The organism is Brevibacillus fluminis (assembly GCF_052072235.1).
In the GTDB taxonomy this organism is placed as follows: domain Bacteria; phylum Bacillota; class Bacilli; order Brevibacillales; family Brevibacillaceae; genus Brevibacillus_D; species Brevibacillus_D fluminis_A.
The window spans coordinates 3,919,068-3,976,738 of sequence record NZ_CM125436.1 but is presented as its reverse complement, the minus strand read 5'-3'; the positions used below and the strand labels follow the sequence as shown (position 1 = coordinate 3,976,738).

56 protein-coding genes (2 of these 56 cut by a window edge) are annotated in these 57,671 nt (G+C 53.9%); 43 read left to right on the top strand and 13 right to left on the bottom strand.

The genetic code is table 11. The features are described from left to right. From ACTID9_RS19770 to ytfJ, 4 genes are all read left to right on the top strand, one after another. Positions 1–407 carry the end of an MGDG synthase family glycosyltransferase gene (locus ACTID9_RS19770; protein WP_441066619.1) on the top strand. It extends 772 nt beyond the left edge of the window, so only the last 407 of its 1,179 coding nucleotides appear in the window; its start codon lies beyond the left edge, outside the window; its stop codon occupies positions 405–407. A gap of 69 nt (positions 408–476) precedes the next feature. Then, positions 477–677 (top strand): alpha/beta-type small acid-soluble spore protein, encoded by a 201-nt coding sequence (locus ACTID9_RS19765; RefSeq protein WP_122918436.1) that lies wholly within the window; start codon positions 477–479, stop codon positions 675–677. Positions 678–832: 155 nt separating this feature from the next. Then, on the top strand, positions 833–1,501 hold the full coding sequence (locus ACTID9_RS19760; RefSeq protein ID WP_441066618.1) for a DUF2953 domain-containing protein: 669 nt from the start codon (positions 833–835) through the stop codon (positions 1,499–1,501). A gap of 109 nt (positions 1,502–1,610) precedes the next feature. After that, a complete protein-coding gene (ytfJ, locus tag ACTID9_RS19755; protein ID WP_441066617.1) occupies positions 1,611–2,102 on the top strand; it encodes a GerW family sporulation protein in 492 nt (163 codons plus the stop codon). A gap of 65 nt (positions 2,103–2,167) precedes the next feature. Here ytfJ and fliD read toward each other — a convergent pair whose 3' ends face one another. Both fliD and pyc read right to left on the bottom strand, forming a co-directional pair. Continuing rightward, positions 2,168–3,433 (bottom strand): flagellar filament capping protein FliD, encoded by a 1,266-nt coding sequence (gene fliD, locus ACTID9_RS19750; protein WP_441066616.1) that lies wholly within the window; start codon positions 3,431–3,433, stop codon positions 2,168–2,170. Between the two features lie 155 nt (positions 3,434–3,588). Further along, the gene (pyc, locus tag ACTID9_RS19745) at positions 3,589–7,035 is read right to left on the bottom strand and encodes a pyruvate carboxylase (RefSeq protein WP_441066615.1); all 3,447 of its coding nucleotides are present in this window, start codon (positions 7,033–7,035) and stop codon (positions 3,589–3,591) included. A 246-nt stretch (positions 7,036–7,281) separates the two neighbouring features. Between pyc and ACTID9_RS19740 the strand changes: the two genes are divergently transcribed. The 9 genes from ACTID9_RS19740 to ACTID9_RS19700 all read left to right on the top strand — a co-directional run bounded on the left by ACTID9_RS19740 (position 7,282) and on the right by ACTID9_RS19700 (position 14,007). Next, positions 7,282–8,097 (top strand): lipid II flippase family protein, encoded by an 816-nt coding sequence (locus tag ACTID9_RS19740; RefSeq protein WP_441066614.1) that lies wholly within the window; start codon positions 7,282–7,284, stop codon positions 8,095–8,097. A gap of 85 nt (positions 8,098–8,182) precedes the next feature. Beyond that, the gene (locus tag ACTID9_RS19735; RefSeq protein WP_441066613.1) at positions 8,183–8,698 is read left to right on the top strand and encodes a hypothetical protein; all 516 of its coding nucleotides are present in this window, start codon (positions 8,183–8,185) and stop codon (positions 8,696–8,698) included. A gap of 69 nt (positions 8,699–8,767) precedes the next feature. After that, entirely contained in the window at positions 8,768–9,289 is a 522-nt protein-coding gene (tpx, locus tag ACTID9_RS19730) for a thiol peroxidase (RefSeq protein WP_441066612.1), read from the top strand. Positions 9,290–9,435: 146 nt separating this feature from the next. Continuing rightward, positions 9,436–10,317: an RluA family pseudouridine synthase gene (locus tag ACTID9_RS19725; RefSeq protein WP_441066611.1), complete on the top strand. Its 882-nt coding sequence runs from the start codon at positions 9,436–9,438 to the stop codon at positions 10,315–10,317. Between the two features lie 53 nt (positions 10,318–10,370). After that, positions 10,371–11,306: a fumarylacetoacetate hydrolase family protein gene (locus ACTID9_RS19720; protein WP_441066610.1), complete on the top strand. Its 936-nt coding sequence runs from the start codon at positions 10,371–10,373 to the stop codon at positions 11,304–11,306. A gap of 27 nt (positions 11,307–11,333) precedes the next feature. Beyond that, complete coding sequence (locus ACTID9_RS19715; protein ID WP_441066609.1) at positions 11,334–12,497, top strand: homogentisate 1,2-dioxygenase; 1,164 nt, start codon at positions 11,334–11,336, stop codon at positions 12,495–12,497. Positions 12,498–12,524: 27 nt separating this feature from the next. Continuing rightward, positions 12,525–13,139 (top strand): flavin reductase family protein, encoded by a 615-nt coding sequence (locus tag ACTID9_RS19710; protein ID WP_441066608.1) that lies wholly within the window; start codon positions 12,525–12,527, stop codon positions 13,137–13,139. 234 nt (positions 13,140–13,373) lie between these two features. Next, positions 13,374–13,706 (top strand): PspC domain-containing protein, encoded by a 333-nt coding sequence (locus ACTID9_RS19705; RefSeq protein WP_441066607.1) that lies wholly within the window; start codon positions 13,374–13,376, stop codon positions 13,704–13,706. A gap of 151 nt (positions 13,707–13,857) precedes the next feature. Continuing rightward, positions 13,858–14,007 (top strand): hypothetical protein, encoded by a 150-nt coding sequence (locus tag ACTID9_RS19700; protein ID WP_441072766.1) that lies wholly within the window; start codon positions 13,858–13,860, stop codon positions 14,005–14,007. Between the two features lie 56 nt (positions 14,008–14,063). Here ACTID9_RS19700 and ACTID9_RS19695 read toward each other — a convergent pair whose 3' ends face one another. Continuing rightward, positions 14,064–14,525 (bottom strand): DinB family protein, encoded by a 462-nt coding sequence (locus tag ACTID9_RS19695; protein ID WP_441072659.1) that lies wholly within the window; start codon positions 14,523–14,525, stop codon positions 14,064–14,066. Positions 14,526–14,548: 23 nt separating this feature from the next. Next, complete coding sequence (gene map / locus ACTID9_RS19690; protein WP_441066606.1) at positions 14,549–15,292, bottom strand: type I methionyl aminopeptidase; 744 nt, start codon at positions 15,290–15,292, stop codon at positions 14,549–14,551. 163 nt (positions 15,293–15,455) lie between these two features. Here map and ACTID9_RS19685 point away from each other — a divergent pair, with 163 nt between their 5' ends. Then, complete coding sequence (locus tag ACTID9_RS19685; protein ID WP_441066605.1) at positions 15,456–15,689, top strand: hypothetical protein; 234 nt, start codon at positions 15,456–15,458, stop codon at positions 15,687–15,689. A 68-nt stretch (positions 15,690–15,757) separates the two neighbouring features. Here the strand turns inward: ACTID9_RS19685 and ACTID9_RS19680 are convergent, their stop codons facing one another. Then, a complete protein-coding gene (locus ACTID9_RS19680; protein WP_441066604.1) occupies positions 15,758–16,237 on the bottom strand; it encodes a DUF2062 domain-containing protein in 480 nt (159 codons plus the stop codon). A 171-nt stretch (positions 16,238–16,408) separates the two neighbouring features. On the opposite strand from ACTID9_RS19680, the gene ACTID9_RS19675 reads away from it, so the two are divergent. From ACTID9_RS19675 to ACTID9_RS19650, 6 genes are all read left to right on the top strand, one after another. Continuing rightward, complete coding sequence (locus ACTID9_RS19675; RefSeq protein ID WP_441066603.1) at positions 16,409–17,008, top strand: DedA family protein; 600 nt, start codon at positions 16,409–16,411, stop codon at positions 17,006–17,008. Positions 17,009–17,032: 24 nt separating this feature from the next. Continuing rightward, complete coding sequence (locus ACTID9_RS19670; RefSeq protein ID WP_441066602.1) at positions 17,033–17,545, top strand: YkvA family protein; 513 nt, start codon at positions 17,033–17,035, stop codon at positions 17,543–17,545. Between the two features lie 12 nt (positions 17,546–17,557). Next, positions 17,558–18,499 (top strand): 3'-5' exoribonuclease YhaM family protein, encoded by a 942-nt coding sequence (locus tag ACTID9_RS19665; RefSeq protein WP_441066601.1) that lies wholly within the window; start codon positions 17,558–17,560, stop codon positions 18,497–18,499. A gap of 119 nt (positions 18,500–18,618) precedes the next feature. Then, positions 18,619–19,761 (top strand): hypothetical protein, encoded by a 1,143-nt coding sequence (locus tag ACTID9_RS19660; RefSeq protein WP_441066600.1) that lies wholly within the window; start codon positions 18,619–18,621, stop codon positions 19,759–19,761. Beyond that, positions 19,701–20,018 (top strand): hypothetical protein, encoded by a 318-nt coding sequence (locus ACTID9_RS19655; RefSeq protein ID WP_441066599.1) that lies wholly within the window; start codon positions 19,701–19,703, stop codon positions 20,016–20,018. The genes ACTID9_RS19660 and ACTID9_RS19655 overlap by 61 nt, the downstream gene beginning before the upstream one ends. Before the next feature lie 100 nt (positions 20,019–20,118). Then, positions 20,119–22,191, top strand: coding sequence for an SEC-C metal-binding domain-containing protein (locus ACTID9_RS19650; protein WP_441066598.1), 2,073 nt, complete (start codon positions 20,119–20,121; stop codon positions 22,189–22,191). A 142-nt stretch (positions 22,192–22,333) separates the two neighbouring features. Here the strand turns inward: ACTID9_RS19650 and ACTID9_RS19645 are convergent, their stop codons facing one another. Beyond that, a complete protein-coding gene (locus ACTID9_RS19645; protein ID WP_441066597.1) occupies positions 22,334–23,236 on the bottom strand; it encodes a C40 family peptidase in 903 nt (300 codons plus the stop codon). Between the two features lie 242 nt (positions 23,237–23,478). Continuing rightward, on the bottom strand, positions 23,479–24,576 hold the full coding sequence (locus tag ACTID9_RS19640) for a YheC/YheD family endospore coat-associated protein (protein WP_441066596.1): 1,098 nt from the start codon (positions 24,574–24,576) through the stop codon (positions 23,479–23,481). Positions 24,577–24,943: 367 nt separating this feature from the next. Here ACTID9_RS19640 and ACTID9_RS19635 point away from each other — a divergent pair, with 367 nt between their 5' ends. The 11 genes from ACTID9_RS19635 to ACTID9_RS19585 all read left to right on the top strand — a co-directional run bounded on the left by ACTID9_RS19635 (position 24,944) and on the right by ACTID9_RS19585 (position 34,670). Next, positions 24,944–25,975, top strand: a complete 1,032-nt coding sequence (locus ACTID9_RS19635; protein ID WP_441066595.1) for an ABC transporter substrate-binding protein — start codon at positions 24,944–24,946, stop codon at positions 25,973–25,975. A 23-nt stretch (positions 25,976–25,998) separates the two neighbouring features. After that, positions 25,999–26,289 (top strand): thiamine-binding protein, encoded by a 291-nt coding sequence (locus tag ACTID9_RS19630; protein ID WP_354090991.1) that lies wholly within the window; start codon positions 25,999–26,001, stop codon positions 26,287–26,289. Beyond that, a complete protein-coding gene (locus ACTID9_RS19625) occupies positions 26,286–27,065 on the top strand; it encodes an ABC transporter permease (protein WP_441066594.1) in 780 nt (259 codons plus the stop codon). The genes ACTID9_RS19630 and ACTID9_RS19625 overlap by 4 nt, the downstream gene beginning before the upstream one ends. Continuing rightward, positions 27,046–27,843, top strand: coding sequence for an ABC transporter ATP-binding protein (locus ACTID9_RS19620; protein ID WP_441066593.1), 798 nt, complete (start codon positions 27,046–27,048; stop codon positions 27,841–27,843). The genes ACTID9_RS19625 and ACTID9_RS19620 overlap by 20 nt, the downstream gene beginning before the upstream one ends. Then, positions 27,840–28,634: a TatD family hydrolase gene (locus ACTID9_RS19615; protein ID WP_441066592.1), complete on the top strand. Its 795-nt coding sequence runs from the start codon at positions 27,840–27,842 to the stop codon at positions 28,632–28,634. The genes ACTID9_RS19620 and ACTID9_RS19615 overlap by 4 nt, the downstream gene beginning before the upstream one ends. Positions 28,635–28,736: 102 nt before the next feature. Then, a complete protein-coding gene (locus ACTID9_RS19610) occupies positions 28,737–28,874 on the top strand; it encodes a hypothetical protein (RefSeq protein ID WP_183192424.1) in 138 nt (45 codons plus the stop codon). 126 nt (positions 28,875–29,000) lie between these two features. After that, a complete protein-coding gene (locus ACTID9_RS19605) occupies positions 29,001–30,443 on the top strand; it encodes an LCP family protein (protein ID WP_441066591.1) in 1,443 nt (480 codons plus the stop codon). A 265-nt stretch (positions 30,444–30,708) separates the two neighbouring features. After that, a complete protein-coding gene (locus tag ACTID9_RS19600) occupies positions 30,709–32,268 on the top strand; it encodes an LCP family protein (protein WP_441066590.1) in 1,560 nt (519 codons plus the stop codon). Positions 32,269–32,563: 295 nt separating this feature from the next. Beyond that, complete coding sequence (locus tag ACTID9_RS19595) at positions 32,564–32,872, top strand: hypothetical protein (RefSeq protein ID WP_441066589.1); 309 nt, start codon at positions 32,564–32,566, stop codon at positions 32,870–32,872. Positions 32,873–33,149: 277 nt separating this feature from the next. Further along, entirely contained in the window at positions 33,150–33,617 is a 468-nt protein-coding gene (locus ACTID9_RS19590) for a hypothetical protein (protein ID WP_441066588.1), read from the top strand. Between the two features lie 12 nt (positions 33,618–33,629). Continuing rightward, complete coding sequence (locus ACTID9_RS19585) at positions 33,630–34,670, top strand: homoserine dehydrogenase (RefSeq protein WP_441066587.1); 1,041 nt, start codon at positions 33,630–33,632, stop codon at positions 34,668–34,670. Between the two features lie 29 nt (positions 34,671–34,699). Here ACTID9_RS19585 and ACTID9_RS19580 read toward each other — a convergent pair whose 3' ends face one another. Beyond that, positions 34,700–38,971, bottom strand: a complete 4,272-nt coding sequence (locus ACTID9_RS19580; protein ID WP_441066586.1) for a diguanylate cyclase — start codon at positions 38,969–38,971, stop codon at positions 34,700–34,702. A gap of 556 nt (positions 38,972–39,527) precedes the next feature. On the opposite strand from ACTID9_RS19580, the gene ACTID9_RS19575 reads away from it, so the two are divergent. Beyond that, the gene (locus tag ACTID9_RS19575; RefSeq protein WP_441066585.1) at positions 39,528–40,370 is read left to right on the top strand and encodes a YtnP family quorum-quenching lactonase; all 843 of its coding nucleotides are present in this window, start codon (positions 39,528–39,530) and stop codon (positions 40,368–40,370) included. A gap of 74 nt (positions 40,371–40,444) precedes the next feature. Here the strand turns inward: ACTID9_RS19575 and ACTID9_RS19570 are convergent, their stop codons facing one another. After that, on the bottom strand, positions 40,445–41,422 hold the full coding sequence (locus tag ACTID9_RS19570; protein ID WP_441066584.1) for a ketoacyl-ACP synthase III: 978 nt from the start codon (positions 41,420–41,422) through the stop codon (positions 40,445–40,447). A 185-nt stretch (positions 41,423–41,607) separates the two neighbouring features. On the opposite strand from ACTID9_RS19570, the gene ACTID9_RS19565 reads away from it, so the two are divergent. Continuing rightward, a complete protein-coding gene (locus tag ACTID9_RS19565; RefSeq protein ID WP_441066583.1) occupies positions 41,608–42,834 on the top strand; it encodes an MDR family MFS transporter in 1,227 nt (408 codons plus the stop codon). Here ACTID9_RS19565 and ACTID9_RS19560 read toward each other — a convergent pair. Then, complete coding sequence (locus ACTID9_RS19560) at positions 42,792–43,595, bottom strand: GDSL-type esterase/lipase family protein (RefSeq protein ID WP_441066582.1); 804 nt, start codon at positions 43,593–43,595, stop codon at positions 42,792–42,794. The two genes, ACTID9_RS19565 and ACTID9_RS19560, sit on opposite strands and share 43 nt — an antisense overlap. A 144-nt stretch (positions 43,596–43,739) precedes the next feature. On the opposite strand from ACTID9_RS19560, the gene ACTID9_RS19555 reads away from it, so the two are divergent. The 3 genes from ACTID9_RS19555 (at position 43,740) to ACTID9_RS19545 (ending at position 47,201) form a co-directional block, all read left to right on the top strand. Further along, a complete protein-coding gene (locus ACTID9_RS19555; protein WP_441066581.1) occupies positions 43,740–44,666 on the top strand; it encodes an ABC transporter ATP-binding protein in 927 nt (308 codons plus the stop codon). Next, entirely contained in the window at positions 44,666–45,661 is a 996-nt protein-coding gene (locus ACTID9_RS19550) for an ABC transporter permease (protein WP_441066580.1), read from the top strand. The genes ACTID9_RS19555 and ACTID9_RS19550 overlap by 1 nt, the downstream gene beginning before the upstream one ends. Before the next feature lie 250 nt (positions 45,662–45,911). Then, positions 45,912–47,201 carry an amidohydrolase gene (locus tag ACTID9_RS19545; protein WP_441066579.1) on the top strand — a complete coding sequence of 430 codons (1,290 nt, stop codon included), beginning with the start codon at positions 45,912–45,914 and terminating at the stop codon, positions 47,199–47,201. Between the two features lie 62 nt (positions 47,202–47,263). On the opposite strand, the gene ACTID9_RS19540 is transcribed toward ACTID9_RS19545, so the two are convergent. From ACTID9_RS19540 to ACTID9_RS19530, 3 genes are all read right to left on the bottom strand, one after another. Continuing rightward, entirely contained in the window at positions 47,264–48,595 is a 1,332-nt protein-coding gene (locus tag ACTID9_RS19540; protein ID WP_441066578.1) for a hypothetical protein, read from the bottom strand. Positions 48,596–48,707: 112 nt separating this feature from the next. Continuing rightward, entirely contained in the window at positions 48,708–49,277 is a 570-nt protein-coding gene (locus ACTID9_RS19535) for an RNA polymerase sigma factor (protein WP_441066577.1), read from the bottom strand. Positions 49,278–49,329: 52 nt separating this feature from the next. Next, positions 49,330–50,997 (bottom strand): DNA repair helicase XPB, encoded by a 1,668-nt coding sequence (locus ACTID9_RS19530; RefSeq protein ID WP_441066576.1) that lies wholly within the window; start codon positions 50,995–50,997, stop codon positions 49,330–49,332. Positions 50,998–51,476: 479 nt separating this feature from the next. On the opposite strand from ACTID9_RS19530, the gene ACTID9_RS19525 reads away from it, so the two are divergent. The 7 genes from ACTID9_RS19525 to ACTID9_RS19495 form a co-directional block, all read left to right on the top strand. Then, the gene (locus ACTID9_RS19525; RefSeq protein WP_441072657.1) at positions 51,477–52,793 is read left to right on the top strand and encodes a hemolysin family protein; all 1,317 of its coding nucleotides are present in this window, start codon (positions 51,477–51,479) and stop codon (positions 52,791–52,793) included. 115 nt (positions 52,794–52,908) lie between these two features. Next, positions 52,909–53,331, top strand: a complete 423-nt coding sequence (locus ACTID9_RS19520) for a DUF533 domain-containing protein (protein ID WP_281274957.1) — start codon at positions 52,909–52,911, stop codon at positions 53,329–53,331. An 80-nt stretch (positions 53,332–53,411) separates the two neighbouring features. Continuing rightward, complete coding sequence (locus ACTID9_RS19515) at positions 53,412–54,356, top strand: S8 family peptidase (protein WP_441066575.1); 945 nt, start codon at positions 53,412–53,414, stop codon at positions 54,354–54,356. 181 nt (positions 54,357–54,537) lie between these two features. Then, positions 54,538–55,341 (top strand): 5'/3'-nucleotidase SurE, encoded by an 804-nt coding sequence (surE, locus tag ACTID9_RS19510; RefSeq protein ID WP_441066574.1) that lies wholly within the window; start codon positions 54,538–54,540, stop codon positions 55,339–55,341. Beyond that, the gene (locus tag ACTID9_RS19505) at positions 55,338–56,393 is read left to right on the top strand and encodes a hypothetical protein (RefSeq protein ID WP_441066573.1); all 1,056 of its coding nucleotides are present in this window, start codon (positions 55,338–55,340) and stop codon (positions 56,391–56,393) included. Before surE ends, ACTID9_RS19505 begins: the two co-directional genes overlap by 4 nt. An 86-nt stretch (positions 56,394–56,479) precedes the next feature. Further along, positions 56,480–57,052 (top strand): RNA 2',3'-cyclic phosphodiesterase, encoded by a 573-nt coding sequence (gene thpR, locus ACTID9_RS19500; protein ID WP_441066572.1) that lies wholly within the window; start codon positions 56,480–56,482, stop codon positions 57,050–57,052. Positions 57,053–57,173: 121 nt separating this feature from the next. Next, a protein-coding gene (locus ACTID9_RS19495) for a hypothetical protein (RefSeq protein ID WP_441066571.1) crosses the window boundary here: on the top strand, positions 57,174–57,671 show its 5' portion. It continues 171 nt past the right edge of the window; the window shows 498 of its 669 coding nt (coding positions 1–498); it begins with the start codon at positions 57,174–57,176; the stop codon falls past the right edge of the window.

The following is a 57,671-nucleotide window of genomic DNA, read 5'->3' as shown; positions in this document are numbered from 1 at the left end:
CACAGCATGCTCTCCATCAGCTGCATGTGTTCGGCTATGTGCAGGAAATGTGGAGGTGGTTGGGCGCTGCTGACGCCGTGATCACCAAGGCGGGTGGCTTGACGTGCTCAGAAGCGCTGGCGATGCAAACCCCTTTGATTTTGTATCAGCCGCTCCCGGGCCAAGAGAAGCAAAACCGCCGCTTTCTCATCGAACAGGGGCTCGCCCTGCAGGCGGACACAGAAGAGGAGGCCGCACGCATTGTCATGCGACTGCAGCGCAATGACCCGGATCATCGCCTCATGATGGAGCGGATGGAACGGTACGATTTGCAAGATTCCGCATCGCAGATCGCGAAATGGCTGACCACGATGGAGGGTCGTAAAGGCGAGACATTTTATAGCCAAGCTGGAAACATTTCTCCATAATTCACTGTGCATGAATAAACAGGCCTTCACACATATTAAACCTACAAACAGCGAGGAGGTGAAAAGACAATGGCTAACAACAACAGCGGTAACAGCAACAACCTGCTTGTACCTCAAGCGAACCAAGCTCTGGATCAATTGAAGTACGAGATCGCTTCCGAGTTTGGCGTTCAACTTGGCGCGGATACGACTTCCCGTCAAAACGGTTCGGTTGGTGGTGAAATTACCAAACGTTTGGTAAGCTTTGCTGAATCCCAACTGTCCCGCTAACCGCATACTTGGATGAGAGGCCTCCCTTTGGGAGGTCTCTTGCTGTTACCACGAAACGAATATCAATTCGTAACTGGGGCTTCCCCAAGGTCTATATTCTTGATGAAGATAAAATTCCTTCATTCGACTCATACTACAGTCGAGGAGGGATTTTTTTGTTAGCTTTGGTGATTGTTGGCGTGTTCGTGCTGGTCGTGGTTCTGCTCTGCTTGACCACGCTGCGCATCTTTTTGACATATGGCCGCATCGGCGAAAATGATCATCTCGTCATGGAGATCACAGCGTGGCGCAAGCTGTTTTATTACAAATACGAGATACCTCTGTTGAAAATGGGTAACGGAGATGAGGGGGTGGAGCTTTCCGCCCATGTAGAAAAGGCGGGAGAACAATCATTCCATGAGGATAAAAAGAAGCTCACGCCTCCAAAAGTAAAGCGTTGGTACGAAAACTACCAGATTTTGCTGCATGACATTCGTGATTTCCAACCGATTTTCAGGCATTTTCTCAAGCGGATACGCTGTGACAAGTTCGAATGGCATACCCGGATCGGGCTGGGAGAAGCGGGGGCGACAGGTGCGTTGACAGGGCTTGCCTGGGGGATCAAAAGCAGCATCATTACCGTTTTCTCGCAGTATGTTCTCTTGCGCAGCGTACCGAAGCTGAGCGTACAGCCTGTATGGAACGATCAGCTGGTGCAGACCCAGTTTCGCTGCATTTTGCATTTTCGGCTGTACCATGTATTTGCTGCGGGTGTAAAGCTCCTTGTCAAATTGAGCAAAAAGCGGGACTGGAAAATTTTGTTCCCGATTCCCTTCCGGACATGAGGGGCTGCTAAAGTTGGGTACATACGACAGCGCGTTTGCGGGGAAGATAACGATACTAACAGACATAGCTGGTGACTGACATTCGAGTGCGAAAGGGAGGAAGAAAAACATGAACGACCATCCGATTCAAGGCATGATGAAAACAGCAATGGAAAACTTGAAGCAGATGATTGATGTGAATACCATCATCGGCGACCCGGTGGAAACGCCGGATGGCAGCGTCATTTTGCCGATTTCCAAAGTAGGATTCGGTTTTGCCGCAGGAGGGAGCGAATTCGAATACCATCGTCACCACGGGCCAGGCGATCATGGGCATGGCGATACGAGCTATCCGTTTGGCGGAGGGAGCGGGGGGGGCGTTTCGATTACGCCTGTAGCGTTTCTCGTCGTAGGGAAACAAGGGATTCGTTCCATTCCGTTGGAAAGCCAAACCCATTTGTATGACCGCATCCTCGATTCGGTTCCGACCATTGTCGATCGCATCCAAGGCATGTTCGCGAAAAAGAATCCGGATGTGACGACGACCACCAATGTGACAACACACCGCATTGTTACAGAGGTAAATGAACACGATTTGGATGAACTGATCGATCGCAGCTAAGCGAAAAGGTATGCCCGCTATTTGGAGCATACCTTTTTTGTATAAGTACAACCGCGGCTTTTTACTTAAAACGCCTGATTGTAAAAAAGTCCGGTGTTCGCCGCTTGCTGCAAGAAGAGGGCGGAGAACGAGTAAGCCGTGTATGGATTTGTGGTATCGGCAAACGTGGAGGGCTGGGTGAGCGCTACCAACGGCGTTTCGCGCAGCCGGTCCGCTTGCTTTTTGATGATGGCGGCAAGCCCGTTTTCTTGGCCGACCATCTGTTCCACCGTTTGGTAGCGATCTTTCATCGCTGTAAGAAGCGCGTCTTCATTCAGGGCAAATGTCCCGTCCTGATTGCGGATAATACCGATTTGGGAGAGCTGCGGCTGGATGGACCGGGTCAGCCGGTCCCATGTTTGTGTCAGATCGAAGGGAAAAGCGGCAGCACGGGATTCCAATTTGTCGTGGAATCGGTTGTACGCATCCAACAGCTCCCTGGTTTGCTTCACGATGGCGTCGCGGTCAGAGCTGATGGACACCGATACGGGAGACTCCGTCGTCTGCGAAAAAGTCAGCTCGATTTTGCCGCCATCGATTGCGACGGTGTTGCTTCCGGCTGTGAATGATTCACCGTCGAGCTTATAGCGCGCATCTTCGGCAGCGGCTGTCGTATGGTTCAAATCGGTTGCAGCGATCGCATTGCCGATCACGTCCGCAAGCGAAAACGATCGATCGGTCCCTGGCTTGTTTGTCGTCAAAATGAGCTGCGCAGTACCCGTTCGGCTATCGGTCCGCACACTCGCCTTGACACCGGCGCGCTCTGTATTGATCGCTTTTGCGATGCGGTTCAAGCTTTGCGCATTTGAATCGCTGGCGGATGCGATCACCGAAATCAGATGCGACTTGCCGCCTACAGTCAAGGTGAACTGGTTCATGCCGGTTTGCACATTGCTTTTCTCTTGTGCGACGAGGGCAAGACTTTGGTTGACCTGCGCTTTGGCAAGCGAGGCGACCTCAACTTCAACGGGATGGCTCGTATCGAGAGCACCCTTCATCGCTTGTGCTGATACTTTCGCAGCATCGGAAGAAATCGCCTTCCGCTGATTCAGCAGGCTGGTTTGATTTTTTTGCAGAAGGAGAGCGGCTGTCGTGCCGAGCGAGTCCGCTTCCTGGTACAGCTCTGCGGCAAAGCGGGCAGTCGTCTGCTTCCATTCGGCCTCTTTGGCTGCCAGTCTCTGCGTAGAGTAACTCGTTTGCGGGAAAGTCGAACCGCGCAAAGACGCTTGCAGCATCTGAAACGTATAGCGTTGGAGCGGCTGAGACCGGACGAGCGATTGAATCGGGAGCATCTTTTCATCCCTCCTTTACTCGAAATACCGTTCGTGAATATTCTGGCAAAATTATACCTGATTTACGATGGCTGCTCAAGCAAAAATCAGCAAAAAATAAGTCAAAAGACCGGGCGCTACGAAGTAACGCATCGGTCTTTTGGTATGATTGTTTCTTATTCAATTTCAATCAATAGGTCGGAAGCTTCAATTGTATCGCCGGCCTTGACGTGGACAGCGATCACTTTGCCATCCAGAGGCGACTGCAGCGTCGTTTCCATCTTCATCGCTTCGCTGACCAAAATGTGCTCGCCGCGTTTGACTTTGTCACCCGGCTGCACCAGCACCTGCAAAACTTTGCCCGGCATGGTGGCGCCGACATGGTGCGGGTTTTTGTGGTCGGCCTTCAAGCGGCTTTTCACCGTGACTTGTGCGGCGTGATCGCGCACTTTGATCTCCCGTGGCTGACCGTTCAATTCAAAGTACACGATGCGGCTGCCGTCCGGGTTCAGATTGCCGATCGCGATCAGCTTGATGATCAGCGTTTTCCCGCGCTCGATGCTGACGGCGGTTTCCTCGCCAGGTCGCAGTCCGTAGAAGAAGGTGCCGGTCTCCAAAAAGGAGAGGTCCCCGTATTCCTTCAAGCTGGCATCGTACTGCAAAAAGACTTGCGGATACATGATGTAGGAGAGCACGTCAAGCTCGGACGGCTCACGGCTGATTTTCGCTGCCAGCTCTTCTTTGACAGCAGCGAAATCGATCGGAGCGAGCAGCTCGCCCGGACGAGTGGTGAAGTAATCGCGCCCTTTCAAAATCAGCTCCTGAAGCTGTTTCGGGAATCCGCCAGGCGGCTGCCCCAAGTATCCCTGGAAAAACTGGATGACCGAATCCGGGAAGTCGAGACGCGCGCCTTTTTCAAAGATGCTCGTTTCCGTCAGATTGTTTTGGACCATGAACAAGGCCATGTCGCCGACCACTTTGGAGGAAGGCGTGACTTTGACGATGTCGCCAAACATGTTGTTGACGGTGGCATACATCGCCTTGACCTCGTCCCATCTGCCTTCCAATCCGACCGCTTTGGCCTGCTGGTGCAGGTTGGTGTATTGGCCGCCCGGCATCTCGTGTACGTACACTTCCGTATTGCTCGTTTTCAGGCCGCTCTCAAAGCCTTGGTACAACGGGCGCACGTCTTCCCAGTAGTCGGACAGCTTGTTGAAATTCGCCAGCGACAGTCCCGTATCGCGAGGCGTGCGATCCAAAGCGGCGATCAGTCCGTTCAGGCTTGGCTGCGAAGTCAGGCCGGAAACGGAGCTGACGCACGCGTCCACGATGTCGACGCCAGCCTCGACCGCTTTGAGGAGCATCGCTCCGCCATTGCCTGATGTGTCGTGCGTATGCAAATGGATCGGAATGCCGATCTCTTGCTTGAGCGCCGAAATCAGCTCATACGCTGCATAAGGCTTCAAGAGGCCCGCCATGTCCTTGATGGCGAGAATGTGCGCGCCGGCTTTTTCCAGCTCTTTGGCCAAATTCACATAGTAGCCGAGGTTGTACTTGGTGCGGTTCGGATCGAGAATGTCGCCGGTATAGCAAATGGCCGCCTCGGCGATCTTGCCTGTTTCGCGCACGGCTTCAATGGCGGTTTGCATGCCCGGCAGCCAGTTCAAGCTGTCGAAAATGCGGAACACATCGATTCCGTTTTCCGCAGACGCTTTGACGAACGCCTGGATCACATTGTCCGGATAGTTGGTATAGCCGACCGCATTGGCTCCGCGCAAAAGCATCTGGAACAGCACGTTCGGGATGCGCTGGCGCAGCAGTTGGAGGCGATCCCACGGCGACTCCCGCAAAAAGCGCATCGAGGTGTCAAAGGTTGCGCCGCCCCACATTTCCAGCGAGAACAAGTCGGCTCCGAGCTTGCCGGTCGCTTCTGCAACGGCAACCAAGTCGTAGCTGCGAACGCGGGTGGCAAACAAAGATTGGTGTGCATCGCGGAACGTCGTATCGGTGACCAGCACCTTGTTTTGCTCCTTGATCCAGCGAACCAATCCGTCCGCACCTTCGCGATCGAGGATTTGCTTGGTCCCATCGGGATACGGCAGCGAAAACGGTGTTTTCGGAATGCGCGGGAATTCAAAATGCGGCTTTTTCTCGACTTTTGGCAAATCGGGGAAACCGTTCACCAACGTGTTGCCGATGTAATTGAGCAGCTTTGTGCCGCGGTCCTGGCTGCCGGGGAAGCGGAACAGCTCCGGCTTTGTATCGATAAAGGACGTATCGTATTGACCGCTCAAAAAGTCGGCATGCGTGACGACGTTTTCCAGGAAGGGCAAGTTCGTTTTCACCCCGCGGATACGGAATTCGCGAAGCGTGCGCAGCATTTTACGGGCAGTTTGATCAAAAGTTGTCGCATATGTGGAAATTTTCACTAATAAGGAATCGTAAAAAGGCGTAATGGTCGCGCCCGCATAGCCGTTGCCGCTGTCCAAGCGGACGCCGAAGCCGCCGCCGGAGCGATAGGCGAGCAGTCTGCCCGTATCGGGAACGAATCCGTTTTCCGGATCTTCCGTCGTGACGCGGCACTGAATGGCGTAGCCGGTATGCTTGATCTGGGCTTGCGCCGGAATGCCGATGACCGGACTGTGCAGGGAGTGACCTTCTGCTACGCGAATTTGCGTCTGAACGATGTCGATGCCGGTAATCAATTCGGTGATGGTATGTTCAACCTGGATGCGTGGATTCACTTCAATGAAATAAAAGTTGTTGTCGGGCGTCAGCAAAAATTCGACGGTACCCGCATTGGTGTAGCCTGCGGTTTTCATCAAGGTAAGAGCGGCCTGGCAAATGGCTTCGCGCAGCTTGTCGCTTACGCCGACGCTTGGCGCGACCTCGACGACCTTCTGATGGCGGCGCTGAATCGAACAATCGCGCTCATACAGATGGACGATGTTGCCGAGTTCGTCACCGATAATTTGGACCTCGATATGCTTTGGTTTTTCCAGATAGCGCTCCAGATAGACGGCTGCGCTGCCGAAGGAGGAGCGTGCTTCCGACCGTGCGCGGTCGAGCGCTTCCTGCAATTCGTCCTGGCTGCGCACGATGCGCATGCCGCGTCCGCCGCCGCCGGAAACGCCTTTGATGATGATCGGATACCCGAATTCCTTGGCGAACAAGAGCGCTTCCTGCAGCGTTTCGATCGGCTGCTCGGTGCCGGGAATGATCGGGATTCCTGCCTGCATGGCGAGCTTGCGGGCTTCGACTTTATCGCCGAATTTTTCAATCAGTTCAGAAGAAGGGCCGACAAAGAGAATGTTTTCCTCCCGGCAGCGGCGGGCGAACGCAGCGTTTTCCGCCAAAAAACCGTAACCGGGGTGAATGGCATCGATATCGTTGCGCTTGGCGATTTCGATGATGCTTTCGATGTCGAGATAAGCCTCGATCGGACCTTTGCCGGCGCCGACGAGGTACGACTCATCCGCTTTGAAACGGTGTGACGCGACGTTGTCCTGCTCGGAGTAAATCGCGACAGTACGGATGCCCAGCTCGGTGGCAGCGCGGAAAATGCGAATCGCGATTTCGCCGCGGTTGGCAACAAGCAGACGGTTAATTTTTCTCTGTTCCACTTTCTCTCCCCCTAATTCATCTATCTTGAAAAACGGTAGTACAATTATCAATATACATAATTCCGGTTACATTCACACTACCAATTTTCAGAATTGTTTTGCCCGCGATACGAAAATTGCTCAGAATAATTGTTTTTTTAGTCAAAAGTTGATTCTTTCAGTTGCTTGCCCCATGATAGAAAAGGTATTATGCAGGAGTGGCGATAAAGGATAAGCGCCGCTTGTTTTGGAAAAGGGGAAGAAAGTGTGAAACTTGTCATCGTTTTGGTGGTTACGGCACTAATCAGCATGATCGAGACCGTCTCCTATTCAGCTCGCCTATCAGGAGCGCGGACAGGTCGGATCGGCACCTCCACCTCATTGTTTAATATTTTGGTCGTATTTTCTCGCTTTGCGGTTATGCTTCAGCTGTTTTTTCTCGCCTCGGTCGTGGAAGAGGCGATCAACAGCCATAACGTGGACGGGCTGGATGTAAAGCTTCATTATGTGCTGCTTTCGATGAGCGGCGGAATTTTGCTCGGCATGCTGTTTGTGCCGACGGTTGCCCGCGTGCTGGAGATCGGGACTTACAAGCTCGATGAGCACGGGAGTTTTCCGCGCATCATCATGTCGGAAGGAATTTTGCGGATTTTGCTTCGGCTTCCGTCGCAGTTTTGGCTGCCGGCGATTCGCTCCAACCTGCGCCAAATCCGCACGGTCAAGCTGGGCTATACTTTTTTCGTCCTGAATGCCGCGATCTTTTCCTTCTACTCCATCGCCAATCTGTCCGCCCTGTTCGCCGGTGCGATGATGCCGAACGACCGGCTGCAGGCAAGCATGCTGGCATCCGTAATCAATGGAGTGGGGACGATCCTGCTGGTCATCTTCGTCGATCCGATCAGCGCCAAGCTGCTCGATGACGTCGTGATGGAAAAGCGGCCGCTCCGCGATTTGAAGGCGTCCATCTTCCAGCTGGGGCTGGGCCGGCTGCTCGGTACGTTCATCGCGCAGCTGTTGCTATGGCCATTCGCCAAGTTCATCTCGTGGATCGTCTGGGTCAGCAAGCACGGATTGTTCGGCTGATGCCAACAGCGCGTCATAAGCGGCAGCGGCGTTGAATAGTGCGCATCTCTCTGGTGCAAACTGGGAATGAGAGGAGGCGTGCGTCGTGGAACTGCTCGATGTTGAACCAGCCCGCATATGGCGGCTGTTGATTCCGGCTGCGAACTGGCTTTATACGGATGAAGTGCCAGAGGACGAACTCATTTTTCACTATCGCAAGCATGTTTATTTTGTACATGAAGATGGCGCGGTGCTGTCCATTCCCGCTCCGGATCATCTGGAGCGGCTTGAGCTGGAAGATTTGTATGATCTTCTGGCGGAATCAGAGGATAGCCATGATTTTGACGATGAAGGCGTATTCGATACGTTCTCGGTGTTATCGCGGATGGGGTATCTGGTTCCGACGAAGCATGAGGGGGATCGGCACCACTATCATATTGAAATCGTCAACACGATGAAGCCGGACAGCTTGTCGGTGTGCTATGATCTGGAGCAGGTCAGCTTTGAATTCGCGCTGTATCATGCCCTGATGCGCTGCCATGAGCTTAACGAACAGTGCGATTGGGATTATGAGCACGAAATAAAAGAAATAAAAGAAGTTGCTTTTTCACAGTTAGGATAGTGTAAAAGTAACAAAGATGCGTTATGATGATAAACGTACATATCATTCTTGCAAAGGAGGTTGTCTGCTATGACAACTCAAGTAGAACGCACAGGCGTTGTTACCTTTAAAGACCAGCCTGTAACTCTGATCGGACCAGAAATCAAAGTCGGCGACAAAGCGCCGAATTTCACTGTTTTGGGCAACGCCCTGAATCCTGTTACGCTTGACGATTCCAAAGGAACCGTGCGCATCATCTCCGTTGTTCCATCCCTGGACACAGGCGTATGCGATCAACAAACTCGCCGTTTCAATGAAGAAGCGGCTCAACTGGAAGGCGTGTCGATCCTGACGATCTCCGTTGACCTGCCATTTGCCCAAAAGCGCTGGTGCGGCGCTGCTGGCATCGACAAAGTCGAAACGCTGTCCGACCACCGCGACCTTTCCTTCGGTACTGCTTACGGCGTAGCGATCAAAGAATTGCGCCTCCTGAGCCGCGCGGTATTCGTCGTGGATGCCAACGATAAAGTGGTGTACGTTGAATACGTACCGGCTGTGGGCCAACATCCGAACTATGAAGCGGCGATTGAAGCAGCGAAAGCAGCAAAATAATCGGCTTCCACGCCAAAAACCGTCACAAGCTCTGCGGAGCTTTGGCGGTTTTTTCATTTTGACGGGGCCAAGCGGCGTGCATTGAACAAAACCGCTGCTTTCTACTATACTAGCGTAAATAGAAGAGAAAAGTTGCGGAGGATGGCATGGAGAAGGTGTTGGGTTTTACCGCAGGTGAGCGGCAGCAAGGAAAGACGGTGCGGGATGTCCTGCAGCAGGAGTACGGGGTGTCCCGCAGGTTGCTGATCCGCGCCAAGCATGAGGGGCGCATTTTGGTCAATGGCAGCGATGTGTACGTCAATCATGTGCTGAAGACCGATGACGAGGTAATCGTCATGGTCGAGGAAGAGACAGCGGAGACGATCCCGCCGCAGGAGATGCCGATCGAGGTCCGCTTTGAGGACGAAGATTTGCTGATCGTGGCAAAGCCGGCAGGACTTGTCGTACATCCGACGCGCACACATGAGGATGGCACGCTGGCAAACGGCGTCATCGCCTATTGGCTGGCAAACGGCGAGGAGCGCAAATTCCGCCCCGTCAACCGTCTTGATAAAGACACATCGGGCCTTATGATCATCGCCAAAAATCAATGGGCACATGAGCAGTGTTCGCGGATGCAGAAAGATCGTACGATATTGCGTACGTATGTCGCGGCTGTGCACGGCATGGTTGAGCAGGAGGAAGGGACAATCGATGCGCCGATCGGACTTGCCGATCATTCGATCATCGAGCGAACGGTGAGAGCCGACGGGCAGCCCGCGCGAACGCATTATCGCGTCCTCAAGCGGGAGGACGGCTATACATGGGTGGAACTCCGTCTGGATACGGGACGCACCCATCAAATCCGCGTGCACATGTGCTACCTCGGGCATCCGCTGTTAGGCGACGACCTGTACGGTGGAAAGCGCGACTTGATCGGCCGGCAAGCGCTGCATGCATGGCGGCTGGAATTTAGCCATCCGCGCAGCAAAGAGCGCCTCTGCTTCGAAGAGCCGCTGCCGAACGACATGAGACTACTGGAAAAATGAAACCATTTCGGTTATGCTAAAAGTGCTTTCACAAACTAAAGGAGGTGATACAGGTGAAGCTTGTCTCCTACAGACCAATGGATAATGACGCGATGCCATGGCGCGCCGGGCTTTTGGTGGACCAGGCGGTGATCGACATCAACTGGGCGATGCCCGATGCACCGTCCACCGTGCTGGAGCTGCTGCAAAGCTGGGCGGTATGGCAGCCTGCCTTGCAAGCGCTTTCCCTCGATTGTCATGAGTATGAACCACTGTCGCTTGAACAGGTGCGCCTGGGATCGCCGCTCACTCGCCCGAACAGCTTCCGCGATTTTTACGCATTCGAAGCGCATGTCAAGACGGCGCGTGCCCGCCGGGGGCTGGACATGGTTCCCGAGTGGTATCAGTTTCCGGTCTTTTATTTTTCCAACGCCTCTGCCTTTCTCGGGCCGGAAGAGCCTGTCGTCAAGCCGAAAGCGACGGAATGGCTCGACTACGAGCTGGAGGTCGCCTGCGTGATCGGCAAGGGCGGCATCGACATCGCGGTTGAAGATGCAGAGGAGCATATCGCCGGCTTTTGCATCCTTAATGATTGGAGCGCCCGCGATTTGCAGCGCGAAGAAGTGAAGGTCGGTCTTGGTCCGGCAAAAGGCAAGGACTTTGCCACCTCGATGGGGCCGTATTTGGTGACGCTGGACGAATTGGAAGATGTGCGGACGGTTTCTGCGTCAGGAAGCAGGTTCAATCTGCCGATGATTGCGAGAGTGAATGGCAACGAGTATTCGCGCGGATCGTTGGGCGACATTCATTATACGTTCGCTCAATTGGTGGCGCACGCTTCCGCCGACTGCATGCTGCATCCTGGCGACGTGCTGGGCTCCGGCACGGTCGGAACCGGCTGCATCCTGGAGCTGGGCACGGAGCGCTATGACTGGCTCAAGCCGGGAGATGTCGTCGAGCTGGAAGTGGAACGCCTCGGGATCTTGCGCAATACGGTCATTGCCAAATGAGATGGGGAACGGAAAGAGGGAGAATGCATGCCATTTTATCAACGCATGGGCGAAGTGCCGCACAAGCGGCACGTAACCTTTTTTAAGCCTGACGGAACCTTGTACCGTGAGCAGGTGATGGGAACGAAAGGATTCTCTGGCATCCAGTCGATTTTGTACCATCATAATCCGCCGACACAAGTGCGTGCGACGAAAAAATTCGCGGACCGGACGATTGAGTACGTGACGCAAGAACATCTGAAGCACCAGCATTTTCTGACGTTCGATTTGCCGCCGGGCGGCGATCCGGTTACAGGCCGGCAGTATTTGTTGGGCAACAGCGACGTCGTCATGGGCGTCTGCATCCCGACCGAGCCGATGGATTATTTTTACCGCAATGCTGATGGCGACGAAGTGCTGTTCGTGCATCAAGGCGAAGGCGAGCTGCAGACCGTTTTCGGAACGATTGCGTATCGGCCCGGCGACTATTTGGTGATTCCGATCGGTACCACGTACCGCATCGTCCCGGCAGACGAGAAAAGCCGCTTTCTGGTAATTGAAGCTTCGAATGAAATTGTACCGCCGAAACGGTATCGGAACGAGCATGGTCAATTGTTGGAACATTCGCCGTTTTGTGAACGGGATATTCGCGTGCCGGAGCGGCTGGATACCCATGTCGAGGCAGGCGAGTTCGAGGTGCGGGTCAAGCGGAGCGATGTGATTTACAGCTATCAGTTTGATTTCCATCCGCTCGATGTGGTGGGCTGGGATGGCTACCTGTATCCGTATGCGCTCAGCATCCACGATTTTGAGCCGATCACCGGGCGCATTCACCAGCCGCCGCCCGTGCACCAGACGTTTGCCGGACCGAATTTCGTCATCTGCTCGTTTGTTCCGCGGCTGTACGATTACCATCCGCAATCCATCCCGGCGCCGTATTTCCACAGCAATGTGGAGAGCGATGAGGTGCTGTACTATGTGGATGGCAATTTCATGAGCCGCAAAGGCGTGTATGAAGGATCGATCACGCTGCACCCGATGGGCATTCCGCACGGGCCGCATCCAGGCAAAATCGAGGCGAGCATCGGGAAAACAGAAACGAAGGAATTGGCTGTCATGCTCGACACGTTCCACCCGCTCCATGTCACCAAGCAAGCGCTGGCGATCGAGGATCAGGGGTATATGTCAAGCTGGCTGCCGACAGAATCGTAAAGGCAGAGGAAACAGGAGGAACAGCGCGTGGAAATCAACACGAGCGAAATTAACCGCCAAGAAAAATACAAGCTGCTGATTGGCAGCGTTTTGCCAAGGCCGATCGCCTGGATCACCTCGGTCAGCGAAGACGGAGTCGTCAACGCGGCGCCATTCAGCTATTTTAACGTCGCCTGCATCGAACCGATGATGGTTTCCATTGCAGTCATCCGGAAGCCGGGCGGTGCCTGGAAGGATACAGCGCGCAATATTTTGGAAACGAAAGAATTCGTCATCAATATGGTGGATTGCCACAACGTGGACGCTGCGAATCAAAGTTCGGCAGACTATCCGCCGGGCGTCAGTGAGGTGGACGAAATCGGGCTGACGAAACAGCCGTCTGCACAAGTGAAGGCACCGCGCTTGGCCGAGGCCAGGCTCCATTTTGAATGCCGGCTGCACCAGGTCGTACCGCTCGGCGAACCGGCTACATCGGATTTGATCATCGCCGAGGTCGTTCACGTGCATGTCGCCGATGAACTTTATTACGACGGCAAAATCGATGCCAAGCAACTCGCGCCTGTAAGCAGACTGGCGGGCCATTCCTATGCCACACTCGGTGAGCTGTTTGACCGCCCGCGCCCGCTTTACCAACCCAAATAAGATCGCTTGACCGCTGCAGGCCGCCACCTGCGCGGTCTTTTTTCTTTATTGTAGCAGAAAAGAAAGGCACGTAAAAGCGTTAAAGCGCCGAAGGTGGCTCGTGAACCAGGATCTCCGCCTCGGGACGGAGGCGAAATCCCTCCATGGACAGTTATGGCCAACAGGCCGATTTGCTATCCTAGTAGTAGAGAAACGAACAGTTCAAGTACAGGAACAAAGAAAGGTGAATGTGAGATGAATCGACTCTATCGTTCGGGGTATGACAAGAAATTGTTTGGGGTATGTGGAGGGGTGGCGCAGTTTTTGCGAATCGACTCCACGCTGGTTCGTCTGGGTGTGATCGTATTGACCATCTTTACCGGAATCCCGATCCTGATTTATTTGGCGATGGCGATGATCGTGCCGAAAGAGCCGACATGGGTGAATCCGATGAGCGAGTTCGGCGGCGAATACAGCCATAATCCGTATGCGAACATTGATAAAGAAATGGAACAGCTGGAAAAGCGTGCGATGCAGCAGGAGATTTACCGGCTGCGTGCGGAGCTGGCGAAGTACAAGGGGTTGTAATGGGTACGTGGAACTAAGGCTCCGCCAAAAACGCGAAACCAAGTTTTCTAACCCGAAAGTGTAAACAATTGGAACTTCCTGCATAACATGTAACGTAGTTGTAGCATGTTACATAGGGAGGGAACAACAAGTGTATCTCGGTGTGTTCGACATGAATCATCGTCTTGAGCAAACTCGCAAAGTTTTGCGTGAGAAGCAACGCCTTATGCAACTGATCGAGGATGATATCCGCGAATTGGAGAAAGACGTGCAGGCGCTGGAAGAGATGATGGGCAGTGTCACGATGAAAAAGGTTCGTTAACAAACGAAAGAAGCAGTAAGCCGTCATGACGAGGCTTACTGCTTTTTTTCTTCGCATTATCGTCCGAGGAATGCGTCCATCTGCTCACGGTGATGCAGATCGTGGTCGATCATCCCTTCGATGTAGCGGGCGAGCGTCATTTCCCGATCCCCGATGTAATATGGGGCAGCGAACGACTCCTCGCTATGCGTGCGGAGCTTGTCAAGCAGCCGGGAGCGAACGTCCACCCACTGGTCGAGCAATTCATCGCGCGTGACGCCGGAGCGCGCATAACGCGCTGCATCGCCATTCATTGTTTCCACATCGACGGGAGCGGAAGCAAGCTGCTTGCCCGGTGCGATATGGGGCAGGCGAACGTCCAGGATGAAACGATCCCAGGCGATCAGGTGGGATACGGTTTCGGCAATGCTCCATTTGCCGTCCTTCATTGGTGAGAGCCATTGTTCTTCGGTGATTTGTCTCGCTGCATTGGCCCATGCGATACTCGTTTCATATCGCTGCAAAATCTCCTCCATCATAGTCAATCACCAATCTCTCTCTTTTATTCGGTCAAAATGAGCGGGCCGTTTGACGTAATCGCGATCGTGTGCTCATACTGTGCGGAGAGGGCGCCGTCGCGTGTCCGTGCAGTCCAACCGTCATCATCAATTTTGGCATGATAGGTGCCGAGATTCAACATCGGTTCGATCGTGATGACCATTCCTTCTTTCAGGCGGGCGCCTTTTCCGGCAGGGCCAAAATGCGGAACGTACGGATCTTCATGCATGCTTTGCCCGATGCCGTGTCCGGTGAAATCGCGGACGACGGCCAAGCCATTGGCTTCGGCGAACTTTTGGATCGCATGAGAAATGTCGCCGATGCGGTTGCCATCGACGGCTTGCTCGATTCCGATGAACAGCGCTTTATGAGTAAGGTCGAGCAGACGACGCGCTTCTTCGCTGACGGTGCCGCAAGCGTAGGACCATGCAGAATCAGCCAGCCAGCCGTCTTTGTTCACGACCATATCGATCGTTACGATGTCGCCGTCTTTCAGCGGCTCCTTTTTCGGGAAGCCATGGCAGATGACATCATTGACAGATGCGCAGGTTGCGTATGGATAGCCATGATACCCTTTCTGTTCCGGGGTGGCGCCGTGCTTTTGCAAAAAGCTCTCGACGAACTGGTCGATTTCCCAGGTAGTGATGCCAGGGCGAATCAGATGGCGAATTTCTTGGTGGCAGGCAGCCAAAATTTTGCCCGCATCCCTCATTTTCGCGATTTCGGTTTCCGATTTGATAACAATCATGGTGAAAAGCTCCTTCCTGGTTCCACGGCTTTCATTTTGTTAGCATATGTTTGAAAGGCCGACATTGATTCTTGGTTCACTTTATAAGATAATAAAGGGTATTCGCCTATTTCGCTTTTTTGCGAAGTGCCATTAACGAGTGAATGAAAAGAGGTGTTACGTGATGTCTACAACCGAACTGCGTTTGGAGAAAAGTTTTGAGAAACGCGTGCTACGCACCCTGCAAGCGAATTTCCGCCGCAACAATCCCGTGCTGCTGCGTGAAAGCCTGTGGGCAAACGGACTGTCTCATGAACAGGTCGACGTCGTGATGTCTTTGCTGGAACGCGATCAGACCGTAAGCGAGATCATGGAGGCGCTCCGTGAGCAAGGCGTTTTTAACAATACCGCCAGCTAGAGGACGTACCTGCACACAAGAAGGACCATTCATTGCTGAGTGGTCCTTTTTACGTATGTTTTGTCCGGTCACCCTACCGAAGCGGAGCGACGGCGCGCTTTCCTTTTCCGGTACAGCGTAAGCCCCGCATAGACCAAAAAATAACTGACGATCGCGGCAAAAATACCCATTACAGCGCTGCCGGTAAAATAGGCAAGCCCGTACTTTTTCATCCAGGCGATAAAAGCCCAGAAGCCCGCTCCGCCGTGATCGACATGATTGGACGCGGATTGACCGAGAATGAGGCTGCCGAGTTTCATATTCGGAATCATGAAAATGGGCAGGACCAGCTTTCCAATGACAAAGCCGATCAGGGCTGCCGAGAAACTGCCGCGGAACAGGGTATTCAACGGATACAGCAGCAGGAACGCTAAACCGATGGTGGGCAAGGTAATGAATTCAATCGCAATGCCAAGAGCGAATCCTCTGGCAATGATCGATGCGGCTCCTTTCATTCGCATCAATTTGTAATATTCAAATTTGAATTTGCGATATAATTTTCTCCACATGTACACAATTCCCTCATTTAGCGTGGTCAGATTCTCCTTATTATACCTGAAACGATTCGACAGCGCCAATTTCGCACGACGATTTTCGACCGGTCAAATTTGCTTTCAGCCAAAGATTTGGCATAATACTAGAGAGTGCGTACATTTTGCGGCATGGGTGTGGTGAAGGGCTTGCAAGAAGCGATTCAAGTATTTAGCGAATATATCGCCAATTATGGCTATATCGCGCTCTATTTGCTGTTTTTCCTCGGCATCCTCGGCATGCCGATGCCTGAAGAGACATTGCTTGTATTCTCCGGGTTTCTCGTGTCGACAGGGGAGCTTGACTACTGGATGACGATGCTCGTCTGCTATTTGGGGTCGATCAGCGCCATGACGGCCGCCTACTGGATCGGCAGGAAAGTCGGCTATCCGGTGATCGAGAAATACGGCAAACGCCTCGGATTGGGCTATACCGTTTACAAAAAGACGGAAAGCTGGTTTAATCGTGTAGGCAAATGGGCGCTGCCGCTTGGGTACTTCATCCCGGGCGTCAGACAATTCACCGCTTATTTCGCCGGGATCACACAGCTCTCTTTTGTGTCGTTTATCGTGTACACCTACATGGGCGGGTTGGTGTGGTGCGTCTTGTTCGTGACGCTTGGCTGGCAGCTGGGTGAGCGATGGGAGCAGCTTTTTGATCTGATTTCCCGGAATTTGGCGATCTTTTTCATTGTGGTTCTGGTGGGTATCGTTGCTTTTTCGTTTTACCGCAAAAAGAAGGGTAAATAACGCAGGGAAAAGGATGTGTTCACGATGGACGAAATGAACAGCTTGGTGAAACGCGAAACAACCGAATTGGTGCCTGTCAAACTGCCGGAAGAGCACCAGCGCTTCTACGATAAATTGCGTGCAAAAATGGAACGGTTCATCAAGGAAAAGGGCGTCAACGATCAAATTTCGCAAGTGATTCTGCTCGCGCCTGACCTGTTCGTGCTCCTCGCCCGATTGATGGTGGACAAGCGGGTCCCGCTGGAAGCAAAAGCGATCGTCGGCTTGGCGGTCACCTATTTCATCTCGCCGATCGATCTGATTCCGGAACTGGTGGCCGGTCCGTTGGGGATGGTCGATGATGTCGTGCTCGCGGTCTACGCGCTGCGAAAAATTTTGCTCGATGTGGATCAATCCATCGTGCTTGAGCATTGGAATGGCAAACAAAACCTGCTGGACGTCATCTCGAGCGTTGTGAAAACAGCGGATGAGCTGGTAGGACAAAATATGGTAACCAAATTGAAAGAGTTGCTTTTCTCCAAGGCGAAAAAGAAGTGAGGGGAATCCATCTTGAAACACTTGAACGACTATGCGGAGGGAGAACGCGTCATCACATTTTGCCTGGTCAAACAAAAAGAGCTGGCGACGGCAAGCAACCAGAAGGAGTATTTTAACCTGGAGCTGGCCGATCAGTCCGGCAGCTTGCCGGCCAAAGTATGGGATGTAACCGAGGAGCTTAAAGAGATCATCCAGGTGAAGGCGATCGTGAAAATCGATGCGACCGTTCAGATGTATCGGGGCAAAAAACAACTGGTCATCCAGCGCATTCGCCTCGCGACTGCGTCGGACGAGGTGGGGCATGAGTCGCTGGTGCAAGCCTCGCCGGTGCCGCAAGACGAGCTGTGGGCGTCGCTTACCGAATATGTCGGCAAGCTGAAAAGCCAGACGCTGCGAAGCGTAATTGAGCATTTGCTCGGGGACCCCGACCTGCAAGACCGCCTCAAAAGCTTTCCGGCTGGCGTGAAAATGCATCATAACTACTACAGCGGGCTCTTGGAACACATCGTTTCCTTGCTCACGTTGGCAGACCGGATAGTGCCGCTTTATCCGCAGGTCGACCGCGACAGCCTGTACGCGACTTGCATCCTGCACGATATCGGGAAGCTGTACGAGCTGTCCGATGCCATCGCGCCCGAATACTCCACGCCCGGCCAACTGATCGGCCACCTTGTCATGGGGGTTGAACTGGTCAGCGACGCCTGCCGGGCGCTTGGGATTTCGCCCCAGGATGCGGAGATTTTGCACCTGAAGCATTGCATCTTGAGCCACCACGGTGACGTCGACCTCGGATACGGCAGCGCGGTCTCCGGTAAAACGCCAACCGCCGTTCTGTTCCACTACCTAGATCAGATCGACAGCAAAATGAATGCGCTTGGGCAAACCTTGACGCAGATGGAAGAAGAATGGGATTATGCACCCGTGCTTCGCCGCCGGGTGTGGCGCGGGTATTAATCGCAGAAAAACTCATGCAACATCATAGATCGTAAGTAGGAAATTTTCTATTTTTGTAGAATACCTACCTTATTCCAACTTACATTGGAAGATGTCTGGGAGAATGGAGGAGAATGTTCATGAAACGGCCAACCTATACATCCGCCAGTTTCATCAAGAAAGTGTTCCGGCCCGGGGAGCGTTCACTTCCAAGAAATGAATTCTTAGAGCGACTCGACCAAACACTGCGGGAAGCCGATGTTGTTACCCCAGCAGAATCTATGCTCCAAGAGGTGCTCGCGCATCCAGCCGGACCGGTTCGCATTGGGCGCAGCGAAGCGATATTGGAATTGACATACGCGCCACATCAGGTGTTCGATTTGGCTTACCGATTCATGCGTGAGACACATTTACCGAGGAGCCTGGATCAGATCATACCCGAGCTGCGAAAAAGAACCAGCTTTTCCTGGAATCAAGTCTCCCGCATGCTGGAACTGGAGCGAGATCCCCGATTTGTACAATATGAAGGGGACCCGCGCTGGTACCTGGTCGACTGGAAGCTGGCCAACGACTTGCTGTATACGTTTGCTGTCGAGCGGAAGTTTCAGCAGCTGGCTTTGCGTTCCTATGGCCATGTCCTCGAAGTGTATCTTGGCTTGAACGCAAAAGAGTACGTTTTTCTTCCGGAAATGGACGACAGGTTCCAGGTGGAAGGTGAAGTGGTGTACATACGAAGCCAGGCGGAAGAGACGACCGGTGATGCGCATCAGGCGGAAGCGGCGGCGACGCTCGCAGCTGAAGCAGCGAGCGCGGATGTTCCGGTCGAACCGGTTGAAGCAGAAGCTGCCGATGCGCCTGTAGCTGTTGAAGCCGCACATGCAGCGGAAGCAACAGAAACAGACGCACCGCAAGTGGAAGCCGCCGATGAACAGAATGAGGCACAGGTGCCGGAAGCAACAGAAGAAACAGACGAAACAGAATCAACAGAAGAAACAGATGAATCGACCAATGAAGGTAACAATGCATCAACGATAACGATTGAGGCCAAGGAGGAATTGGGAATGAACACGACATTGACAAAACCGGTACTGCATGAAGTTGACGAGTTGTTGAAAAAAGCGGTAGCTCTTCTGGAAACGCGCAACCACGATATGGGTCAAGAAGTTGTGAACAACTTCCAACAAAGCAACATGCAGGCAATCGAAGAGCTGATGCAGGAAAAATGGAAAAACGAGCAGCTCGTACAAGGAATCCAACAGGTGCTGGCCGCTATCGGACAATGAGTCAGCATGAGGCAATGATCCGGTTAGAAGAGCGGTTTGTTCTGTTGCGACAGATCATCCAGGACTATCGGGTACGCCTTGCGTTTATGGATGAAGAGGTGATTCGCCTGTTTTCAACCAACCAATTATCTGCTATTTCGAGCCAAATTGCGGAAAAACAGCGTATTGAAAGAATGATCCAGCAGCTGGAAGCCTTTGTTTCCCATTACGAACCATTGGCGGATGCTGGAATTACCCATGATTCCCAACGATTCTAACAAAAATTTGCCCAGATGATGAGCGAATTTCGACGAATCGGGGAAAACTGGGAACATAAGTCGAAGGCGTTTTTTTCACGCGTGGACTTTTATTGTCACCATGCGTGAGTGTTTCGTGACGAAAGGAGTAGAACCATCCCCCATGTCAGTCGGTAGAAATGAGCTTTGTCCGTGCGGAAGCGGAAAAAAATACAAAAAATGTTGTGGTGTCGTCACGCCCATTGATGAGTTGCGAGGTTTGCGTGAACAGCGCTTGCGCAAGGAATACACCATGTGGATCGAAAAGCTGCGCAGATTCGTAGGCGTACATGCGACGGATGCGGATGTAGCGCAGGCGCGGGCGCAAATCGCGCAAGAAGTGGGCTTGCCGGAAGAAACGCTGCTTTCGCCGGAATGGGCTGCACACTTCTACAACTGGTTCGTGTTTGATCGCAAACCAGTCGGGGGCAGCTTGCTGGATCAATTTTTGGCCCAAGATGGCCGGAAAATGGAAGCGGAGCTGCAAGAAGGCTTCCGTCACCTCTCGTTCGCGCTTTATGTACTTGAGGAGATTCATGATGATCATGTAACCGTTCGCGAGCTGCTTGGGGAGGGACGCCGTGAAGTCGTCGACGTCAAAGGCGTCACCCCACAACCCGGGCAGATTATAGCAGGCCGCTTGCTGTCACTCGGACAGCGGGATTTGCTGTTCTCGGGCAGCATGTTTTTGCCAGCCCAACTGCAGCCAGCGTTACTCGAATTGGCGAAAAACTCGGGTAGCCTTACAGCGCCTGACCTGTACCGATTTGTTTTGCAATCCGGATCGACGCAGATGGAGCGGCAGGCAACAGGGCTATTGCGCCGCACGTACAAGCAGCCGTTTTCGCGCAGTGAAATGCGGGAGCGCCTGGAGGCGAATCCGTCATTTACGCTGAAAAAGCAGGATGCGGCTGATGAGCTGTGGGTGTATACAACGGCCAAGCAGGAGTTTTTGCTGCAGCCGCTCGGCAACGCGCTCCTGGAGCTGCATGAAGTTGCGGGTGAAGTGCATCTGCAGGAAGAGGTGCTCGTCATCGAGGCGTTCGCACCGCAAGCAGAGGAGATCGCCGATGCGCTGTACTGCAGCGAGCTTGTGGAGGAGCAGCCGATTCAAGTGCTGACCTCGACCAATGCTCGCTTGAGCAATGGCACCATCTTCATCACCAGTGAGCCTGCGCTTCCACCCAAACTGCTGCAATGGGCCGTTCAGACGTACTTTGCCGAAAAGTGGCTGACCTCGGAGCAGCCGGAATTGGGCGGCATGGAGCCGATCCTGGTCGCAGCATCGGAGCATGGCGAGTTCAAACAGCAGTTGGAGCAGGTCGTGACCCAGATGGAGAAGGAAAACCAGGTGGGCCAGGGAGCGGGCCGCTATATGCGTCTGGATCTGCTCAGACCGCGCCTGGCCTTGCCGAATGCGGCGATGAGCATCGAAAACTTGCTCAGCCGCCCGCTGATCGAAGGGCTGCCGGAAAGTGTTTATACCGTACAGCCGCAGCTGCTTGGCGACATTGCCGACTTCGTGCGCGAAATGACGGAAGGCAAGTCCGAAGCGACTGTAAAAAAATACGATGAGGTCATGAATCTGTTCCGCACTTTTGTGCGCAGCGCATTCGGACCGCGTTTTGATTGGGCGCAGCTGCGTCCGGAGGAAATGGCCTATTTCCTCACGCACGATTGCGTGAAACGCTCGGAGACCATCTCCAAAACGTTTGCAGCCAATCTGCTCTCCGTCCTGACCGCGTTCTTCAAATGGCTGGATAAGCGGCACAAGACCATTCTCTCCGCTGCAATGCAGACGCTGCTGACGGAGCTGAAGGAGACATTGCCGGAAGCGTTCCGGATGCGCCAGCTGCTGCAAAAAGAAGCGCTGGGCAATCTGTACGACGCCGCTCGCAAGCCGAGCGAGGTCGCAGAGAATGTCTGGGTCGTTTCAGCCAAGCAGGCATCAGGCTGGAGCGTGAAGCAAAAAGGCGGCGCTGAGCTGGTTCTCAAGCTTGAGAGCGCAGTGGAAGACGCGCTTGCAGCAAACTGGTCGCTGTTTGCCGTGATTGGACAGGCAGCGGACGGAGCTTGGCGTTTGTACGGCACACCGGAGCTGTATCCGCCGGTCGTTTCCAAACTGCTGGGTGCTGACGTAACCGTACTGGCCTAGTCGTACTGCCACGCAAGAGCAATAAACAGGAAAAAGCCTTCAGCGCACCGGAAGCGGTGTCTGAGGGCTTTTTTTGTAGAAAAAAGGCTCCGCCAAAAAGATTGGGGAGCCAACGGTTCGAATCGATCCTGCGATAGCCTGATTAGTTGATGACACGGCCAGCTCTGACAAAGTGCTCGTCCCACCAGCCGCTTTTCATGGAGCTGTATTTCACGCCGCCTTCACCATATGTATGAAGTACCTTGTTATCGCCAACATAGATGCCGACGTGACCGATGCGGTTAATATCGTTTGCGTCATATTTCATGGTTGCTCTGGTCGAGAAGAAGACAAGATCGCCAGGGCGCAGTTGGCTGCGGGAAATCTCTTTCGTTTTCTTGAACTCGGAGCGAGCGCCGCCTTTGCCCAAGTCGATGTTCGCGCCTTCTTTGTAGGCCCACATCACGAATTCGGAGCAGTCCATCGTAGATTTGTCAGAACGGCTGGATGCATATTGGTATGGTGTACCGAGGTACTTTTCACCAGCTTTGATGACGCTTTGGGCAACCTTTTCCCAATTTTGAGAAGTTTCTGGCTTTGTTGTGCCGGTATTCTCATCCAGGACACGGCGAACTTTGGTCAAATCGCTTTTTACTTTGGACAGATTTTGTTCAACAACTTTTCCCTGGCCTTTGGAAGCGTACAGGAACTTGTCGTTCCCGACGTAGATGCCTGCATAGGAATCATTTTTGAAGAACAGGATGTCGCCTTGCTTGATGTCAGTCGTCGATGCGCTTTTTCCTGCTGTCGTCAACGATTTGAGCGAATCATCCAGCTTGATGCCGTTTTCTTTCATGACATATGTAATGAATCCCGCCGAGTCAAAGGAGCTTGGTCCATTTGCGTTGCTTTTATATGGTTTGCCCAGCAAATCATAGGCATTGTTCGCTACATCGCTCGCACTCGCTTGCGCAGCGAAGGCTTGTCCACCATCAGCGAACACCAACAGGGATGTGCTCAGCATGACAGCCAATGTAGATTTTTTCAGCCAATCTTTCTTTGTCATTGTTGTTCCTCCTCGTGTTGTTGTCGCCCCAGCTAACTGGGTACATTTCCATGTTAAAGCAATGTATCCAGATACATAACCCTGCAAAATTTTCCTATGGGCATTTTGAGCAGATGGACCTAAAAAAGGAGAGGTTTCTAACTATCGGTAACGAGATTTCTTTTCTTTAGGGTCTATTTTCCTATATGTAAATGAGAATATGATGAGGGAAAGATGAGAGTAAAATGAGAAAAAGCCCTGATTCACAGGGCTTTCTGCTCTCTTTGCTGATCGAGAAGATGCATGGCATATTGCAGCGGGCGCTGGATAGATTGGCGAAACAAGGCAGTCTGCCCCATCTCTTTGAAAATGTCGCGCCCTGGTTTCGGGTTCACTTCGATCAGCCACACTCTGCCGTTTACATCGACGCCAATGTCCAGGCCGAATTCCATCATGCTGCCAAAATGCTGTTCGATCACATCGACGACCGCATGAGCGAGTTCGTGGCATTCCGCGAGAATGGCACCTGTCTTTTGCTCGCCGAACCGCTCGCGGAAAAACGTTTGGAACGGAACGGCTTTTCCGCCCCCATGCAGATTGGAGGTGGAGCTGTCTTTTGGACCGACGCGAACGCCAAGCCCTGTCACGGACCATGTGCCCGTCTCATCCTTTTGAATCAAGAGGCGGGTATCGGCGACGCGGCCGGGGACCAGGTTGAGCTGCAAGCCTTGCTGGACCATGAAATTTCCGTTGCGAATCTGCTGGTTTTTGACCCAGCGGTTCAACCAGGTGACCAATGCGGCTTCGCTCTTCAAATGGGCCTTGCGCCGAACGAGAGAAAGATCGCGCCCGAGCAGGTGATAGCCATCCTTTGCACGCCGCAGCTGCAGGATGCTGCGGCCGCCCGTGCCATTGCCGGGCTTGATGTAAAGCAGCTTGTATTTGCCAAGCATGTCGCGCAGGTTGGCGGGCGAATAGTCGACCGTGTCCGGCATCCATTTCAGCAAGCTTTTTTCTTTCAGAAAGATTTTTGTCGCTGTCGCTTTATTCGTGTACGTATGATTGGCGTAAAGGAACAGATTTTTTTTCTTGCGAAGTTCTCTGTACTCCGGCGACCCTTTTCGGCAGCGGTCGATGACGACATCGGGCCACGGGAAAATTTTGCTGACCCAGCCGCCGTTTGCACCGGGGACATAGCCTCTGATTTTGCGCTGCGCCAAGGATACATCTTTATGGGAGAAGAGGAATACGTTTGCGCCCAAGTGCGAGCCTTCCTGAATTAAACGGCGAAAATAGCCGGGTTCTGCGAACCGGCTGCCTTCGCCGCGCCATGTCAGTATGCCGATGGTTGGTCTGGTCATGCAGCAGATTACCTCCTAGCGGGATTCTGGTGACAGTATATGTAGCGTAGCACAAGGAAGGTGAGCCGGTATGATCGCCTTTTTCAAAGGATCTGCAGCCGAGTGTCGTTTACGTATAGACAAACCGACCGGTTGTGCTATAATGTAGCCGAAACCTAATAGATGCCACGGGGTGCTGGAATTGGCCGGCTGAGAGTGTATCCCTTCAAGATACTGACCCTTATACCTGATCTGGGTAATGCCAGCGTAGGAAACGTTCTGCCCGCAAGAAGCGGCGAACAGGTACTTTCGCATGGATATGGAGCGCTCCCTGGATCAGGGGGCGTTTTTATTTTTATTTTCAACCAGAGGAGTGGAACACAAAACCATGAGAATCAAAGCAAAACTGACGTTTGCACTGTTGGGTACGTTCCTGGCGCTTGCCGGATGCTCGCAAGGCGCACAGCCGCCTGCGACGGGCAATCAGGCAGCTGCCGGTCAGCCTGCACAAGACGCGGGCAAGCCGATTGACATCAAGGTGGTGCTGGACTGGACGCCGAACACCAACCATACCGGGCTGTATGTCGCGCAGGACAAAGGCTTTTTCAAGGAGCAAGGACTCCATGTACAAATCATCCAGCCGGGACAGACAGGAGCGGACCAGATGGTTGGCGCGGGTAACGCAGAATTCGGCGTGAGCTATCAGGAAGGCGTCACCCAGGCCCGCATTCAAGGCGTGCCGCTCGTTTCCATCGCGGCTGTGATCCAGCACAATACGTCCGGGTTTGCTTCTCCTGTCGCCAAAAACATCAAAACGCCGAAAGATTTCGAAGGCAAAACGTACGGCGGCTGGGGCTCGCCTGCGGAAAACGCCATGATCGAGTCGTTGATGCAAGGGCAGCAAGCGGATGCGAGCAAAGTCAAAATCGTCAACATCGGTGACGCCGATTACTTCACGGCGGTCAAGCGCGACATCGATTTCGCCTGGATTTACTACGGCTGGACCGGAATTGAGGCGGAGCAGCGCAAAGAGCCGATGAACATGATCTACTTGAAGGATTACTCGGAAAAACTGGACTACTACACACCTGTTCTCGTTACCAATGAAAAAATGATTCAAGAGAAGCCTGACGTGGTCAAAAAATTTATGGCCGCGGTTTCCAAAGGCTATCAGTTTGCGATCGACAAACCGGATGAAGCGGCGGACATCCTTTGCAAAGCAGCGCCTGACCTGGACAAAAATCTCGTCCATGCGAGCCAAAAATGGCTCTCGCCGCGCTACAAGGACGATGCACCGCGCTGGGGCGAGCAGAAAAAAGCGGTATGGGAAAACTATGCGAGCTGGATGCTCGACCACAAGCTCTTGGAGAAGCCGCTCGACGCGGATCGGGCGTTTACGAACCAGTTCCTTCCTGAATAAAAGCGAGCGGGAGTGATGCGAATATGGCGAATGCACTTGTCAGCATTCAGATTTTGCCGAGAACGAAAGATAATGAGGATGTCATCCCGTATGTCGACCGGGCCATCGAGATCATCGACCAAGCCAAGGTCAAATACGTGGTCAATCCGTTGGAAACGACGATGGAGGGCGATCTGGACGAACTGTTGGACATCGTGAAACGGATGAATGAAGCGATGCTGGAGATGGGGAGCCCCAGCGTCATTTCACAGGTCAAAATCTTGTTCAAGCCATCGGGTGCCTCGATGGACAAATTAACGGAAAAATACCGATGAAAAGCGGTATGAAATGGCTTCAAACGAGTTGGCCACCACTTTTGGTGGTCTTCCTTTTCATTCTGGGCTGGCAGATTTCTGTCAGCTTGTTTGGTATCGAAAAGTGGCTGCTGCCTTCCCCGGCAGACATTTTGCGCGAAGCCTTATCGGAGCTGCCGCGCCTCGGCATGCACACGTGGGCGACGTCCCAAATCGCACTCGCCGGCTTTTTGCTGAGCGGGACCGCAGGGTTGGTCATCGCGTGCATCCTGCACCTGATCCCCGGGTTCAAGCGCGGGTTTTATCCGCTTTTGATTCTGACCCAAAACATTCCGATCATCGCCCTGGCGCCGCTTTTGATGATCTGGTTCGGCTATGGACTTTTGCCCAAGATGATCGTGATTTTGCTCGCCTGCTTTTTTCCCGTTGTCATTGCCACGCTCGACGGCTTTGCCCAGACCGACCCGTCCATGTACAACTACATGAACATGATCGGTGCCAACCGGCGCCAGCTGTTTTTCAAGCTGGAGCTGCCGAATGCGCTCCCTTATTTTTTCGCCGGGCTGAAAATTACAGCGGCATACAGTGTCATGGGGGCGGTGATCGCGGAATGGCTCGGCACCGACAAAGGGATCGGCTATTACATGCTGTTTGCCAAATCATCGTTTCGTACGGATCGGATTTTCGTCGCGCTGATGGTCATTTTTGCGCTCAGTCTGGTGATGTTCGCCGCCGTGCTTCTATTGGAAAAATGGCTGATCAAAGGGAGGGGCGCGCGTGTCCGGAATCAAGCTTGAGTTACAAAACATCGTGAAAAGCTTTCGGAATGGCAAAACAGAGACGAGGGTGCTGGATGGCATCAGTCTGACCGTGGGTGTGGGCGAATTCGTCGCGATCCTCGGCCCGTCCGGCAGCGGAAAGAGCACCTTGTTTCATTTGATCGGCGGTCTTTTGGCGCCGACCACTGGCCGCATCGTGCAAGATGGCAGCGATGTGACGGGGACGAAAGGGCTGATCAGCTACATGCCGCAGCAGCCGGCCCTGATGCCGTGGCGTACGATTGAAGAAAATGTTATTTTGGCGAGGGAAGTCGCGGGCTACCCGAAAGGAGAATCGCTGCGGCTGGCCCGGGAGTGGCTGGGTCGAGTGGGGCTTGCGGGCTATGAGCAACAGTATCCGCATGTGCTCTCCGGCGGGATGCAGCAGCGTGCCTCATTTGCCCGTGCGCTCCTGTCCCCCCAGGAGCTGATGTGCCTCGATGAGCCGTTCGGCGCGCTCGATGCGCTGACGCGGCAGGAGATGCAAAATTGGCTCCTGGATTTGTGGGAAGCGAACAAGCGGTCCGTCCTGTTCGTCACGCACAGCATCGAGGAAGCGCTGTATTTGGCGGATCGGGTGTATGTCCTGTCCAACAAGCCGACGCGCGTCCTGCAAGAGCTGAAGGTGCCTTTTGCCCGTCCGCGCCGGGAGGAGATCATGCACGCGAAGGAATTCCAGCTGCTGCGGCAAGAATTGTATGAGTCGTTGAAGCGAAACAGTGTCGTACACGCGCTTGAGGCAGGTGAGGCCAAATGAAGGCAGGGATTGACGCGCATATTCACCTGGAAAAGTATGAGCCGGCAGAACAGGAGCAGTTGCTGCTCGATTGTGCCCGTGCTGGCGTAAGCGGCATGATCGCCGTCTCGATGGATCTCGCCTCCGCCAAGCGGACGAGCGCGCTTGCGCAGCAGCATCCGGCGCTTGTTTTTCCGACATACGGGTATCATCCTGAACAGGCTGTACCGACGCTGCACGAACAGGAGCAGCTTTTGGCATGGATTCGGGAACACGCGGCGGAAATGGTCGCGGTCGGCGAGGTCGGGCTGCCGTATTATTTGCGGCAGGAGATGGAAGAGAAGGGAGAGGCTTTTGCGCTTGATCCGTATGTTGAGCTTTTGGATACATTCATTCGGTTAGCCAAAGAGCTTGATAAGCCGATCGTTTTGCACGCCGTCTACGATGACGCTGCCATCGCGTGCGACCTGCTGGAAAAGCACGGGGTGAATCGCGCGCATTTTCACTGGTACAAAGGACCGGCGGAAACGACAGAGCGCATGATCCGCAACGGATATTACATTTCGCTGACGCCGGATGTGCTGTATGAGCAAGACATCCAAGCGCTGGCGAGCTTCTATCCGCTTTCGCAGCTGATGGTCGAAACGGATGGACCGTGGCCGTTTGAAGGCCCGTTTGCCGGAAGGATGACCCATCCGGCCATGATTGCTGACGTAGTGGCGAAGCTGGCAGAGCTGAAAGGCTTGGCGAGAGAACTGGTCGCAGAGCGCGTATATGCCAATGCGTGCGCGTTTTACCGGATCAAGGGGTAACTCTCATCCACGACAAGCGGCAAGAATTGTCCGCGCGGCTGGATAGCCCGCCTTCTTTCATCACAAACTAAAGCAAGTTTGCGGCAAAGGAGGCGATTTGCTATGGAGAAAAAGTCAAATGACATCAACGGCAAGCAAGAGAGCCATGTCCGTCAAGGCGGCGATGCGCACCGTTCGCAGCAGCCAAAAAAAGACGGACCTGTGCAAGGCTTCAGCCAAGCGCCAAAAGGGCTGCAATAACGCGGTTCACCCGAAAGGTGCAGCCCTGCTGTAACAAAATTCCTCTTTCTTCGTCAAATAGACGAAGAAGGGGGAATTTTTCTTTTTTTGTCGAAACTAACAACCAGATAAAGGAGACTGATACATATGGGAGAAGCGGCGAAGCCGACACGGCTGCCAAACAACAAAAATGCTCCAAAAGAGCCCCGTCAGGTAAAACCGAGGAGAAGACGCGGATGGAAGCAAAACCTTCTGCTGCTGCTTTTGTTGCTTGTCGCAAGCGGTGGTGCGGCAGCGGGCGCACTCTATTGGCAGTTCAACCAGATCGTCGAGGATGTGAGCCAGCCTACGCCTAATGACGGGGTAGCGACGGTCAAGCCGGGCCTTAGCACGGTCTATGAGCCGGATAAGTCGATTTCGCTGCTGATTATCGGTCGTGACACGCGGAAAAACGGCGGTGGCCTGAATACCGACGTGATGCTGTTGGCCACGATCAATCCGGTGAACAAAAAAGTGACGATGCTGTCCATTCCGCGTGACACGCGGATCAAGCTGGCTGGCACGAGCGGGTATGAAAAGATCAATTCCGTCTATGCGCTGGGCGAAAACCAGAAGAAGCGCGCGGAGCAAAAAGGCCAGAAGCCGACGGAGAACGGGATCACGTTGCTGAAAAGCACGTTTGAGGACGTGTTTGGCATCCCGGTTCAATATTATGCGGAAGTGGACTTCAAAGGGTTCCAGGCCATTATCGACGAGCTGGGCGGCGTGCAGGTGAATGTCGACCGCAAGCTGGTCTATGATGACCCGACGGATGGCACGCATATCAATTTGAGCCCGGGGCTGCAAGTGCTGGACGGCGACAAAGCGCTCGACTACGTGCGCCACCGTCATGACAACCGCGGCGCGAAGTATGAATCGAGCGACTTTGACCGCAATCGCAGGCAGCAGGAAGTCATTCATGCGATTGTGGACAAGATGACAACGATTGATGGCATGACCAAGATTCTCGATATTATGAAGATTGCCGGCGATCATTTGCGGACCGACATGCCTCCTGACAAGATCAAAGGGGTGCTGAAAGATTTTGCCGGAGTCAATTCCAGCGCCATCAACGCGTTGGAAAACGGGGCCTATTGGGTTGGTGGGCCGAACATGAACTACACGTTCTTCCCGAACGACAAGCTGGCGAGCATCCGGACCGCGCTGCAGACGGAGATGAATATCAAGCCGGAAACGCTCGGCCCGCTGAACGACTCCGTTTCGCTGGGAGCGAATGAAAAAACGAGACCGGTCGCAACACCTCCGAAGCAGACGCAAACTACGACGACCAAACCGGAAGTCAAGCAGCCGAGTGTGGAGCAGCAGCCGGCTGAGCCGACGAAGAAGCCTTCCGGCAAGCCGTCTGCACCATCGACGAATACGGGCAAGGAACAGCAGCCAGCCGATATGGGCGGCGGGACACCGACTCCGGAGCCGCCGTCCGGGGCAGAACAACCGCCTGCGGATTATGCGCCGCAGACACCGTCGACAGACCCGGCAACGCCCGCAGCACCCCCTGCGGATTATGCGGATCCAACCAATCAAGGCTAGGCGAAACCGACAATTCACGATAGAAAATTCCTCTACTCGCGTCGAGTGACACGGGGAGAGGGATTTTTTTTCTACAAAACCAGACATTCCTGTGATAGAATACTAGAAGACTTTTGCTTGGAAAAGTCTGTTTCGCAATAGCTTCGTTCGATCGTGCCAATCACGTTCTGCGTGAAATCGTTTTTTTTTGTCGATTAGGCAAACGGCGCCATGTACCACATATGATTTTGGTAGTGCATTACGTAACTAAGGAGTCTGATTACATATGCGAGATTCGGCAGCAAGAAACCGGATGCCGGACCCCGGGAGGACGCCCCAGCGGACTACCAAGGCGAAGCCGGTAAAGAAGAAACGGAATTGGAAACGATTTTTTACCATACTTTTTCTCTTCCTGCTTATCGTGGGCGGTGGAGCGGCAGGCGCGGTATATTGGAAAGTGGACAATGCGCTGAATGCGGCGAGTTCGTCCCAAACGGAAGACGGGGTGCAGACGGTTGACCCGAACTTGAGCAAAGAGTACCACGCCAATGAACCGATCTCCCTGTTGATTTTAGGAAGCGACACCCGAAAAGAGACAGGCTCGATGAATACCGACGTCATGATCGTGGCGGTCATCAATCCGGTCAATAAAAAAGTCACGATGCTGTCGATTCCGCGCGATACGCGCATCAAAATCCCCGGCTATCGCGACTATCACAAAATCAATTCCGTCTACGCCAACGGTGAAGCGGAAAAACGCGAGGCGGAGCGTAACGGCCAGACGCCTGTCGTGAACGGGATCACATTGGCGAAGCAAACGTTGAGCGAGGTTTTCGGGATTCCGCTCCAGTATTATGTTTCTGTCGATTTCGATGGCTTCAAGGCAGTCGTCGACGAAGTGGGCGGGGTAGAGGTGAATGTCGATCGCAAGCTCATTTACGATGACCCGACCGATGACACCCACATCAACCTGAACCCGGGCCAACAGCTGCTCAATGGCGAGCAAGCGCTTGGCTATGTGCGCCATCGCCATGACAACCGTGGGACCAAGTATTTTTCCAATGACTTTGACCGCAACCGCAGACAGCAGGAAGTTATCAAAGCCATCGTGAACAAGATGATTTCTCTTGATGGCGTAACCAAAATTTTCAATGTAATCGATATCGCCGGAAAACATATTCATACCGACCTGCCGCCTGACAAGATCAAAGGAATCGTCTACGATTTCAAAGGGATCGGTGCAAGCTCCATCACGAGCCTGGAAAATGACGCGTTCTGGAGCGGCAATTCGGGGTATACGTTCTTCCCGAAAGATACGATGGACAATATCCGCACGACCTTGCAGACCGAGATGGGCATCAAGCCGGAAGATGTAGGCAAGCTAAACAATTCGATCATCTCCAACGGATCGGATGATGATGTAGCAACGACAACGACAACGAGAACGGTCACGAAAAAAAAGCCGGTGCAAAAAACAGCGCCGGCGAAACAAACAAAGCAGGAGCCTGCCGAGGCACCGAAGCAGGAAACACCGCCGGCCGACATGGTAACGCCAGAGCAGCAGGGGGGGCAAACAACGCCTGACCCTGCTGTGCCGGCTCAACCGCAAGGAACTGGCACCGCGCAAGGGCAGCCGCAGCCGCCGGCGGATCAACAGCCGCCTGCCGATATGCAGCAGCCGCAAACACAACAACCGCAGACACAAACACAACCGCAGCAGCAGACACAACCACAGTCGCAGACGACACCACCACCAGATATGGTTCCGCAAACAGGGACCTCTACCGATTCAGGAAACGCACAACCCCCCGCTGAAAACAAGTCCAATAAAACGGGAAAATCATAAGCAAATGACGCAAACATCACCTGATCGGGTGATGTTTTTCTTTATACAGATAAGAATTTATAAAATTCTTATCCAGTATAAGGGCAACCGCGGCTCCGCCAAAAATGCATGGCGTAGCCAGGTTTTCTACCCCCTTCATTTTCAGAAAAATTCAGGTTTGCAAACACAAAAATCATGGTAAGATAATAATATACGAATAAGTCGAACGAAATGGATGGTTCCGATAATAGATCGTGTAAGCGCATTCATTTTCGAGTTCGGCTATCGGACATAGGGACTTGGGAGGGATTGAAGGATGACACAATTTATTATTAATTCAGTTTTAGTGGTGTTGTTTTTTTACCTGTGCAGTCGTCAACCCGCTGAAGAAACGGTGTATGACGAGGAGTTTTTCCTCCAAAATCCTTCCGCAATTGAAGAGTATCAACAAATGCCGCTTGATTTCCAACATGCATTCTTTCGCAAGCATAAAGAATGGATCAAGGAAAAATATATGCATGGTGACAGTTATTTGCTAGGGTATTGTCCGAACAAAGATGTACGGCGTGCATGGCTGAGCGAGTTTCTGCAGTCCAAAAATATCGATAACGTAACCCCCTCCTGAGCGGAGGGGTTTTCTTTTGGGAATGGGGAAAGGCCGCGCCACTTGGCGCAGCCAAGTTTTCTAATACAGAGCGGAAGCTGAAACGCTCCCGCTCCAGTATAAGCGCAACGAAGGACCGCGCCACTTGGCGCAGCCAAGTTTTCTAATACAGAGCGGAAGCTGAGACGCTCCCGCTCCAGTATAAGTGCAACTAAGGCCGCGCCACTTGGCGCAGCCAAGTTTTCTAATTATACTTATGGAATGCGAGGAAGCATGATGGAAGAAGGAGGGGATGACGATGTTGGAGCAATTGATCGGTCATCTGGAGCAGCAGCTCAGCGAGCACGGTGACATTGTGGAAGTGATCATGCGCACGGAGCAGTCGCTGATTGCGGAAGAAGAGACGCATGAGGTGGAGTTGCTGTTCGCGGAAAATGAAGAAGCGGTCCAGGCGGGGAAGCCGACGGCGACGATCCATGTCTTTCCTTTGGAAAAAGGCCTGTATGAAGTAGAAGTTGAAGTGACGTACGATTGCCAAAAGGAGAAGCGCGATCCGCAGAAGCTTTTGGCTGCGGGCCAGCAGATCGTGGCGGAAATGACGCTGGTGGAAAAGACGCGGTATCTGGAGCCGGGCAAAGCGGTTGAGAAGCTGGCGGTACTGGCGTTTCATTTCATCGTGGAAATGCCGTCCGACGAGGAACAGGCCCATTATCAAAAGCTGCTCGGCAAGTGGGCGGCCGATACGGGCAAGCTGCTGCTTCTGTAGGAGGACTGTCAGGTGAAACAGTGGAATATCGTCATCACGGGCTTCGGCCGTGTGGGCTGGCATGTGGCGGAGCTGATCGGGCAGCGCCGGGAGCGCTATCTGCAGCGCTATCAGGCGGACGTGCGCATTGTCGGGGTCTGCGGCTCGAAAAAAGGGCTGTATCGCCAGGAAGGTCTGCCAGCCACGCAGCTTGCGGCCCTCACGGCGGCCTCAGGCGGCTTGCAAGCGTCGCCGGAGGCATCGGAGGCACATACGGGCACAGCATTTTTACAAGGCTCCGGGGCCGACGTGGTGATCGAAGCGGGCCCGACTGATTTCGTCACAGGGGGTCCGGCGTACGAATACATCACGACAGCGCTCCGATGCGGCATGCATGCGATCTCGATTTCAAAAGGGGCGCTTGTCTTCGATTATCCGGGGGTGAAACGGCTGGCCGAAGAACAGCAGGTGATGCTTAAAATCAGCGGGGCGACTGCAGCGGCGTTGCCCACAATCGATTTGGCCGAGTACAATTTGGCCGGTTGCGAGGTGAGCCGATTCGTCGGCATTTTCACCGGCACGACGAACTTCATTTTAAGCAAGATGTACCAGGACAACGTGCCTTTTGCGGACGCGGTGGCAGACGCCAAGCGTCGCGGCATCGCGGAACCGGACCCGCGCTTTGATCTGGAAGGCTGGGACACAGCTTGCAAACTGGTGATCTTGGCAAACGCGCTCTTTGATGCCGGGCTTAGGCTCGAACAGATTGAACGCGAAGGGATCACCGGGATCACGGCGGAGCAAATGCTACAGTGGCGCGAGCAAAAGCTCGTCCCCAAGCTGACCGGGGAGATTTGCCGGACGGCACAGGGGATCAGCGCAAGCGTCAAGCCTCGCCTCTATCCGGCGGAGCACAGCTTCGCACAGGTGAATGGCGCGACGAAAGCGGTTCTGGTCGAGACCGATGCAATGGGCGAGCTGCTTGTAATCGGCGGGAAATCGGACCCTCGCGCAGCGGCTGCAGCCGCATGCAAAGACCTGGAGCATATTTTGATGATGCACAAAACCCCCTGAATGGTCAGGGGGTTTTGCTTTGAACCGTGCTATTCGGCTGAGTGCCAGGCGGCGACCACTTTGTTTTTTCCCGTTGTTTTGGCACTGATTTCGGCATCGTCGGCCAGACGGATCAGCTCATCGACGGATGTGGCGTTGCATGTTTCGATGGAGGAAACCCCAATGCTGGCGGTCACCACGTACGGACGCCCGAATGCGATTGATTCCTCGATGACCTGGCGGATTTCGCGGGCCAGCTTCAGGGCGACCTTGCCATCTGTCTTCGGCAGGATCAACAGCATCTCCTCACCGCCATACCGTCCGGGGATGTCATTTTTCCGGAGCAAGCTGCGCACCAAGGCCGCGATTTCCTTTAACACCTTATCTCCTTCCTGATGACCGTACTCGTTGACGCGGCGGAAGTTGTCCAGATCGATCATGATCAGGGACAAGTCGAGGCCGTACAGCTTGGCTACCTCGAACTCTTGTGTCAGCCGATCGATAAAATAGCGCCGCTGGTAAAAACCGGTCAAATCGTCGATCATCATCTCGGTATACAAAAGCGTATTGGCGATATGCGGCTTGATGAAAGAGAGGAACTGCTCCATGTGGGAAAGCTCATTGCCGTCGATCTTGGCCGTATACGCCTCAACGGTAATCGCTTGCTGATCGCGCTGGTACAGCGTATAGCGGCGACAGGCGAGCTTGCGTTTCGCGATCTGGAAGCGGAACAGCTCATCGTCATCGATCAGTCCGGAAGCGGAATACGTGTCCGTCTCGGTCCGATAGTTCAGGCGATAGCAAATGGACAGACGATGGATCGGAAAATACTCGAACAGCGCGTGCACCAGCCGCTGGATGGTAGAGGAGAGTTCCAACGATTTGGTGACTTGCTGGCTCAGCTGAATGATCGCGGATAAGTCGAGCGATTGATGCAGAAATTGCTCGCGCTCTGTGATCAGCTGTGCAAGCATCGGGTCAGCGCCCCATTTTTGCATGGTTTCCGGAAGCGCCGGATTGACGATCCGCTTCAGTTCGTGGCTGAGCTGATCCTGCATGCCTGTCTTTTCAATCAATTGATAGCCGTTGATCGCTCTGCGCAAATAGAGCATGGCGCGCTGGGCGTTTTCCCGCTTCAGCGACCAGGCGGCATTCGCATGGTACAAATCGGGCCAAAACAGCTGGTACCCATAGTTCAAAATAAACTCCTCAAAGCGGTTGAGCCACTGTTCCGTATCGGGGGAATCGTGGGCAATCATGAGGCTGATGAGTTCGCGGTAGGCCCAACCGCTTTGCAGCCGGTACCCGTTCATGGCGATGCTTTGTTTGAAGGCGTGCATCGCCGCCTGAATCTCGCCTGCATCCGCCAGGTAAAGCCCGTCCTGAAACAGCGAAAATTCGTTTTGCAGCGGCCATTTGAACGGTTCAGGCAAGGGCTGTCGCCTGCGGTAGGCGGCGTAGCTCTCATACAGCGCTTGCTGCTGCTGACTGAAATCCGTCAGCTGCTTGCGCGCCAGTTCATTTGTGATGTCTGCAAACGTCCTCCAGTCTTCCCACTCGCAGGCGTATAAAAGCTGGTGCATCAGCAGCTGTTCCTGCAAGTCCCAGCGCTTGACATTGCCCGTCTGCTGCAGCTGTGCCATATGGTAGCGGAATCCGGCCAAATCGCCGTGAAACACGGAAAGCTCCATGCCATTGATGCAGCTTAGCTGCTCCTTGGTGGTGTATCCGTACCGCCGCGATGTCTCCAGCTGCCGCTGATTATAGGTGCGGGAGAGGTGGACATTGCTGTGGAAAATATAACAGTTGAACAGATTGATCAACAGGTCGATGTGCTGCGACGTCTGCAGCAAAGATTCCAGCTTGTTCAACAGCGCCGACGCCCATGCTTCCTGCTCCGGAAAATATTGAAATAGCATGATCGTGTAGATGATCGAAAACTCGGCGAAATTGCGCACCGACACCTCATTGCGCCGCGGGTAAAATTCAGTGCGGTAAAACCGGTCGATGGCCAGCGCATCTTCTCGGCCAAACGGGGAAAACGAATCCGTATACAAGAGCAAGTCGGCGGCGCGGGATCGTTCAAGCAGCGGCTTGGACACATCCTGCACATACTGGCTCAGCTCGTGCTTCAATCGCTGCAAGTCCACCTGGTTCAAAAACAGCTGGACCCGCATCAGCGAAAAGCGGTCGTAGTCATCGCGGGTGCGCTGGAACAGGCGCAGCGCGGTCTGCTCGGCTTCGGCGAACTGATTCAGGCTAAGGAAGACCATGTACAGCTGGCGGTCCCAGCAATTGATTTTGTTTCGTGAAAGCGACAATTGCAAGGCACGCAATTCGTTCAGCAGCTTGAGACGATCCTGAAGTGACAAAAGGAAGCGGATTTGGCGGTAATATTTGATCAGAAAAAAATAAAGCAGCCGTTCGTCGCCGGATTGCCGCGCCAGCTCAATCAGCGGCGGCAGTGAGGCAGGATACGCCTTGTACAGCATCTCCAGCGCCTTCTGCCGATACTTCTGCCGTGCGAGTTTTCCGTGCCCCTCCCATACCTGCCGGGCGATGTCAGCATGCAGATAGACGTGATTGTCGCTGTAGACGGTCAAAAGTCCAAAGCGGGAAAGCCGGATGAGCGCCGTGGACAGCCCATGGGTCTCCATCTTGTTGGCCGCAAGCAGCTCTTGAATCCGGACGGGCTGCGGCAAGCAGGCGATGAATCGGAGCAGCTTGTTTTCCATTTCAGACAATTTCGCCAGCCGCTGTGCGATGAGGGGGCGCACTTCTTGCGGCCAATCTCCATACGCAGCCTTCGGCGTCAAAAACCAGCCATCTGTTCCGAATTGCAAGAGGCCTTGCCGCACCCATTCACTGAGCAGAAGCGGGCAATGGTGGAAGTCCGCTTTCGCCACGGCCAGCATTTCCGACAGTGTGGCAAGCAGCGATGGCTCCGCTTTTCCAAGCTGTGAGAGCAAAAGGTGCTCATAGAGCGACTGCGTCTTTTCTCCGACTGACAGTGCGGTTATCATCCGGGCCGAAATGAGGCTCGGTCTGGTTTTACCGCTGAATAAAATATGCAAACCCGTCAGCTTGCTGCCATACTTTTGCCAAAAGTGAACAAATACTTTTTGCGATTCCTCATCGAACAGCTCGCAGTCTTCCAATACGTAATAAATGGCCCGATTGGAGATGATCGGTAAAATCTCACGCAAAAAGCTGTTCACCCAATCGGCAAGGGCCGCGTAGATGCGAAATCCTTCGTGATGCTGATTGATGATGCGGCTGAAATGATGAGCCAGCTGCTGTAGCTTCGGGCGAGCCGACGGGAGAATGTCGGCCGTAATATGCAGCGAGCGCGAGATGACCTCGTGCAAGGTAGAAAACGGCAAATGCTTGCATTTGACCACGAACCAAAAATGACGATCCGTCACTTCCGTCAAATGCTGAAAGTAAATGTCATGACGCAGGGCCACATCCTCACAAAACAGACCGAGAAAGCGTTTGGACGGTTGCCGCAAAAACTGGCGCAGCTTGGCTTGCTCTTTGGGCATAATCGGCGAGCTGATCGGATGGAGGAGGGCAGAGTGGCGTCCTGTGGCAGGTGCTGCTGAAGGAAGCGATTTCAAATCGATTTGCAAATGATTGCAGATTTCGGCCAGGGAATGGAATCGTTCTGGCGTTTTCAACAGGGTGGCGAGGAGACGTGCGAGTTCCGGGGGAAATGCAGCGGCTTCGCGTTCGTTCAAACCGGCCTCGTGAGCGAGGGTACCGCTCAGGAACCAGTGAACAAGCTGACCGAAGGCGTAAAAATCCGCTACTGCCGAAAACTCCGGAAAACGCGCATACCGTGATACCAACGGCTGCGGAAAGTCAGGCAAAATAAAATGCGCAAACGGGTGGCCGGTGGGAAATGGCTGGACATCGATTTTCACTTCAAGTGAAATTGGATGAACATAGAGCAAGTCCAGCGGCATCATTCCCATATAAAAATCATTGGCATGCAGCTGTTGCAGCGCTTGGCCAATCTGTCCGAGTATGGTTCGCACCGAATCGATGGAAAAGTCTTCCCAAGTCAACCGGGGCAGCGGAAGAAATCCTTCAGGCAATGCTGGCAGAGAAACGATGAGCTCCCCGTTCTTCCAATGCTGCCCGACAGACACACGAAACGTATTGCCAACAGCAAGGGCGCTCCATCCCTGAAGTCGTTCCTCGATTCGGCTCTTGGAAAAATAGGTCCATGCCGGCGCGTGAATCGTCATCAGAGATTGGTCAGGCTGATGATCGAGCGTCATGCATAAACGTTGAGGAAGGTTGACCGTTTCTTCCATGTTGTCACTCCGTTTTAAAAATAAATTCATACTAAGTAAATCTTAATATAAATGAATAATTGAGAAAAGTATCTAGCTCTTTCGCTTCAGATTAATTTCTGTCATGTTATTAGAAGTTTTGTCGAAGCCCTTCCCTTTCCTGCAAATTCATTGCAAAATAAAAACACGTTGAATTATTTTGGATGATCGGAAGGTGGCACATGATGAGCGAAAATGGCATTTTGCTCGGGAAGCGTCAGTTTTTATATGCGAAGGGACAAAAGATTTGTTTGGGAGATTGGACGTTTTCCCTGTCACCTGGACTTACCTTAATCGCTGGAGGCAGCGCTGATCCAGTTCATACATTGGTTTGCTTGTACAAAGGCTCTGAAAAGTTGGCCCAATTCAGACTCATCCATCGGAAAACGGAAACACAGTTGACAGTGCAAGCGGTTTCAAGCGATATTTTACTAGAGGTCGCTGCTTGTGCTCACCATGTGATGATCACGGAAAAGTGAACATGCGCCCTGAGGGGTGTTTTTTTTTCGAACTTCATAGATAGGAAGGATGTTGGCAATTGAATCGACTGCAAGTGGGAGAGTTCCGGCTGACTTGGCTTGACGGGGGCGTTTCGCAGCTTGATGGGGGAGCGATGTTCGGTGTCGTACCAAAACCGCTCTGGAGCAAGCGATACCCGCATAACGATCTGAACCAGATTCCGCTGCGGGCTGACCCGATTTTGATTGAGACAGCGGGAAAACGCATGCTGATCGAATCGGGGCTGGGCCGAGATCGGTTGACCGAGAAGCAAATGCGCAACTTCGGCGTCGTCCAGCAGTCCAATGTGAGCGAATCGTTGGCAGCGTTGGGACTTACGACAGATGACATCGATATGGTGCTGATGACCCATATGCATTATGACCATGCGAACGGACTTGTCTCGATCAGCGACGGCAAGCTGTACTCGACCTTTGCCAATGCTGCGATTTACGTGCAGGAAATCGAATGGGAAGAGATGAGAAATCCGAACATTCGCTCCCGCAATACGTATTGGGAGGACAATTGGCGTCCGATTGAGCGACAGGTCATCACATACGGGAAGGAGACGGAGATCATTCCCGGGATCCGGATGATCCATACGGGAGGACACAGCAACGGCCATGCGATCATCCGCATGGAGAGCGGAGGCGAGCTTTTGCTGCACCTGGCTGATCTTTTGCCAACGCATGCGCACCAAAATCCGCTGTGGGTAATGGCCTATGACGATTATCCGATGGATTCCATTTTTGCCAAGGAGCGGTTGATCAAGGAAGGGATCGCGGACAACGCCTGGTTCAGCTTTTACCATGATGCCGTCTATCGCGCGATCAAATGGGACGAGCAGGGACAGATTGCAGAGAAGATCGTAATAGAAGAATAATAGAAGATGGAAAAAAGGCGCTGCCAGCTTGCGAGGCAGCGCCTTTTTCCATTGCACTGGGCAACGCCGAACGTTTACTGCCAGCGAATCAGACTTCCAGCCTGCACCAGCCCGCTGCCAAAACCGTACAGCAGTATCAGATCGCCGGGCTGTACTTTGTTTTGCTTTACGCCCAGGTCGAGCGCGAGCGGGATGCTCGCCGAAGAAGTGTTGCCGAAAAACTCCATGCTGGTCAGCGTTTTTTCCACAGGGAAGCCGGTGCGCTCGCAGATCGATTCCACGATCCGCATATTGGCGCTATGCGGAATGAACCAGTCCACCGCAGCGAGAGAAACGCCTGCCTGCTCGACGACTTCATTCATTCCGACGGGCACGGTGCTCACCGCCCATTTGTACACCTCACGGCCGTTTTGCACGATTTTGCCGTTGCCTTCCATTGCAAGATCGCCCATTGTGGCGGAAAGGCCGGTCCGATACACGTGTTTGCCGCCTGCTCCGTCCGCCTTGTTGATCGCAGCGAGGAACCCGCCATGATTATCGTCACGCTCCATGAGCAGAGCGCCTGCGCCGTCACCGAACAAAATGCAGGTCGAGCGATCCTCATAATTGGTCGTTTTGGACAGTGTTTCCGCCCCGATGACGAGAATTTTGCGATGCATGCCTGATGTAATCAGGCCGCCCGCGACCTGCAGCCCGTAAACGAATCCCGCGCAGGTCGCATTCAAATCAAGCGCCCCGGCTCGCTTCATCTCAAAATGGGCCTGCACCATGCTGGCGACGGAAGGGAAAGCGTAATCCGGTGTCGTGGTGCAAACCAAAATCATGTCGACGTCAGTCAAATCTTTGTCGTACCGCTGCGCCAAATCAGCGACGGCCGCGATCGCCAAATGGCTGGTGAATTCCTCAGGCCGGGCGATGCGGCGCTCGCGGATGCCGGTGCGCTGGACGATCCATTCGTCGTTGGTGTCCACAAGCGCGGCCAGATCGTCATTGGTCATCACGCCGGCAGGGACGTGGGAGCCGATGGCGGTAATGCGTGCCAGTGATTGCATGGAAAAACCTCCGTTCGTTTTGTTATCTAGTATTAGTACTTGGTACTAAAATAACACAATTTGTGGCCGGTGAAAAGAGGAATTGCATTTTTCCAGCCCGGGTACTACAATCGTACTACAATTGGGAAAATAAATTTTTCTCGGAAAACACATTTCAATCGTTGCATGTACTTGTGAGGTGTAGCATGGATAGGCTAAAGGCGTTTGTCAAAGAGTTTCACCCGATTGTCCACTCCCTGGTGATCGGGACGATTTTTGTGCGGGCTGCCAGTTCGATGAGCATGCCGTTTTTGTTTATTTACCTGTCAAAAAACACCGACATGAGCCTGGGGACGATCGGTCTGATCATCGGGGCTGGTTCATTGGCGGGGATGATCGGCGGATTTGTGGGGGGAGCGCTCTCCGACATGATCGGACGCCGCCGTGTCATGCTGGGAGCACTCTATGTGTGGGCATTCGTCTTTCTCGGTTTCGCATTTGGGAAAGGCGTCGTGTTTTTCTTCCTGCTCAATTTGCTGGGCGGGCTTTGCCGCTCGTTCTATGAGCCGGTCTCCCAGGCTTTGATGGCGGACGTGACCGCTCCCGAGAAGCGGTTCCGCGTCTTTTCCCTGCGCTATACCGCAATCAACGTCGGTGTTGCAGTAGGGCCGTTGATCGGCACGCTTCTGGCGATGAAGGCATCGGCGCTGCCGTTCACGGTCACCGCGATCATTTATCTGCTGTACGCGTTTTCGCTGCAGCGACTACTGAACCATTTCGGCATCAAGCAGATCGAAGGGCAGAAAAAAGAACCGGTCACATTCAGGAAGGCATGGAACGTGATCAGCGGGGACGCGGCGTTTCGCCTGTTTATCCTGGGGGGGACGCTCGGCGCTTTCGGATATTCGCAAATGTCGAGCACATTGTCCAAATTTACGGAGATGTCGATGCCGAATGGTGCAGCGCTGTTTGCCGTGCTGATGAGCGTGAATGCGCTCGCCGTCGTGACGCTGCAGCATCCGTTTACCCGCTGGATGGAAAAAAGGCCAGCGCTGACCTCGATCATCGCCGGCAATGTCGCCTATGCGCTGGGGGATATCGGCTATGCCTTTGCCACCAACTGGGCTGTTTTCATCATTTCGATGGTTGTCTTTACGATCGGGGAAATTCTCACCTATACGGCCGGCGACGTCTTTATCGACGGATTGGCGCCTGAGCATATGCGCGGCACGTATTTCGGTGCGAAAAGCTTCAGCAGCCTGGGGTCATTCCTCGGCCCGTGGCTGGGGGGGATTCTGCTCGCGGAATATGGCGGAGCCCCTCTGTTCATCACCTGTGCGTGCGTGTCGACGGCAAGCAACCTGTTTTACTGGATGGGCCAGCGCAAGGCTCACTCAAGCGCCCGAACGACACGCTCCGCCATGCGGGCATAGCCCTTGGCATTCGGATGGAAATGGTCGGTGTATAGGTAGTTCGCTTCCTTTTTGACGAACAAGTCATAGGTCGGGACGACCAGCACATTGGGAAAGCTTGCCGCAATCCGTTCGGCTTCCGCATTCCAATCCAACACGGGACGGATCGTTTCTTTTGCGGCTTGGGTGTTGCCGAACGGATTGTAGAGCGACAGGTAGACAACCGGCGCATTCGGATTCAACATACGAATTTTCGTGACGATGCTTTTGAAATTGGCTGCAAGCGATTCCCGCGCTTGGGCCAATTTTTTTTCATCCAGCTCATCCAACTCGCCGCTTTGTTGAAACAGATCGTTGCCGCCAATCGTGAACAGGATCAGATTGGCCTGGGGCAGCAAGGCGCGCACCTGTGTCAGCTCGAGCTGCTCCAGCAAGGCGCCCGACTGCTGTCCGCTGATCGCGAAATTGGTCAGCATCGGAGCTTGGCCCGTTTTTTTGGCAAGCGCATCGCGCACCAGGCCGACATAGCCTTGGCCGTTGGCATCGCCGACGCCGCGCGTGAGCGAGTCGCCGAGCGTGACGATGTTCAGTTTGCCTTGTGGCATGACTGGTGGGGGAGCGGGCGCGGTCGTGCCGTTTGCTCCGGGAACAGCCGGTGTCACGCCGCCTGGAGCCGCCATTTGCGGATTCAGGGCAAAAGCAAAGCCTGCGGCCAAAACGAGAAAGGAAAGCAGGGCAAGCGCCCCTGTGAAACGCCAGAGAAATTGTCCGCTTGTGCGCATGTGCGCCACCTCCGAACGCAAAGTGTACTCAAGGTATGGGAGTGGTATAATGAGGAAAAGCTTCTCACCTTCGGTAGTGTACCATATTCTGCGAGGCAAAGTCAGGCTGCGTGGCGCAAGCAGCAGGGAAAGGTGTTGAACAACTTGGCAGAAACCGTTCTGTCGGTAAGCCGTCTGAAAAAAGCGATCGGCGGCAAGACGATCATTCATGATATGACATTTGATGTGGTGGCCGGCGAAGTGTTCGGCTTCCTCGGCCCCAATGGCGCCGGAAAAACCACGACGATCCGCATGCTGGTGGGACTGGCTGACTCGGATGGCGGAGAAATCCGCATCGGCGGGTATGATTTGAAAAAACAGTTTCCGCACGCGATCGCCCAAGTGGGTTGCATCGTGGAAAATCCGGAGCTGTACAAGTTCATGACCGGCCGCGAAAACTTAGAAACGTTCGCACGGATGAGCGGCAACGTGTCCCATGCACGAATCGAGGAGATTATCGAATTCGTCGATTTGACGCGCGCCATCGATGACAAAGTGAAAACGTATTCGCTGGGGATGCGGCAGCGGCTGGGCATCGCCCAGGCTCTGTTGCACCGCCCGCGCCTTTTGATTCTCGACGAGCCGACAAATGGGCTGGACCCGGCCGGGATTCGCGAGCTGCGCCAATTCATCCGCAGGCTGGCGGAAGAGGAGAGTTTGGCCGTATTTATTTCCAGCCATCTGTTATCCGAGATCGAAATGATGTGCGACCGGGTGGCCATCATCAACAACGGGCGAGTCATTTCGGTCGGCCTGGTCAAAAGCTTGATGGAACAATACGCGGACCAGGTGGAGTGGACATTTGCTGCCGAACGGGTCAAGGAAGCAATCGAGCGTTTGCAAAAGCTTCCTTACGTCAGGGAAGCATGGGTAGCAACGCCGGAGAAAGTGAAATGCCAGATGGACACGGAGCGGATTAGCGATGCGAACAGGGCGCTGGTCGAGGCCGGCATCGAGGTGCAAGGCATCGCAACGCGCACGGTGACGCTTGAAGACCTGTTCCTGACATTGACGGCAGGAGGGGTGGAGTAATGGGGACAGGCATGACAGGACTTGTACATAATGAAACGCTGAAGCTGCTGCGCCGGCGACGCTTCCTCGTCGTCGTGCTGATTTTGGCGATTCTCATCCCGATTTTTACCTATGCGCAATACCGCTCCTCGGTTACGGCGGAGGAGCGGCTCGGAACCAAGGATTGGCACGTGCTGCTCGGCCAGCAGATTACCGACATGCAAAACCGGCTCGGTTCCAGCCGACTGCCCGACGAGTGGCGGGACTTTATCAAGATCAAGATTACGCAGCTTCAATACTATTTGGATCACGATATCGATCCGAATGCGCCGGGTGGACCGACTTTTGCCAGAGGGTTCATGGACCAGGCTGTCTCTCTGTTTTTACCGATGATCATCGTCGTGCTCGCGGTGGACATCGTCTCGTCGGAGCATAGCGAGGGGACGATCAAGCTGTTGCTGACCCGTCCGATCCGGCGGTGGAAAATTTTGACCAGCAAGCTGTTGACGCTGCTGCTGTTCATTTCGCTCACGGTCGTGTTGAGCCTGTTCATGTCCTATCTGATGTCAGGCGTCGTCTTTGGCTACAAAGGATGGGACATGCCGGTGTTGACCGGATTTCAGGTCGTCGGCGGGGAGTTGGACACCTCCAGCGTATTCATGGTGCCCCAATGGTATTACTTGCTAATGCAGTACGGACTGGCCTGGTTCGTCTGCATTGTGGTCGGATGCATCACCTTCATGGTGTCGGTCTTGGTCCGCAGCGCGGCTGCAGGAATGGGCATCATGATGGCGGCACTCATCAGCGGGACGATTTTGACGCAGATGGCTGCGTCGTGGGAGTCCGCGAAGTATTTGTTCAACGTCAATTTGGAAATTACCGATTACCTCGCCGGGACGTTGCCGCCGATCAAAGGCATGACGCTGCCTTTTTCCTTGACAGTCTTGGGCATTTGGGGCGCGGTCGCGCTGATTGTCGCCTATACGGTCTTTATCAAACGGGATGTGACGTCGTAAGCAAGCAAGCGGGTTGTGGCACGAAAAGCGCCATGACGCGCTTTTTTGTTTGTCGAAGGTGCATGAAACCTTGACGTAGCGTCACAGTCTGATGCAAGCAGAATCGGATGAAGAGGCGCAAAAACGCAGAGTCAAATGCGCCGAACAGGATCGTGTTCCCGTTTTTCGCGCAAAAAAGAGCGGGTTGACCTTCACGCCGCGTGATCCGTTATGCTCCTAGTGAAGACAGGAAACTGGGAGGAATGTTTCGATGAAAACGGTAATCAAAGACGTCTGGATTCTCACCATGGAAGGGGACGGTCCGGCGATCAACGGAGACATCCTGATTGAACACGATGAAATCAAGCAGATGGCAGCGTCCATCGACGAACCGGCTGACACCGTGATCCAAGGAAAAGGCATGGTGGCGCTGCCCGGTTTGATCAATGCGCATCAGCATACGCCGATGAGCTTGCTGAAAGGCTTTTCGGATGACCTCAAGCTGATGGAGTGGCTGGAGCAGAAGATGCTGCCTGCCGAGGCACGGATGACACCGGAGGACATTTACTGGGGAGCCAAGCTCTCCATGGCGGAGATGATCAAATCGGGGACGACCGCATTTGCCGATATGTATATTCATATGGACGAAATCGCCCAGGCTGTGACCGAGGTGGGGATGCGGGCTTCCTTGACGCGAGGGCTGGTGTTTTTGGAGGACGACGGCGGTAGGCGACTCGCCGAAGCGCTTGATTTGATCGAGCGGTGGGACGGGAAAGCGGACGGACGGATCACAACGATGTTCGGCCCGCATGCCCCTTACACATGTCCGCCTGAACCGTTTCGGCGTGTTGTGAAATTGGCGGAGGAGATGAACAAGCCGATCCATGTCCACCTGGCCGAAACGGTGGAAGAAGTGATGAAAATCCGTGCGGCATACAACCGGACGCCTGCGGAATATTTGTATGATGTCGGCCTGTTCGAGCGGTTGCACGTCCTGCTTGCGCACAGCGTGCATGTGAGCCTCAAGGACATTCGCCTGTTGAAAGGAATGCGCGGCGGCGTCTCGCATAACCCGGTCAGCAATGCAAAGCTGGGCTGCGGAATCGCGCCTGTGCGGCACATGCTGGAGCAAGGGATCACGGTCGGGATGGGGACGGACGGCTCAGGCAGCGCCACTACCATCGACATGTTTGAGGAAATCAAGGCGGCTACGTGGCTGCAGAAGCTGGAGCACGGCGATCCGACGGTGCTTCCGGCTCGTCAAGTATTGCGCATGGCCACTGTCGGCAGCGCGGAGGCGCTGAACATTGCTCATCAAGTGGGGACGCTTGCGGTAGGAAAAAAAGCCGACCTTATTCTCGTTGATCTGAACAAGCCGCATTTGCAGCCGCTCCACAATCTCGAGTCGCTGCTCGCCTACGGCGTAAACGGGGCGGACGTCGACACGACGATCGTCAACGGCAAGGTGCTCATGCGCAATCGGCAGTTGACCACGATTGACGAGGAAGAGCTGTTGCAGCAGGTGGCGGTGCGGGCAAAACGGATCGTTGAGGGCATTTGAGCACAAAAAAAGCGAGGAGCGCTGGATTCCAGCCTCGTCGCTTTTTTTTGGATTGCGGTCGGTTATTTCGTTTTCCAGGTGATTTGCTTGGTCATTTCCATCAAATCATTGAGCGGAATGCCGTCGGCGGTTACAACGATGTAGAGGGAATGGCCGCCTTTCACCGCTTGATAGTAGACCGCGCTCTTGTTGGCGGACGGCTCCGCACTGTCCTTGAAAGTGACGCCGATTGCCTGCTCCCCGTCGATCTGGAATACCTGGGTGTTGCTGAATTCCCCGGGAACGGACAAGCTGCGTTTTCCTTGCTGCAGCGTCGTGTCGATCGTAATCCGTTTGCCGCTGTTTGCCAGCTGATAGATCGTTTGAATGTTGGTGACGTGCTTGCTCGTTTGCGACTCGTACTGCACCGTCAACATATTCAAGGCATAGTCGGGAGGCAGTTTGGCCAACGTCGGTACAGGCAGATCCGATGCTTGTACAGCTGTTTCGACATCGTTGAAGGTCGAAAGCGTGATGGGGTTTTCAGGTCCCAGCGCCTGCTTCGCCGTCACCTCTCCCGCTTCTGCCGGTGCCGAATCGGGTTGCTTTTCCGGCAATTGCGGTCCGACAAATGCGGCCGCTGTGTTTTCGCCCTCTGCCTGGATCGATGCGATCGCGTGGTTGCTGTCCGCAATCGCTGGCGCAGTGGTACTGGCTGCCGCTGGTGGCGTCGCAGCTTGTTTGTTGACCATCGTTGGCGGCGTCTTGCTCCGTGCCGGCAGCGTCGTGTGCGCATTTGGTGCTGTGGAAGCCGGGGCGTCGGTTTTTGGCGCTGTCAGTGCGAGCTTCGCTTCATCGGCAGGGGCGTTCAGCCCAGCGGCCTGCTCAGAAAGAAACGGTACCGCTTTTTTCGCGCTTGCTGCATTGACATCGCCGCCCGCTGCTGCCCCTGTTTTTGCCTGTGCTGCGGTTTTGTTAGCCGCTGCGGCCTCCGTTCCGGTCGATGCCTGCGCGAGCTGGTCTGCGGCGGCAGGCTGCCCGGCTTGCGCGTCATTTGCGGCTGTGGTTGGGGCCATCAATGGCTGTGGTGACTTGGGCTGGGCGGCTTCACTCGCCGTTGTGCCGCTCTGGGTTTGGGTCCCGGATGCCGGAGCGGTAGCAACCTCGGCAAACTGCTCGCTTTGATTGCCGGTCAAAAACGGGGCACCGATCAGGCCGACAGCGACGACCACGCCTGCAGCTGCTACCCATGTCGGGACGAAAAAACGTCGCTTGTTCGGCTTTTGTACCTGAATGTCACCGGCGGCCGGCAAAACGGTCGCGGAAAGCGGCACGTTATTGCTGCCGGATGTTTGGTAAATGGCTTGCATAATCCGGTCTTCGAGCTGGGCGGAGGGAGCGGGATACTCTTTCAAGAACATCGCCTCCTCGAATGCACTTGTGGATGTTTCGATCCAGTTGAGGCAATCCTCGCACGTTTCAATGTGCGCATATATAGCGTCATCTGTGGAAAGTTCCCACTTGCTCCTAAATTCCTGGCAATTCATGAACGAGCCCTCCTTCCGTATGTTGTAGTAGTTTCGCAAGTTCTTGGCGAGCACGAAGGTAGCGGACGCGGGCCGTTGATTCTGCCACTCCGAGGAGTGAAGCAATTTTGTCGAATGGATACTCATGCGTGCAACGCAGCACGATGACTTCGCGGTAAGACTCGGACAATTTGCCGAAAGCCGATTCGATCTCGCGGATGCGTTCTTTTACCATAAGCGATTCCTGTGGCGATTCGTGCCGCACCTGCGACGGCACGTAGGCTAGCTGGTCATCGGAATCGTGGAATTTGCGCCGCCGGAGGAAATCGATCGTTCGGTTCCGGGCCAATGTGTGCAGCCACGTGGAAAATTGGCTGTCGCCGCGATAGGAGGACAGCTTTTCATACGCCTTGACGAACACTTCCTGCGTAAGATCCTCCGCATCGGAATGATTGTTTACCATTTTATAGATAAACACGAAAATCATGTGCTGATAGCGCTGTATGATTTCCCGGTAAGCTTCAGTATCGCCTTGCAAAATCCGTTGGATAATGTCGCTATCGGTTTGCATCGACCTGCCAGCCTCCCTTCCCTTTATCTGACGTGATAGTTTTTGGAACGTTTCAATCTGCCTCAAAAATTTCGTACTGATAGCCTTGCTCTACGAGAAACAGCTGGCGCTGCCTCGCAAAATCTTGATCACGCGAATCTCTCGTCACCACTGTATAGAAATGGGCTTGATTTTGCGCCTCTTTTGGCCGCAAAATACGCCCGAGCCTTTGCGCCTCCTCCTGCCTGGAACCGAATGTGCCGGAAAGCTGAATGGCAACATTTGCATCCGGAAGATCGATGGCGAAATTTGCCACCTTGGAAACGACCAACACGGGGAGCTTTCCTTCCTTAAATTCGCGGTAAAGCTCTTCGCGCGCGGTTTCCTTTACTTTTCCGGTGATGAGCGGGGCCTGGAGCGCTTCTGCTGCCTGCTCCAGCTGATCCAGATATTGCCCAATAACGAGTATACGATCATGGGCATGGTTACGCACCAATTTCTTTAACCATTCCAGCTTGTATGGATTTTCAGCCGCGATCCGCGTCTTCTGCGAAGCTGTGGCAAAGGCATATGCTTCGCGCGTCTGCGGCGGCATCGGGACGCGCACTTCCTTGCAAACAGCTTGGGCGATATGGCCTTGCGCTTCCAGCTCCCGCCAAGGCATATCATATTTTTTCGGGCCGACAAGCGAAAAGACGTCCGACTCCCGACCGTCTTCGCGAACAAGCGTAGCAGTCAGGCCGAGACGTCGTTTTGTCTGAATACCAGCCGTCATGCGAAAAACAGGCGCGGGCAACAGATGAACCTCGTCATAGATGACCAGGCCGAAGTGATCGCCGGTAAACAGGTCCATGTGCGGGAACGCTTGGTCCTCGCGGCTGCGATACGTCAGCATCTGGTACGTTGTCACCGTAATCGGCTTGACTTCTTTCCGCTCGCCGGTATATTCGCCGATCAAATCCGGATCGAGGTTGGTTTTATCGCGCAGCTCGGCAATCCACTGGCGGACCGATGTCGTATTGGTCGTCAAAATCAGCGTGGCCGTCTGCAGCTTGCAGATCGTACCGATGCCGATGATCGTTTTGCCTGCCCCGCACGGCAGCACCAGCACGCCGCTTCCGCCATAGACGGTACCGCCCGCATAGAAGCTTTCAATCGCTTCCGCCTGATACGGGCGCAGCTGAAACGGTCCCTTGGCGCTCACTGTCTTTAATTGAACAGGCAAGCTGTCTCCGGCGGCATAGCCGGCCAAATCAACCACAGGGTAACCGAGGCGAATCAGCTCCTGCTTGATTTCCCCGCGTGCTGCTGCAGCGATCCGGTAACAACGAGTGGACAACTCGGCCTCCACATAACGGGCAAGCGAAGGATAACGAAACAGCTGTGGCAAGACGTGGCCATCATCACTTTTCAACAGCAACGCTTCCTCATGCTTTTCCAGCCGGATCAAGCCATAGCGCTTCATTTGCTCGCCAATCTCTGCGACTAATGAAAGCGGCACGTCGAATTTGCTGTAAGCGTAAAGCACGTCCAAAATATGGGCGGCCGTCATTCCGCTGGCTGCTGCATTCCAGAGCGAGAGCGGCGTGATTTTGTAGGTATGGATATAATCCGGGCTTTTTTCCAGCTCGGCAAATCGCGCAATCGAGCGGGTCGCCTCGGCGAATAGCGGATTCTGCACTTCAGCCAGAACCGTTCGATCGCTTTGCACGATGAGCGGAAGATGAGGGTGGTGCGCCATGCGTTCGTTCACCTCATAGATTTACTAGTCATATCGTACCATAACCATGAACCAATGGACAAAAAAACGCCCGAAAAAACAAGGCCAATAAAAGGAACAAGCTGTTGCAAAAATATGAAGCCTAGTGCAAGAAAATGATTTACAAGATTCAGAAAATTTTGTACGATGTACCTACAGCGATTCAATCGCTGGATCTTTTGGAAAGGGAGGGCAGCCGGACAGCACCTGTGTGGTCGTTGGTGAGAAAGCACTGAAGCGTGATTGATTTCCAACAACAAGAAAGGAGTTTTCCTGCGTAAGGTCTTGCACATAGTGATTCGCTGAATGGAAAGTCGTCTGATCCGAAATCAATAGCAAAAAGCCATAGCCCTGCGCGGTCTGTAAAGGAGCGTCGCAGGGCTTTTCCTGTTGCGATAAAGCGGCGCCAGATCGGACAAACTACCCCTACATACGAGCGTAAGAGAGGAGGAGGCTGTGTGATCGAGGATGGTGTGGGCAGCATTTTGCTGCGGCTCGCGTTCGTGCTCATTCTGGTGTTTTTGAACGGTTTTTTTGTGGCAACCGAATTCGCTGTGGTCAAGGTACGCGAGTCTCGCATTACGCAGCTGATTGCCGAGGGCAATGCAAAGGCTCGGCATGTGGAGCGGCTGATCCACCATCTGGACGCGTATTTATCTGCGACCCAGCTGGGCATCACCCTCGCTTCTCTCGGGCTTGGCTGGCTGGGCGAGCCGGCGATCGCCCATCTGCTTGATCCGCTTTTTCATTATTTTGGTGTCGGCGAGCCGTGGACGACGACGATTTCGGGGATCATCGCGTTTGCCATCATTACCTTCCTGCACATTGTGATGGGGGAGCTTGCCCCCAAGTCGCTTGCGATTCAACGGTCGGAGTGGATCGCCTTGCATGTGGCGCGTCCGATCCAATGGTTTTATCGCATCATGTACCCGTTCATCGCGTTTCTCAACTGGTCGGCCAATCTGATCTTGAGGCTGTTCGGCATTTCGACGCAAGTCCAGGAGGCGGCCCATACAGAGGAAGAGATCCGGATTCTGGTCAACGAAAGCCATAAAAGCGGCTATATCGATCAAACGGAATTGATGCTGGTGGATAATATCTTTGATTTTTCCGAGACGATGGCGCGCGAAATCATGGTGCCGCGAACCGATATGACCGTGCTGAACTTGCGCGACCCGTTTCAGGACAATGTCGAGCTGGTGAGAAACGGCCGCTTCACCCGTTATCCGGTGGTCGACGGCGATAAGGACCATGTGAGAGGTGTCCTGCACATCAAAGACTTGCTGACCTCTGTCTTGGAGGACAGAAGCGAGGATCTGGAAAACATCATGCGTCCCGTTCTCAGTGTTCCGGAAACGATCTCGATCAGCACCTTGTTGACGATGCTGCAAAAACAGCGCGGCCAAATGGCCATTTTGATCGACGAATACGGCGGGACGGCAGGTCTGGTCACGCTTGAAGATATAATGGAAGAAATCGTCGGCGACATCCAGGACGAATTCGATGACGAGCGTCCGGAAATCGAACGGACGAATGACGAACTTTCGCTTGATGGCCGCATGCTGTTGGAAGAAGTTAACGATTTTCTCGAGATTACCCTGGAATCGTCCGAGGTGGACACGCTGGCAGGGTGGATTTATATGCAGATCGATCATTCTCCGGTCGTCGGTGATGTTGTTCAAAAGGATGGGTACGAATTCGAGGTCACCGAGGTTGACCATTATCGCATTACCCGTGTGCTGATCCGCAAACTGCCGGTTCCAGCTGTGGAAAATTAACCCTTCCCTGCAATTACCGGGGAAGGGTTTTGTACTCTGACACAATTTTTTGCAACCGTTTTCTTTTTTCATCGTATAATTAGGAAAAGGAATAAAAAAGTGAGAGTGATACAGATTGCCAACATTGATTAAAGATAAACAATTGCTATTTGCTTCAATCCGTTTAATGATTTGCGTCGGTCATGCGGATGGATATATGGGTATGAAAGAGATGACAAGCATTTCGCAGATGGTCAATAACGAACATTTCAACTTGCGCGAACGGCAAGTATTGATGGACGATTTGGACCATCCGAAATCGCCGGAAGAAATCGTCGAGGAGATGCTTCCGCTTGACTTGACATCCAAACTAACTGTGATACGGCAGCTGTACCATATCGCTTTGATTGACCGCAAGCTCTCCGTCGCCGAGCAATGCGAAATTCGCCGCATCGCCGTGCTCCTCGGAATTCCCGCTGACAAGCAGGAGCAGGTGGAAAGCTGGATTGCCGATGGCATCGTGTGGCGCGAGCGTTGGCAACAAATTGTGGGAGAATAGGCGAATCGACCGGTTCTCGGCTCCTGTCATGCTCATACGATGAACAAAAAAGGGATTTCCTTTGTCGGAGGGGTAAACAGGTGCAAAAGATTCTCACACTATTGACACAGCAAAGCTATCATCATTGCACAGAGTGCCTTGCCAAGGAGCGGGCCATCATTTTCGGGCTGCGCCATCTGGACGCACTACGCTCGATTGTTTTGCCGGAAGAATATGTTGAATCGCTGACAAAGCAATTGGGAAAAGTCAAATATATGGTGTCGGACAATATCACCGTGAAGCTGCATGCGCCGGTTGTCTCGAAAAGCCAGGCCGAGACGGATGCCATCCCATGGGGAGTGGAAACCATAGGGGCGCCCGCGCTCTGGAAACGGACAAAGGGCGAGGGAATCCGCGTGGCCGTGCTTGATACCGGCATCTCGCGCAAACATCCTGACTTGCAAGGGCAAGTGAAAGGGGGCGTGTCGCTTGCGGGGCCATCGTCCCAAACGAACGGGCATGGCACGCATGTGGCAGGCACCATTGCAGCGGTGATGGACAACAAAGGGATCGTCGGGGTCGCTCCCGGCGTTGAGTTATACGATATTCACGCATTTAACGGAGAAGGGGCGGCGGAAGTTGCCGATATTGCCGAGGGAATCAGCTGGGCGATCGAAAACAAGATGCACATCATCAACATGAGCTTTGGCACGAGCGAAGATTCCCCTGTCATGCGGCATGCCATCGATCAGGCGTCACGTGCAGGCATCATCATGGTCGCATCGGCAGGAAACAACGGCGGTGCGGTCGAGTACCCCGCAGCTTACCGGAATGTAATCGCGGTTGGGGCCATTGACCAGCAAGGACGAATGGCTGAATTCAGCTCGCGCGGACGCAAAGTCAGGACCTACGCGCCCGGCGTTGCCATCAAATCCACCTGGCTGAATAAAGGCTACCGCGTATTGGATGGCACCTCGATGGCCGCTGCCCATGTTTCCGGCCTGCGAGCGCTCCAGCTTAGCGGCAGGCAGCGCAAGCGGGCGTAATTGCCCAACAGTTCCAGAAAACCACCGTGACGGTGGTTTTTTTTCGCCAGGAATGCTACAGTTAAAAAAACTTCGTTTCGGAAAGCCTTTTCCAGTCCGCATGGCGGTGATCATGCGGCACACGGGAATGGCCATCCGATTGATTGACAATGACCGCAAGCGTACGAGGAGGGAATAGCGGATGTTGCGAATTTTGGTTACGAATGATGATGGGATCAATGCCCAGGGAATCCGTGTGCTTGCAGAAGCGTTGCTCGCCATCCCGGATGCGGAGATTCATGTAGTAGCGCCCCAAGAGGAGAAAAGTGGGGTCGGCCACGGCATTACGTATCGGGAGGCGCTTGCGCCCAGGGAACATGCGTTTTATGGGCTGCCGGTAAAAGCGTGGGCCGTCAATGGGAATCCGGCTGACTGCGTCAAGGCCGCCTACTTTTTGTTATATGGGGAAGAAAAGCCGGACATCGTGTTTTCCGGCATCAACGTCGGCAACAATTTGGGACGGGACATTTACTACTCCGGGACATGCAGCGCGGCGCGCGAGGCGGTGATTCTTGGGGTGCCGGCGGTAGCGCTGTCGTACGACAATTTCTTCCATGGGGAGGACTATGGCCAAGCGAAAGAAATCGTCAGTCCGATTCTCGCGGAATTGGCGGAGAAGGCACGCCTGCGCTCATTGCCTGCCGATGTGTTCTGGAACGTGAATGTGCCGCATCTGCCGCTCGCCGACATCAAGGGAGTTCGTCCCGCATCGCTTTCGCTGAACCATTACGCCGATGTGTACCACCACCAGGAAGGCGGCTATTGGCTCCAGCGCGAATATCCGGACCAGGACATCCCGGATACGGATGAGGATTACTGGCTGATGAAACAAGGGTATGTGACGGTCACGCCGGTCCATATCGATGCGACGGACCGCACGCTGCTTGCGGACATTGCCAGCTGGCCATCGATCAAGGGGCTTGGCAAAGGGGAGAACAGGGAGTGAGCGAGTCGTTTCGCCCTGTTTTTTCACCAGACCCGACGCTTGCGTCGCCATCTTCCCGCACGATGGGGGAAGTCCTTGAAGCGTCTGCCTTTTCTGACTTGTACCACCATGTCCGTGACGAAGGGCTGCCGTATTTTGCCCGGGTGAACAGCGAAGGCGATGTCGAGCTGTTTCTCGTGTTCGAAAGCATCGATGCTTTTTCCGACGCCACACGGGATGCGGTTTCAGTCGAATTCAAGACATACAAGGGGGCGCTTTTGGCGGTGATTTGGACACTTGCCGATCCGCTCGAACCGCTCGGCTTTCCGTTAAAGCTCAATATCAAGCAGGACGACGAGCGCTACATGGCGCTGCGCATGATCGAACAGCCGGAATTGCCGATTCACTATCTGTCTTTTGCGGACGGCGAAATCACCCATATTTTTTCGGAGACGTGCAATTTTTCCGCTGCTGAGCAGGCTCATGTTCTCGGGCTGATCCGCTATTTATACGATGAGGAGCCCAAGGAACACGAGATGCAGCCGACCGGCATCGATGAGGTGAAGGAAGAAGCGCTGATCTCGATTGCCGCTGGCGATCTCGCTGACGACGTGTTTGCGCAGGCAGGGACTGCTTACTTGTTCGATTATGCCAAATGGGTGCAAGCGGAAGGCGAGGAAGACGCGCAGGCGCGCCTGATGCAAACGGTGCAGCAGGCGGTGCTGGTCATGCGCAGACATTCACGCAGCGAGGTTCGCGAATCCGCGTTCACGATTTGGGCGGGCGAGCAGCAAGGCGTGCTGTGGCTGTTCGTCACGCCGATGCTGTATCCGCTTTTTGAAGTGGTGCATACCACAGAGGATGAAGCCAATCCGTTCGCCCGCTTCCTTTATGCGCTGCCCGCCTATGTGGAAACCGTGGATGCTTCTCCGCTTGCGTGCGGCGCATATCCGATTTTGCGCTATGAACGCGGCAAGGTGTACCATCTCGAATTGGATGACTCGTTTGCGGAGCGACTTTCGGCCCTTGCCAAGCGGCACGGCATTGAGGGAGACCCGTATTGTCATACATAAAATGGATAGGAATGGAACACAATGAAAACACATGCGGCCCAACGAATCGATTGGGCCTATTTCTTTTTCACTGGGAGGATGTCCGCATGCGTTTATTCGTTGCCTTGCAGCTGCCTGATGCCGCAATCCAATCCATCACCCGCATCCAAGACAAGCTGAAAGGAGAGATCGGTGCAGACCGGTGGCAGCCGCTGGCCAACCTGCATTTGACACTTCATTTTCTCGGCGATGTGGAAGACGCGCTGATCCCGCTCATATGCAAAGACATGGATCTGGTCAGCTCCATCATCGAACCGTTTACACTGGTCTTAGGCTCATTCGGGGCGTTCCCCCGCGCCGAAAAGCCGCGCGTTCTCTGGCTGGGCTTAAACGGCCAGCGCAAAGTGCTTTCGCAGCTGCATCTTTTGTTGGGCAAACGGTTTGATTTGCACGAGGGACTGCATTATGACCGTCGTCCGTACCATCCGCACATCACGCTGGCACGCGGACCGCATGTGCCCGTGCTCCCTTTGCCCGAGTGGGATGAGCGTCTGCTGGAGATGCCGCCTGCACGCTGGCAAGCGCGGGAGGTTCATCTGTTCCGCTCCGAGCTGCGTCCGGAAGGGGCGGTCCATACCGTCATCCACACCAGCCGATTCCAAAAGCTTCTCGATTCATAAAACCAAGCTGTTCCGGAATAAAAATAATGAAAGAGCGAATAAGCAACCTGGTTTTTCATGCAGCTGGTTCGGGTACATAGTAGGTAGTTTCCAATCTGCGATAGAAAGCGGTGTGAATTCGATGAGTGAGTTTACAACCGGTATCTTATACCCGCGTAAGTATGAGCCGAAAGTAATACATACGCTGCCCAAAGCCAAGCAGCCATTTTTCCACAAGCGCGTCAATAATGACTGGAACGCGTTTTTCCTGCAGGACGAGTGCATCGAGCGGGCCGAGACCATGAGCTTTTTGCTGGGCTTATCGAGCCATTATGTCCCGCTGCTCTGGTTCCACGACTCAGAAGAAAGCGGGTGGGGATTCCGGCTTTTTGACGGCGGAACGGAGACGACATCCGCCACGATCAGCTATTCGCTCGACATCGAGCTGGCAGAATGCCTGTTCACCAAGCGGCATCCCGAGGTGGAACAGATTGATGAGTTTTGGGAAAATGAACAGCTGCGGCTGGAGTATGAAACGATTTTGGATCAGGTGGTTCGCTCGGAACCGTTCAAGCGCGAAGTGTGGAAAGGAATCTCGAGGTTCCGACCCCATTGCTTCGGCCGCTTCCTGTCGCACAAA

Bases quoted from the DNA above. Each gene is read 5' to 3' on its own strand.
- ACTID9_RS19610 (WP_183192424.1), top strand. From the start codon at position 28,737: ATGGAGAAAAAGTCAAATGACATCAACGGCAAGCAAGAGAGCCATGTC.
- ytfJ (WP_441066617.1), top strand. From the start codon at position 1,611: ATGAACGACCATCCGATTCAAGGCATGATGAAAACAGCAATGGAAAAC.
- map (WP_441066606.1), bottom strand. From the start codon at position 15,292: ATGATTGTTATCAAATCGGAAACCGAAATCGCGAAAATGAGGGATGCG.
- ACTID9_RS19570 (WP_441066584.1), bottom strand. From the start codon at position 41,422: ATGCAATCACTGGCACGCATTACCGCCATCGGCTCCCACGTCCCTGCC.
- ACTID9_RS19630 (WP_354090991.1), top strand. From the start codon at position 25,999: ATGGCGAATGCACTTGTCAGCATTCAGATTTTGCCGAGAACGAAAGAT.
- ACTID9_RS19565 (WP_441066583.1), top strand. From the start codon at position 41,608: ATGGATAGGCTAAAGGCGTTTGTCAAAGAGTTTCACCCGATTGTCCAC.
- ACTID9_RS19560 (WP_441066582.1), bottom strand. From the start codon at position 43,595: ATGCGCACAAGCGGACAATTTCTCTGGCGTTTCACAGGGGCGCTTGCC.
- ACTID9_RS19590 (WP_441066588.1), top strand. From the start codon at position 33,150: ATGTTGGAGCAATTGATCGGTCATCTGGAGCAGCAGCTCAGCGAGCAC.
- ACTID9_RS19680 (WP_441066604.1), bottom strand. From the start codon at position 16,237: ATGTGGAGAAAATTATATCGCAAATTCAAATTTGAATATTACAAATTG.
- ACTID9_RS19655 (WP_441066599.1), top strand. From the start codon at position 19,701: ATGGAAAAACGAGCAGCTCGTACAAGGAATCCAACAGGTGCTGGCCGC.
- ACTID9_RS19650 (WP_441066598.1), top strand. From the start codon at position 20,119: ATGCGTGAGTGTTTCGTGACGAAAGGAGTAGAACCATCCCCCATGTCA.
- ACTID9_RS19685 (WP_441066605.1), top strand. From the start codon at position 15,456: ATGTCTACAACCGAACTGCGTTTGGAGAAAAGTTTTGAGAAACGCGTG.
- ACTID9_RS19545 (WP_441066579.1), top strand. From the start codon at position 45,912: ATGAAAACGGTAATCAAAGACGTCTGGATTCTCACCATGGAAGGGGAC.
- ACTID9_RS19615 (WP_441066592.1), top strand. From the start codon at position 27,840: ATGAAGGCAGGGATTGACGCGCATATTCACCTGGAAAAGTATGAGCCG.
- fliD (WP_441066616.1), bottom strand. From the start codon at position 3,433: ATGCTCCCGATTCAATCGCTCGTCCGGTCTCAGCCGCTCCAACGCTAT.
- ACTID9_RS19725 (WP_441066611.1), top strand. From the start codon at position 9,436: ATGGAGAAGGTGTTGGGTTTTACCGCAGGTGAGCGGCAGCAAGGAAAG.
- tpx (WP_441066612.1), top strand. From the start codon at position 8,768: ATGACAACTCAAGTAGAACGCACAGGCGTTGTTACCTTTAAAGACCAG.
- ACTID9_RS19600 (WP_441066590.1), top strand. From the start codon at position 30,709: ATGCGAGATTCGGCAGCAAGAAACCGGATGCCGGACCCCGGGAGGACG.
- ACTID9_RS19535 (WP_441066577.1), bottom strand. From the start codon at position 49,277: ATGCAAACCGATAGCGACATTATCCAACGGATTTTGCAAGGCGATACT.
- ACTID9_RS19550 (WP_441066580.1), top strand. From the start codon at position 44,666: ATGGGGACAGGCATGACAGGACTTGTACATAATGAAACGCTGAAGCTG.
- ACTID9_RS19700 (WP_441072766.1), top strand. From the start codon at position 13,858: ATGAATCATCGTCTTGAGCAAACTCGCAAAGTTTTGCGTGAGAAGCAA.
- ACTID9_RS19660 (WP_441066600.1), top strand. From the start codon at position 18,619: ATGAAACGGCCAACCTATACATCCGCCAGTTTCATCAAGAAAGTGTTC.
- ACTID9_RS19670 (WP_441066602.1), top strand. From the start codon at position 17,033: ATGGACGAAATGAACAGCTTGGTGAAACGCGAAACAACCGAATTGGTG.
- ACTID9_RS19705 (WP_441066607.1), top strand. From the start codon at position 13,374: ATGAATCGACTCTATCGTTCGGGGTATGACAAGAAATTGTTTGGGGTA.
- thpR (WP_441066572.1), top strand. From the start codon at position 56,480: ATGCGTTTATTCGTTGCCTTGCAGCTGCCTGATGCCGCAATCCAATCC.
- ACTID9_RS19695 (WP_441072659.1), bottom strand. From the start codon at position 14,525: ATGATGGAGGAGATTTTGCAGCGATATGAAACGAGTATCGCATGGGCC.
- surE (WP_441066574.1), top strand. From the start codon at position 54,538: ATGTTGCGAATTTTGGTTACGAATGATGATGGGATCAATGCCCAGGGA.
- ACTID9_RS19635 (WP_441066595.1), top strand. From the start codon at position 24,944: ATGAGAATCAAAGCAAAACTGACGTTTGCACTGTTGGGTACGTTCCTG.
- ACTID9_RS19605 (WP_441066591.1), top strand. From the start codon at position 29,001: ATGGGAGAAGCGGCGAAGCCGACACGGCTGCCAAACAACAAAAATGCT.
- ACTID9_RS19530 (WP_441066576.1), bottom strand. From the start codon at position 50,997: ATGGCGCACCACCCTCATCTTCCGCTCATCGTGCAAAGCGATCGAACG.
- ACTID9_RS19715 (WP_441066609.1), top strand. From the start codon at position 11,334: ATGCCATTTTATCAACGCATGGGCGAAGTGCCGCACAAGCGGCACGTA.
- ACTID9_RS19625 (WP_441066594.1), top strand. From the start codon at position 26,286: ATGAAAAGCGGTATGAAATGGCTTCAAACGAGTTGGCCACCACTTTTG.
- ACTID9_RS19640 (WP_441066596.1), bottom strand. From the start codon at position 24,576: ATGACCAGACCAACCATCGGCATACTGACATGGCGCGGCGAAGGCAGC.
- ACTID9_RS19580 (WP_441066586.1), bottom strand. From the start codon at position 38,971: ATGGAAGAAACGGTCAACCTTCCTCAACGTTTATGCATGACGCTCGAT.
- ACTID9_RS19765 (WP_122918436.1), top strand. From the start codon at position 477: ATGGCTAACAACAACAGCGGTAACAGCAACAACCTGCTTGTACCTCAA.
- ACTID9_RS19595 (WP_441066589.1), top strand. From the start codon at position 32,564: ATGACACAATTTATTATTAATTCAGTTTTAGTGGTGTTGTTTTTTTAC.
- ACTID9_RS19645 (WP_441066597.1), bottom strand. From the start codon at position 23,236: ATGACAAAGAAAGATTGGCTGAAAAAATCTACATTGGCTGTCATGCTG.